The organism is Methylosinus sp. DMC45 (assembly GCF_056313885.1).
The window spans coordinates 1-50,760 of sequence record NZ_JBQUZK010000007.1 but is presented as its reverse complement, the minus strand read 5'-3'; the positions used below and the strand labels follow the sequence as shown (position 1 = coordinate 50,760).

Sequence of the window (50,760 nt, the reverse complement as noted above, 5' to 3'; positions counted from 1 at the left end):
CTGGACAAAGCCGGCTAAGGCGATTTTCGCCAAGCTGGCCCGCGTTCCTGCACCTTCCGTCTGAGTCAGTGCACTAGAACTTTTGAAAGCGCTCCGTCGGCTTCGTTTGTGTAATGATCGTAGGCTCTGTTGAGCTTTTCTGGAGTATCGGGAAGCCTACTAAAATCTTCAGATGCTTTTTTAAGGACGATATGCTCGTGGTAAAACCATACGGCATCCTTCGCCAGAGACAGATGAGGAATCTGCATAACAGAATCAGAATCTAAGTGCGCAACAAATTTATCTCTATAAGACCTCATCTCCTTAATATACACATTGTATGCTTCCTCAGAAACGCCTAGCCGAGCAAGCATATCACGTTTGAATTCCTCCTGGTCGGCTACGATATTCTGCCAATAGTGATTTCCATTGCGATCTGCGAAGAGCTTGCACCACTCAAGCACCACCTGATCTAGAAAGTTCCCATTCATCACCCGCCAGAATGAAACGTCTGGATTTCCTAGATCAAGCAACGATTTGCGGGCTGGACTGTGACCGACCCGATAATAAGCGAGATTTCTTGCGAAACTGACACACAGTATCACCGTCCGCCTGAGATACTGCGAACGCGTTAGGACCGACTCGTTCATGAAGGTGCCTTTGTCCATGCAATGGGTCAAACAGCGGCAAAGGTTCAACTAGCGCAACCCAAACTGGTTTACTAGCGAGAGATTCTCTCGTTCGAACGCATCCAATTGATGTTCACGCTCTCGTTCCAATTGACCCAACCCAGCTTGACGCGGGAGACGTTCCGGCCCACCAAGGCTCGACAGATTCCAGGTGATGGGTTCGCCGAATTTCCCCTTCTCCCCGCGAGCGGGGCTCGCGGGGAGAAGGAAGGCGGCAGACCTCATGCGAGACGATCCAAATCCCATCGAGGGGACACGACCGACGATGACCGACGAAATCGAGACCCGCCTTCCCGACCCCATCTCCGCCGAGCCGGCGCCGCGCCATAGGACGGCGGCGGTGACGATCGGCCGGGGGCCGCGCGCGGTGACGATCGGCGGGGGCGCGCCCATCGTCGTCCAGTCCATGACCAATACCGACACGGCCGATGTCGACTCCACGGTCGCGCAGATCGAATCGCTGGTCCGCGAGGGCTCGGAGCTGGTGCGCATCACCGTCGATCGCGACGAGGCCGCCGCCGCCGTGCCGCATATTCGCGATCGTCTCGCGCAGAAGAATATCGACGTCCCGCTGATCGGCGATTTTCACTACATCGGCCACAAGCTGCTCGCCGATCATCCGGCCTGCGGCGAGGCGCTCGACAAATATCGCATCAATCCGGGCAATGTCGGCTTCAAGGAGAAGAAGGACCGGCAGTTCGGCGCCATCGTCGAGCTGGCCATAAAGCATGGCAAGGCGGTGCGCATCGGCGCCAATTGGGGCTCGCTCGATCAGGAGATGCTGACGCATCTCATGGACATCAACGCCAATTCCGCGGCGCCGCTCGACACGCGCGCGGTGACGCGCGAGGCGCTGGCCCGCTCGGCGCTGATCTCCGCCGAGCGCGCCGAGGAGATCGGCCTCCCGCGCGATCGGATCGTCATCTCGGCCAAGGTCTCCGCCGTGCAGGACCTCATCGCCGTCTATCGCATGCTGGCGCTGCGCAGCGATTATGCGCTGCATCTCGGCCTCACCGAGGCCGGTATGGGCTCGAAGGGCGTCGTCGCCTCGGCGGCGGCGCTGGGCGTGCTGCTGCAGGACGGCATAGGCGACACCATCCGCGTGTCGCTGACGCCGGAGCCCGGCGGCGATCGCGCCAATGAGGTGCGCGTCGCGCAAGAGATTTTGCAGACGATGGGCTTTCGCACCTTCGTGCCGCTGGTCGCCGCCTGCCCCGGCTGCGGCCGCACCACCTCCACCGTCTTCCAGGAGCTGGCGCGCGATATCCAGTCGCATATTCGCGAGCGCATGGCCGTCTGGCGGCAGGATTATCCGGGCGTCGAGACGCTGAATGTCGCGGTGATGGGCTGCATCGTCAACGGGCCGGGCGAATCCAAGCACGCCGACATCGGCATTTCGCTGCCCGGAACGGGCGAGGCGCCGACGGCGCCGGTCTTCATCGACGGCAAGAAGGCGATGACCTTGCGCGGCGAGGGCATAGCGGAAGAATTCACCCGCATCGTCGAAGATTATGTCGCCCGTCGCTTCGGCGGCGGCGCCGAGGGCGAAGCGGCGGAGTGATCAGCCGAGCGCCGCGGCCAGGGCGCGCAGATCGCGCCAGGCGCGGCGCTTCATCGCCGGCGTCCTGAGCAGGCTGGCGAGCGACGGCGCGAGCAGCGCGCGCGTCGCGCCGCCGCCGTGATCGTAATCGAACCAGGCGTTGCGATAGCGCGCCACATCCGGCGAGCCGAGCGCGGCGCGGGCGGCGAAATCGCCGAGAATGAGCAGGGCGCGCGGCGCGGCCAGCTCCACATGGCGCCGCAGGAAGGGATTGAGCGCCGCCACTTCCGCCGGATTGAGCTCGCGCGCGCCGGGCGGACGCCAGGGCGTCGCATAGGCGAGATAGGCGCCGGAGCGGTCGCGGCGAATCGCGCGCAGCATATTGTCGAGCAGCCGCGCCTCCGGCCCGACGAAAGCCGCGCCGCCGCGCTCCTCCTCCTCGCCGGGCGAGAAATCCAGAACCATCAGAGCCGCGCCGGGCGCGCCGGCCGAGAAGAGAAAATGCCCGGCCGTCGCTTTCAGCGCGCAGCCGTCGAAAGCCGCGAGCCGCTCCCGCAATTCCTCGATCGTGCGCGCCGCGCCGGCGGCCTCGCGAGCGCCGCGGGCGGCCTCCTCGGTGAAGACGGGCGCGGCGGAGCGCTGGGAGCGGGTCTCCCGCGCCGGCGGCTCGGCCCGACGCACGGGCGAAGGCGAGGGCGAAGACGCAGCGACGGGCGCGGGCGCGGCGACGCGCGCCGGCGGCGCAGCGCTCTCGGCGAAACGGTCGTGCGGCGTCTCATCGAGGGCTATGTCGACGCCGATCGACACATACCAGTCGACGAGCGCGGCGAGCCCCGTCTCCAAGGAAAGATCGGCGTCAGCGGACATGGAAGAAAGCTTAGAGCAGAAGCGCGAAAAGGTGAAGGCGCACGCCCGAGGCGGAGCCGCGCATTCGCCATTTCTCTGCGCGCCAATGCGTAGATTATCGAGCTTCGCGACGCAGCGGCTCCGCAATAGGCTGGAGCAAAATCGAGAATGTGCCGAGGGTGGAAACAGAGTTCAAAAATCACAGCTCACATAGAGAATTCCCATGATCGACCTGATCGAAACCGTCGCGAAATCGCTGTTCGCGAAATTCGGGTCCAATCCGCAGCTCTGGGACAGGGCTACGCTCGCGGAGCGCGACAGATTCCGCCATGCGGCGGAAGATATACTGCATGAATTCGCCTCGCTCGCGCCCGTCGAGACGGCGGAGCTGGTCGAAAAAATCCGCGAGACGCGGATCACGCGTCTCGGATTTCTCTATATGGCCTATGCGCTGAACACTTCGGAGGCCGCCGCGCTGCTCACCTATCGAGCGCTCGGCCGGGCCGAGTGCTGAACGTCACCCGAGCGTTTCCTTCCCTTGTTCTGTCGTGTTTTCTTCACGCGAACCGGTTCCCACTTCGCTAGAAAACACTCTAGCAGCAACGCATCGCGCGCCGGCCGCCTTCGCCGAAACGGCTCGCCTGACGGTCGAGGAAGAACTCCTCGCGCGTCATCAGCGGCTCGCTCGGATGATTGGCGCGCCGATGCGCGACATAGGCCTCGTAATCCCCCTGCCCGATCATCAGCCGCGCGCCGTCGCGCAGCTTCTGCCCGAGCTTGGAAAGATCAAGCGCGGGCAATTTGCAGATCGTGCAGCTCATCGCTCGTCTCCCTGGTGGTGACGCTGGTCGCGCGCCGCGCCTCGCCGATGGCCCGCAGGCCGAAGAACAGCATGGACAAGACCAGCGCGATGAAGACGGCGCAGAGCGTCGTGTTCACATAATCGTTGAAGACGATGCGGCTCATCTCGGCGGCGGTCTTGGCCGGCGCGAGCAGTCTGCCCTCCGCCGTCGCGGCCGAATAGCGCGCCGCATGGGCGAGGAAGCCGATCTTGGGATCGGGATGGAAGATTTTCTCGGCGCCCGCCGTCAGCGTGCAGATATAGAGCCAGGCCGCCGGCGCCCCGGCGATGAAGGCGTAGCGCTCCCGCTTCATGCGGAACAGCACCACAGTGCAGAGCGTGAGCGCTATGGCCGCGAGCATTTGATTGGCGATGCCGAACATGGGCCAGAGCGTGTTGATGCCGCCGAGAGGATCGATGACGCCCTGATAGAGGAACCAGCCCCAGCCGGCGACGGCGAGCCCCGTGGCGCCGAAATTGGGAATCCAGGCGCGCGTATGCTTGAAGCGCGGCCAGAAGGTTCCGACGAGATCCTGAATCATGAAGCGCGCGACGCGCGTGCCGGCGTCCACAGTGGTGAGGATGAACAGCGCCTCGAAGAGAATGGCGAAATGATACCAGAAGGCGGTCATGGAGGCGCCGCCGATCGCCCCCGACAATATTTTCGCCATGCCGACGGCGAGCGTCGGCGCGCCGCCCGCGCGCGAGAGCACCGTCTTCTCGCCGACCTCGGCCGCCGCCTGGCTCAGCGCCTCCGGCGTGATGACGAAGCCCCAGGACGAAATGGTCTGCGCAGCCGTATCGACCGTGGAGCCGATGACGGCGGGCGCGCTGTTCATGGCGAAATAGACGCCCGGATCGAGCACGGTGGCGGCGACCAGCGCCATTATGGCCACGAAAGACTCCATCAGCATCGCGCCATAGCCGATGAAGCGGATTTGCGTCTCGTCGCCGATCATCTTGGGCGTGGTGCCGGAGGAGACGAGCGCGTGGAAGCCGGAAATGGCGCCGCAGGCGAGGGTGATGAAGAGGAAAGGAAAGACGCTGCCCGCGAAGACCGGGCCGGTCCCGTCGATGAAGCGGCTGACCGCCGGCATTTTCAGCTCCGGCATGACATAGAAAATCCCCAGCGCCAGCGAGGCGATGGTGCCGATCTTCAGAAAGGTGGAGAGATAGTCGCGCGGCGCCAGCAGAAACCACACCGGCAGAACGGAGGCGACGAAGCCGTAGCCGATCAGCATGAAGGCCAGCGTCTCGCCTTTGAAGGTGAAGAGCGCGGCGAGCGCCGGCGTCTCCGCGACCGTGCGGCCGAAAGCGATGGAGGCGATGAGCAGCACGAAGCCGATGACCGACATTTCGAATATGCGGCCGGGGCGCAAATAGCGGCCATAGACGCCCATCAGCACGGCGATGGGCAGAGTGGCGAAGACGGTGAAGAAGCCCCAGGGGCTGTCGGCCAGCGCCTTGACCACGATGAGCGCCAGCACGGCGAGCAAAATGACCATGATGGTGAGAATGCCCACCATCGCGACGATTCCGGCGGCCGGCCCGAGCTCGGTCTTAATGAGATCGCCGAGCGAGCGCCCGTCGCGCCGCGTCGAGATGAACAGCACGACGAAATCCTGCACCGCGCCGGCAAAGACGACGCCGGTGAGCAGCCAGAGCGTGCCGGGCAGATAGCCCATTTGCGCCGCCAGCACCGGGCCGACCAGCGGCCCCGCCCCGGCTATGGCCGCGAAATGATGGCCGAACAGCACATATTTGTCGGTCGGCACATAATCGAGCCCGTCATTGTGGCGATGCGCCGGCGTCTTGCGCTGCGGATCGAGGCCGAGCGCTCGGTTGGCGATGAACAGCGAGTAGAAGCGATAGGCGACGAGATAGACGCAGACCGCCGCCGCCACCAGCCACATGGCGTTGACGGTCTCGCCGCGCGCAATCGCCAGGGTGAAGAGCGAGAAGACGCCGAGCGCGACAATGGCGCTCCAAAGGGCGATCGAGCCGAGCTTGCGGCCCGGCGTGGCGAGAGGAAGGGACATAGCGCGAGCCTCGGCGTTTCCAGGAAAAGCCTGGGGACGAGATCGTCACCCGGCATTTTTCCCAAGAAATAGGCCAAAGGCGCCCGCCGCGTCTAGCCGCTGGGCCCGCGCGCCGCCCTCTCCCGGCGGCGGGCGGCGTCATTGGGACACGCCGCTCGTTTGGAACCTTTCGAAGCTCCGCCGATTGAACGGCTCGGGCGACGAATTCTGCACAGGAGACGCTCATGCACTGCGGAGATTGCCGTTTTTGGCGCCAGCCGGACAACCAATGCCGCCGCAACGCCCCGCTGCCCATGCGCGGCCATGAAGGAACCATGGACACGGCATGGCCCCTCGTGACCGCGGAGGATTGGTGCGGCGAATATCAGCCCGGTTATATCGATCGGACCAGCATGCCCGCGGAAGCGCGGGCGCGCGCCCAGTCCCAGCACAAGGAACGCGCCCAGCACTGACGGCCGCCGAAACGGCGCGGCCGTCTCCGCTCAATTTCCCGAGGTCCGCACAGGCGCAGCCGCGCCGCTGTAGGACACGCGCCAGATCGTCCCATTGCCGTCCTCGCTCACCAGCAGCGAGCCGTCGCGCGCCACCGCCACATCGACGGGGCGGCCCCAGACGCGCGTGTCGTCCACGACGAAGCCGGTGAGAAAATCCTGATATTCGCCGGTCGGGACGCCGTCCTTGAAGGAGAGTCGCACGATCTTGTAGCCGGTGCGCTTGGCCCGGTTCCAGGAGCCGTGCAGAGCGACGAAAGCGTCGCCCTTATACTCCGCCGGGAACTGGCCGCCCTCGTAGAAGGCGATGCCCAGCGGCGCCGAATGCGGCTGGAGCAGCACATCGGGAATGGTGATCTTGCTCGAGAGATCGGGACGCTCGCCGGCGTGGCGGGGGTCCTCATGCGCGCCGATGTAATGCCAGGGCCAGCCATAGAAGGCGCCCTCCTTCACGCGCGTGGCGTAATCGGGCGGCAGATCGTCGCCCAGCATGTCGCGCTCGTTCACCACGCACCAGAGCGCGTCGGTCCCCGGCTGCAATTGCAGGCCGGAGCAATTGCGCAGCCCATTGGCGACATTGCGCCGGCTCTTGCCTTCCGGGTCTATGGCGAGCACGGTCGCGCGCTCGAATTCGGCGCCGGCGCTCGCGCCCTGCCCATGCGCCGCCTCGAGCTGCGCGACCTCCTGCGCGGAAGGCCGCGGATGGCCTTCGGCGACATTGGTCTTGGAGCCGACGGAAACATAGAGCGTCTTGCCGTCGCGCGAGAAGACGAGATCGCGCGTCCAATGGCCGCCATCTGCGCCCGGCAGATTCGCGATCGTCTCGGCGGGGCCGGAGGCGGAAAGGTCGCCGTTCTTATAAGGGAAGCGCAGCACTTTCGTCGGCGTGCCGACATAGACGAAGCGCGGCTCCGGCCCCGGCGGATAGAAGGCTATCCCATAAGGGCGCTCGAGTTCCGCGGCGAAGACATGGGACGAGGCCGGCGCGATCTTCCCATTCTCGAGACGAAAGACGCGGAGCCGGCCGCCGACGCTCTCGGTGACGAAAATATCGCCATTTGGCGCATGGCGAATGACGCGCGGACCTTCGAGACCGGAGGCGAAAATCTCCGCCGAGAAGCCCGCGAGCGTCTTGGGCGCGGCGCCGTCCGGCCGCGCCACCACTTGCGAGCGCGAGGCGGTCGGCTCGCTGGCGAGCGGCGCAGGCAAATCCTGCGCGGTGATCTTGCGCCAGGTTCCGGGCGCGTCCTGCCGCCAATCGCTGAAGGCGACGGGACCGATGAGGCGGCGCGCCTCCTCCGATTGCGCGAGGACATGACCGGCGAAGGCGAGGCCGGCGAAGGCGCCGGCGAGGAGAAGTGTGGGGGCGAAAATCTTCATTGCGGCCTCTCTCGAAACAGAGCCGCAGTCTAACGCGCCAAAATCACATTTAGAAGATAGAATTACAGCATTCGCGCGCGCCCCTTCCGGCGGCGGACGCCCGGTGCTATTCGACCGCCTCCGACCGACGAAAGAGAAGGAAAAACCATATGAGCGAGATCTGGCTGGCCACGGGCGAAGCGACGGTTCTGGCGGCGGACGGGCAATATACCGACGCCATGCCGGAAGTGCTGATCGGCAGCGTCAAAGGCCCGGTGGGGACGGCTTTCGCCTCCATGACGGGACAGGTCGCGGGCCATCCGCGCATGTTCGTCATTCGCGACCTCAATCAGCAGGTGCGCCCCGCCACCATGATGACGACCAAGATGACGGTGCGCTCCAATGATTACGTCGAGCTGCTCGGCGGCGTCGTGCAGGCTGCGACCGGCGACGCCATCGTCGATGCGGTTTCCGAAGGAATCATTCCGAAAGATCAGGTGAATGATCTCGTCATGATCATCATGGTCTGGCTCGATCCGCGTTGCGCGACCGATCCGAACCTCGACCGGCGCGACCTCTATCGCACCAATTACGAGGCGACGAAGCTGGCGATTTCCCGCGCTCTGAAGGGCGAGCCGACGATCGACGAGCTCATCGCCAATCGCAAGACGGTCACGCATTATGCGCTGGAAGGCGTGTTCGACGAGTGATTTTGCGCAGCTGGCATTGCAAAAATCGAGCGCTGCGCAGATTGCGAATCAGTTCTCGAAGCGCTAGCAAACGAATCCTCACATGGCGCGTTCGATATGACGCGTCTTTTCATGGGAATTCGAGGGAGATTTGCGATGGCCAAGGCGAAGAGCGAGAAGCCTGCGGCGGTCAAGAAGGCCAAGAAACCCGAAGCCGCTGCTATTCGTCCGGTGAAGGAGAGCTTGACCAAGTCGGCCCTGATCAATCTGCTCGCTGAGCAGAACGAGCTTCCGCGCAAGACCGCCGCTGCGGTCTACGCCACGCTCGAGGAGGTGTTCCTCGGCTCCGTGCATCCGCGCGGCGTCGGCGAGTTCACCCTGCCCGGCCTGCTGAAAGTATCGCTGCGCAAGGTTCCGGCGCGTAAGGCCGGCACTCTGGTACGCAATCCCGCCACGGGCGAGATGGTCAAGGCCGCCGCCAAGCCGGCGAGCGTGCGCGTGAAAATCCGCGCGCTCTCCAAGCTGAAGACCGCCGCCACGCCCTGATTTCCTCAGGGCCTGTTTCGAGCGAGCCCGAAGGCTCGCGGTCCGGGGGCTACGGCCTTCGCACTGCGAGCCTTCGGGCTCGTTTCGTTTTCGGCGGCGCACTATGTCGCGCCGTCACGCGGCGCGCGCCTTTCCGGCGCGGTTCTTGGTGAGCCAAGGGCTCCAGGGCTGCGGCGCGATCAGCCCGTCCCCGACGAAGACCGGAGCTATGCCTCCGCGCGCGACGCGGCCGATGAAAGCGGGCTTGTGCAGATGCTGCGTCTCGGCGTCCAGCCTCAGGGAGAAGCCGCTCGGCGCGCGGAGCGCATGCAGCGGCAGCGCGCGGCGCACCGCCGCGACATCGACGGAGCCCGCAGCGGCGACCGCCGCGCGCCATAGCTCGAAGCCGAGATAGCTCGCCTCCATGGCGTCATTGGTCGAGGCGTCGGGCGCGTTCTTATAGCGCCGCCATTGCTCGACGAAGCTGCGATTCTCCTGGCAGTCGATGGCCTGAAGGTAGTTCCAGGCGACATAGAGCCCGTCGATGTCGCAATGAGCGAGCGCCGGCAGCTCCGCCTCGCCGATCGATAGCGACAAGATCGGCGCGAAGGCGACGTCGCCGAGCGCGCCGAAAAAGCGCAGATTGGCGTCGCCGCTCACCGTCGAGACGATCGCCGCGCTGGAACGGGCGGCGAAGCGCCGCGCGTCTCTGGCGACGGCGCGCCAATCCTCGAGGCCGGGCGGCGCATAGATTTCGGCGATATCGGCGGCGGCCACGCCATGCGCGGCGAGATAGGCGCGCAGAATCGCGTTGGTGACGCGCGGATAGACGTCGTCATTGCCGATGAGCAGAAAGCGCCGCGCGCCGAGGCCTTTCAGAAAATCCACGGCGGGGATCGCCGTCTGGCTCGGCGTGCCGCCGGCGTAGACGATGTTGGGCGAGCGCTCCTCGCCCTCATATTGGCTCGGATAGAAGAGCAGGCCCTTGGCCTTTTCGACCACCGGAAGCACGGCTTTGCGCGAGGCGGAGGTCCAACAGCCGAAGATCGCCGCGACGCCGCGCTCCTCCAGGAGAAGGCGCGCCTGCTCCGCATAGAGGGCGGGATCGGAGCGCGGATCGAGAATCACCGCCTCGAGCGGGCGTCCGAGGAGGCCGCCCTGCGCATTGCAGCGCTCGACCAGCATCGTCAGCAGCTCCTGCAGCGGCCGCTCGCTGCTCGTCATCGTGCCGGAGAGCGAATGCAATATGCCGATGCGGATCGCGCCATTGTCGAGATCGGCGAAATAGCGATCGACGGCGCAAACGAGGCTCTTCGAGCTGCCGAGCATCGTCTGCGCGACGGCGAGCGCCGAGCGGCCGGCCGAATGCGCCTGCGCCACGGCGCCGCCGACCTCCGGCAGCGTCTCGCCGACGCCGCGGGCGACGAGGGCGGCGCGCGCCCCTATGCCTTCGAGATCGGCCGCCTCCCGGCTCAGAGTGTCGGCGAGGTCGCGATTGACGCCGGCGACCGCCTCGACGCTCGTCGATACGTCAGCGATGGCGCCGACCGTCTCCTCCACCGCGGAACGTATGGAGTCGATCTGCGTCTCGATTTCGGCGGCGGCGCGCGCGGTCTGATTGGCGAGCGTCTTCACCTCGCTCGCCACCACGGCGAAGCCGCGCCCGCTCTCGCCGGCGCGCGCCGCCTCTATGGTCGCGTTGAGGGCGAGCAGCGAGGTCTGGCCGGCGATCGACTGAATGAGCTTGCTCACCGCTCCGATGCGGCCAGCGGCGGCGGCGAGGCCGCGCACGATGTCTTCCGCGCGCGCGAGATCGGCGGCGCTGCGATCGGCTGCCAGGCGCGCCGCCGTCACTTGGCGCGAAGAGCGCCCGACGAGGCCGATGATGGCGTCCCGCGCCGCCAGCGCCAGTCCATCGACATTCTCCGCCGCCGTGGCTGCCGCGGCGGCGGCGGCGGAGAGACCGCGGAGCATGTCGCCATTGCAGGCGGCGCAGTCGCCCGCCGCCGATCGCGCGCCGGCGTCGGCGACGGCGAGCGCATCTTCCGTCTCCTCCACGATTTGGCGCAGCCGCCGCAGGAAGAAAGCGCGGCCGGCCTCACGAATCGATTGCTCCGCCCCGCGGCTGCGCTCGGCGACGGCGAAAGCGTCGGCGGCGATCAAAGCGCGACGCAGCTCCTCCGCGACGCCGCGGAGCCGCGCCGCCGAACGTCCGCCCACAGGCGGAAAAGGAGCGTAGCGATCGCCCCCGGCGATCTTCTCCAAGGCGGCGATCTGCGCCGAGAGGCGGCGCTCGATCGCGCTCGCCGCCGCAATAGCGGCGAGCGCCGCTGCGGCCCAGCAGAGGAGCGGATCGCCGCCGGCCCCGCCGAGGACGAGGGGCGTGAAGCCCGCGGCGAGAGTCGCCGCGAGAAGAAAGACGCAAGGAAGTTTCCCGGCCGAGCTGTCCGCCATGGATCGCACACTTCGCTATGAGTTTGAAAATTTGCACGTAATCTCGCTACACAACGGTTACTAACACCTTTCGATGTCCGATCTTTCCCGATCGATCGCTGGCGCCGCCCCTCGAATGGGGAATGGAAGCGCGTGACTCGCCTCGGCCGGCGGTTTATTCCCGGTGCGGATCGGGAGCTTTGCCGAATGAGCCGCTTTTCGAAACGCCTTCGTCCTCCGGTGCTCGCCCTCTGCCTCGCCCTCGCGACGGGCGGCTGCGGCGGACGTCCCCATGGCGTGCTGACCCCGCAGCCGCAAACGGCGGGGACGAGCCGCGTCGAATTGCTGGTCGCCACGACGCGCAGCGATCGCGGCGCGGAGCCGGGCGATCTTTTCACCGGCGAGCGCGGCAAGGGCCTCGCCTTCGCCGATATCGCCATCTCCATTCCGCCGGACGGCGCGCGCCAGATCGGCGAGGTGCAATGGCCGGACTCTCTGCCGGGCGATCCCACGCGCGAGTTCGTCACGCTGCGGGCCGATCTGCTCAGCCAGCAGGAGGCGGCGCGCCGCTTCGACGCGCGCATCGTCAAGACGCCCAAGCGTCAGGCGCTGGTCTTCGTGCATGGCTTCAACACGCTCTTCGCCGAGGCCGTCTATCGTCTCGCGCAGATCGTCCATGATTCCGGCACGAGCGCGCTGCCGGTGCTGTTCACCTGGCCCTCGCGCGGCAAGCTGCTCGACTATGGCTATGACCATGAGAGCGCGAGCTATTCGCGCGACGCGCTGGAGCATGTGCTGCATATGCTCGCCAAGGACCCGTCCGTCGGCGAGATCTCGATCCTGGCGCATTCCATGGGCAATTGGGTGACGCTGGAAGCGCTGCGCCAAATGGCGATCCGCGACCATGGGCTCGCGCCCAAGATCAAAAATGTGATGCTCGCCGCGCCCGACGTCGATTACGACGTGTTCACGCGGCAGATCGCCGAGATCGACGAGCATCGCGCCATCTTCACCCTCTTCGTCTCGCGCGAGGACGAGGCGCTGGCCGCCTCCCGCCGTGTGTGGGGCGACAAGGTGCGGCTCGGCGGCATCGATCCTGCGCGCGAGCCGTTCAAGGACGCTCTGGCGGAGCGGCGCTTCACCGTCGTCGATCTCTCGACGGTGAAATCCGCCGACCCGCTCGGCCATGGCACATTCGCGCAATCGCCGGAGATCGTGCGCTCCATCGGCGCGCGACTAGCGGAGGGCCAGACGCTCGCCGACAATCAGAATGGCGTGGGCGAGCGCCTGGGCCAGGTGGCGACCGGCGCGGCCTCGACCGTGGGAGCCGCGGCGAGCGTCGCCGTCTCGACGCCTTTCGCCATTGTCGACCCGCGCACGCGCGAAAATCTCGGCGATCAGCTGCAGCGTCTCGGCGAGCAGATGAGCGACACCGCCTCCGCCGGCGCCGATGTCGTCTCACGCCCGCTGCATTGACGGCTACCAGGGAACGTCGCGGCCGCGATAATCGAGGAAGCGGCCGGTGTCCGCCAGGGTCAGCGCGTCGAGCGTCCGCAGGATTCCGCCCGCGCTCTCCTCTACGGAGAGATCGGCGTTCTTCCCGCCCATATCGGTGCGCACCCAGCCGGGACTGAGCGCGACGACCGTGACCTTCTCGCGCTTCAGATCATGGGCGAGGCCCTGGGCGATCTTGTTGAGGGCCGCTTTGGCGGCGCGATAGGCGATATTGGTGGAGCCCTCCATCGCCATGGAGCCGAGCCCGCTCGACATCAGCGCGATGCGCGGATTGTCGGCGCGCAGCATCAGCGGCAGAAAGGCCTGGACCAGCCGCAGCGGCCCCAGCGTGTTGACGTCGAAGAGATCGAGCGCGCCGGGAAAATCCATGTCCAATGTCGATTGCGTCTGCGGCCCATAGGCGCCGGCGTTGCAGACGAGAACGTCGAGCGGCCCCGCCAGCTCGCGCGCGGCGGCGCGTATCCCCGCCTCGTCGCGCTGGTCGAAGACATGAATCGAGAAGCGCGCGCGATGGCGCGCCACATCTTTCTGCAGGCGCTCGCGCGCGTCCTCGCTGCGCACGGAGGCGTCGACATCGTCGCCCCGGTCCGCGAGCAGCGTCGCCAGCCCATGGCCGATGCCCCTATTGGCGCCCGAAATAAACCAATGCTCCGCCATCGGCCGCTCCTCTTCTCATCCCAACATGGGAATATCGCCGACATGCGAATATAACGCGCATCGGCTGCGATCGAAGCTTGCCGCCGCCTTATTCAGCTTATACTGTAGGGCAGTTACATAACGAAAACATTGCGAAAGGCGGATCGCATCATGAGCGACATTTCCTTCGCGGACGAGCACGTCGCCGCGCGATCTCCTTCTGAGGCGGCGCCGGTCCCGGTCCTCTTCACCGGCGACAATGGCGAATTCCGCCGTCTGGTCACGCGCGGCGCGCTGCTGGAGCTGGCGACCGCCGGCTTCTATCGCTTCTGGCTCGCCACCAATATGCGCCGCCATCTCTGGTCGAGCACGGTCATCGGCGGCGATGCGCTGGAATATGTCGGCACGGCGCGCGAGCTATTGTTCGGCTTCTTCTTCGCGCTCGCCATTCTCGCGCCCGTCTATATCGCCTATATCGTCATCGGCTTCGAGGCGGAACGGCAAAGGGCTTTCGCCTCGCTGCCGCTGGGCCTGTTCTTCGCCGCCTTCGGCCAATTCGCCATTTATCGCGCGCGGCGCTATCGGCTCAACCGCTCCGCCTGGCGCGGCCTGCGTTTCGGCATGGGCGGCTCCGGCCTCGCCTATATGTTCCGCGCCATCGGCTGGGGCCTGCTGATCGCGCTCACGCTCGGCCTCGCTCTGCCCTGGGCGGAGGCGGCGCTCGAGCGCTATAAGATGCGCCACACCTATTATGGCGCGCTGGAAGGCGGCTTCGTCGGCCGCGGCGGCGATTTCTTCAAGCGCGCCGGCTGGATTTGGTTCACTGCGCTCATTCTCCTGCTCTCGCCTTATGTCATCGGCGCCGTTTTCAGGGGGCCGATATGGATATTGGCCGGCGTCATCTATGTGATCGGCGTTCCGGCTCTGTTCGCGGCCTTCAAGGCCGAGCAATGGCGCTGGTGGCTGCGTGGTCTGCGCCTCGGCGGCGCGCGGCTCGAGACGAGACTGACGATGAGCGCGCTGCTCGGCAATTATTTCGCCTTTTTGGGCGTCCTCATCGGCGTGCTCATCGCCGCTGCGATCGTCTTCGGAATCGTCGTCGCGACGAATCGGAACGCTATGGTGGGGACCACTCCGCCGATCGGCGTGCTCATTCCGATCGTCCTCGCCTATGTCGCGACCTTTTTGTCCATCGGCGTGGCCTCGCGCATTTTCCTCATGCAGCGGGTCTGGAAGCTCGTGGCGAGTTCGCTCGTCGTCCATGGTCTCGCGGAAGCCGAGGACGTCGCGACGCGCGCCAGCGTCACGCCGAGCGCCATCGGCGAGGGTTTCGCCGATAGTCTCGACATCGTCGGCTTCTGACATGAGCGCGGAGCCGCAGCCGGGCGTCCTCGACGAAGAGGCCGTGATCTTCTTCGACGGCTGGAGCAGCCGCAAGCGGCGCGTCGCGCTGCGCTTCGGCGCGACGCTGGAGATCGTCCAGAATGGCGCGACGCTCGCCTCCTGGCCCTATGACGACATTCGCCGCATCGACTCGCCGATCTTCGCGCTGCGGCGCGAGACGGCGGCGGGGGGCGAGCTGGCGCGGCTCGAATTGCACGATCCGCGCCTCCACAATGAGATCATCGCGCGCTGCCCCTATCTCGGCGGAAAGACGCGGCCCGGCGCGAATCGCGCGATCGTCTATTGGTCGCTGGCCGCGACGACGAGCTTCGTCGCGCTGATCTGGTTCGGCATTCCATTCGCGGCCGATCGCATCGCGCCGCTCGTGCCTCATTCCTTGGAGCGGCGGATCGGCGAGGCGGCGGAGGCGCAATTGCGCAGCGTCTTCTCGGACGAGCCCTGCCGCAGCGAGAAAGGCGCGAATGCGCTGACGCGTTTGTCCGAGCGGCTGCAATCGGCCGCCGCTCTGGAGGAGCCGGCGCGCATAGAAGCGCTGCGATCCGCCATTCCCAATGCGCTCGCTTTGCCCGGCGGCAAGATTTATGTGTTCTCGGGCCTGCTGAGCCGCGCGAAGACGCCGGATGAAGTGGCCGGCGTCGTCGCCCATGAGATCGGCCATCTCAAACATCGCGACGCCATGCGCAAGCTCATCGCCACGGGCGGGACCTCCTATCTCATCGGCCTGCTGTTCGGCGATGTGACCGGCGCCGGCGCGCTGGTCTTCGCCAGCAAGGCGCTGATCGGCGCCGCCCATTCGCGCGAGGCGGAGGCGCAGGCCGATTCCTTCGCCGCCGAGCTGATGGCGCGGCTCGGCCGGCCGGCCAAGCCGCTCGGCGATCTGCTGACGCGCATTTCCGGCGCGGAGAATGGCGCCTTCGGCCTGCTGCACGATCATCCGCTGAGCGCCGATCGGCTCACGGCGCTCGCCGCCGCCGACAAAGGCGAGCGCGGGCCGCCGCTGCTCGACGACGAGAATTGGGCGGCGCTGAAGGCGATCTGCAAGAAGGACGACGTCAAGCCCGAAGCCGCGCGATGAGCGCCTGCGCCGCGGCAGGCGCGCGCCGCTTGGCGCCGTCGATCATGAAGACGAAAACATCGCGCGCGCTCGTCTTCGCCGGCGCGGCGAGATGCGGAAGATCGGCGGGCGTTGCGCCCCTCTCCCATTCGCGCGCGCGCCGCGCCCAGAGATCCAGCTCCTCCGCCGCATAGCCGATGACGCGATCGTCGCGCGCATGTTTCAGCCGCGCATAGACGAAATCGGCAGTGGCGTCGGCGATCGCGGGATCATCGGCGGAATCGACGAAGACCGCGGCGATATTTTCGGCGCGCAGCAGGGCGATGAATTTCTCGTCGAGAAAAGAAGGGTGACGAACCTCGAGCGCATGGCGCAGGCGAAGCGCCCCGCGCTTTTTCGGCAGCAGCTTCAAAAAGGCGGCGATCTCCTCGGCGTGAAAGCGCCTATAGGGCGGAAGCTGCCAGAGAATGGGGCCGAGCTTGTCGGAAAGCTCCGTCACGCCGCTCGCGAGGAAATGCTCGATCGTCTCGCCCGTCTCCGACAAGGCGCGGGCGTTGACGGCGGCGCGATGCGCCTTGACCGCGAAGACGAAATCATCGGGCGTCGCCTCGCGCCATTTCACGAAGCTCGTGCGCGATTGCGTGCGATAGAATGTGGCGTTGATCTCGATCGCCGTCACATGGCGGCTCGCGAAAGCGAGCTCCTCGCCGGCGGGCAGCTTCTGCGGATAGAAGAGCCCGCGCCAGGGCGCGAAGCTCCATCCCCCTATGCCGACTCGGATCATGTCCCGGCCTCCGGTCGCGCGCGGGCGCGCGGAGGCGCCCGCTCACCGCTTGCGGCTCAGCACGCGATGATAGAGCCGCTTCGCCGTCTCGCGCAAACGCCGCCGCCAGACTTCCTTGGCGTGCGCCTCGGCGAATTGCGTGACGCCGTCGGTCTTCGCCTGCACCATCAGATCGCAGACGACGAGACGATCCGGCCAGCAGCGCTCGATCATATAGTGGCCGGGGATGGCGCAGGAATCGGTGATCGCCATATCGGCGCGCTCCGATTGCATTTCGGTGATGGCGTAGACGAGCTGCACGCCGGGCGCCTGGGCGCGCAGGCTCTCGTCATAAGCGATCTTCCAGAAATAGGAGCGCGCGCCGCTCTCGATGACGACGCCCATGGCGATCGGCTTGCCGGCGAGCTCGAGGCTGTGAATGCGGATCTTGCCCTCGCGCGCCAGCAGACGGGTCGCGCTGCGCACGAAAGTGGCGAGCGAGGGATGGCCGAGCAGCGCGCCCCGCTCGGCCTTCCAGCCGCTGGCCTCGAGCGCCAGAAAATCCTCGGTCGCGCGCGGAATCTCGGCCGGCGTCGAATAGACGACGCGCTTCAGCTCGCCGGCCTCCTCGAGGCGGCGGCGGCGGCGGCGCATCTCGCTCAGCGCCTTGCGCGAGGACATGCGCGTCCACACCTCCTCGGGATCGCCGCCGGCGAGCAGAGCGGCGCGCTCATGCCGATCGAGCACGCGCCAGTCACGGCCGGTGGCGCGCGCGGCGCGGGTGAAGGCGGCGAAAACCGGCCCGCTCATCGGCGTCATGGGAATGAGCACGGCGCCCGCGCCGGAGCGATTGCCGGCGAACCAGTCGAGAAGGGCGGCGGCCGCCTCCTCCGCGCATTCGCGATCGAGCAGCGGGGTCGCCAGCGCGGCCTGCTTGTGCAGCCAGCCGCGCGCCGTCGCCGCGCCGAGCGAGAAGCCGGGCGCGACGATGGGAAACAGCGCGACCAGCCGCCGCGCGCCCTGAAGGCCCGCCCGCCGCCAGACAGTGACGAAGAGCGGGCGCGATTTCGCCGGGAAATGCCGCGCCGCCGGAAGCGCGAAGCCGGGCTCCAGAAATCCGTTGGGCTCGATGGCGCGCGACACGAGCTCGGCCCAATCGCGGACATGGGCGCTCATCCGCTCGACGTCGAGCGCCTCCGTCTCCAGCGAACCACTCGTCATGACGCCTTCGCGGCCGGCCGCGCTCTGCTCGGAGGCTCTCGAAGGGCCGGGAAGGCTGCCCAGAAACGCCGTCCTATTGATCCAAAATGGCGTGGTGGCCATGATTCGCCCCTCGTCGCTTGTCAGTTTCACCCAGGTCCGACGCCATTGCGAGACGAATCACGTCGACCACGCCGGGCGTTTCAAGAGCGAGGCCAGCGATGCGGGCGCCGCCGCCGCTCAAAGGCCTGTGGGAAATTTGTCACATGAGAGATAAATATTTGGGGAACAAAGGGATCGGAAGAGAGACCGTGCTGCTGCGCGGTTGCGCGCGCGCTTCTTCCCGTGCCAGAGTGATACTGCCGAGGTCCGGCATTTGCCGGATGTGGCGCACCCGCTATATGAGATCACCTGCGGTCGAGACCCTCGGCCCGTCCAGACCAGAGTAGGCGCTTTGACGACTTCGAAGACCCCCCTTCTCGACCGGATCGACACGCCGCAGGATCTGCGCAAGCTGCAGCCCGGCCAGCTCCGCCAGCTGGCCGACGAATTGCGCCGCGAGACGATCGACGCGGTTTCCGTCACCGGCGGGCATTTGGGCGCCGGGCTCGGCGTCGTCGAGCTGACCGTCGCGCTGCATTACGTCTTCGACACGCCGAACGACAAGATCGTCTGGGACGTCGGCCACCAGACCTATCCGCACAAGATTCTGACCGGCCGCCGCGACCGCATTCGCACGCTGCGCCAGGGCAAGGGGCTCGCCGGCTTCACCAAGCGCGCCGAGAGCGAGTATGACGCCTTCGGCGCCGGCCATTCCTCCACCTCTATCTCGGCCGGCCTCGGCATGGCTGTGGCGCGCGATCTCTCCGGCGGCTCCAATCACGTCGTCGCGGTGATCGGCGACAGCGCCATTTCGGCGGGCATGGCCTATGAGGCGATGAACAACGCCGGCGCTCTCGACTCCCGCCTCATCGTCATTCTCAACGACAATGACATGTCGATCGCGCCGCCGACCGGCGCCATGTCGGCCTATCTCGCCCGGCTCGTCTCCGGCGGAGCCTTCCGCACACTGCGCGAGACGGCCAAGCAGCTCGCCCGCCATCTGCCGCATTTCCTCTATGAGAAAGCGCGCAAGGCGGAGGAATTCTCCCGGAGCTTCATCACCGGCGGCGGGACCATGTTCGAAGAGCTCGGCTTCTATTATGTCGGGCCGATCGACGGGCATAATCTCGAGCATCTTCTGCCCGTGCTGACCAATGTGCGCGACAAGGACGACGGCCCGGTGCTGGTCCATGTCGTTACCCAAAAGGGCAAGGGCTATGGCCCGGCCGAGGCCGCGGCGGACCGCTATCACGGCGTCAACCGTTTCGACGTGCTGACCGGCGCGCAGGACAAGCCCAAGGCCAACGCCCCCTCCTACACCAGCGTCTTCGCCAAGACTCTGGTGGCCGAGGCCGAGCGCGACGACAAGATCGTCGCCATCACCGCGGCCATGCCGGCCGGCACCGGCCTCGATCTGTTCGAGAAGGCCTTCCCGGACCGCATGTTCGACGTGGCCATCGCCGAGCAGCACGCCGTGACCTTCGCCGCCGGCCTCGCCTGCGAGGGCTATAAGCCCTTCTGCGCGCTCTATTCCACCTTCCTGCAGCGCGGCTATGACCAGCTGGTGCATGACGTCGCGATCCAGCATCTGCCGGTGCGCTTCGCCATCGACCGCGCCGGCCTCGTCGGCGCCGACGGCCCCACGCACGCCGGCGCTTTCGACATCGCCTATCTCGCCTGCCTGCCCGGCATGGTGCTCATGTCGCCTGCGGACGAGGGCGAGTTGGTCCATATGGTGGCGACCTCCGCCGCCTTCGACGAAGGCCCGATCGCTTTCCGCTATCCGCGCGGCGAGGGCGTCGGCGTCGAGCTGCCCCAGCGCGGCGAGATTTTGGAGATCGGCCGCGGCCGCGTGATCCGCGAGGGCTCGAAAGTGGCGATCCTCTCGCTCGGCACGCGGCTCGCCGATGCGCTGACGGCGGCCAAGGAGCTTTCCGGCCGCGGCATTTCGACGACGGTCGCGGACGCCCGCTTCGCCAAGCCGCTCGACCGCGATCTGCTGCTGCGCCTCGCCGCCAATCACGAGGTCCTCATCACGATCGAGGAAGGCTCGATCGGCGGCTTCGGCTCACAGGCCTTCCAAGTCCTGTCGGAGCATGGCGCGCTGGACGGCGCGCGCGGGGCGTTCAAGTTCCGCTCGATGATCCTGCCCGATCTCTATATCGACCATGACAAGCAGGACGTCATGCTCGCCCGCGCCGGCCTCGACGCCCGCGCCATCGTCGCCAAGGCGCTCGAGGCGCTCGGCGACGAGCGCGGCGCCGCCCGCGCGCTGATCGCCTGACGCGCATCTCTTTCTCCCGCCCGCGGGAGAAGGTGGCCCTCGCGTCAGCGAGGGTCGGATGAGGGTCCGTCAGGACGCTCGAAATCTCGTCGCGATAAAACGAGCGAATTACGATGAGTCCCCGCCCCTTCTGGAGGCGCCCTCATCCGACCCCGCCAGAGCCTGTCGCTCGCGACGGGCGTCCTCACGGACGCCCTGTGGCGGGGCCACCTTCTCCCGTAAACGGGAGAAGGAAACACTCGGCCCTTTTTTACTGCTTGTAGGTGACGCCGTCGGGGCCTTTCCAGCCGTCGCCGTCGGCGTAGAAGCGATATTCCTCGTCGAAGGCGATCGTCTCGCCTGGGGCCACATATTGCTTGCCCTTGGGATCGCTATTGCGCGGCGCGGTCACATAATGCTTGCTCGGCGAGCAGCCCTCGGGAAACTTGCCGGCGTCGTCCGGCTTGCATTCGAGATTGGCGCCATCGGGAAACTGCACCGAGGCGTTGAAGAACAGCTCGAAGCCTTTCTCGCCGGTGGCGTGCATCTCCAGACGCTCGGTCATCGTCTGCTTGAAGGAGAGAATTTTTCCGGGCTTGTCGAAGCGCTGCTTCAGCAGATTGTCGAAAATCTGCCGCGCATTGGCTTCGGTCGGATCGGGGCAGCCGAACCAGCAGATGGCGGCGGCGCGGTCGATGGTGAGCGGCGCGACGACGAGCGTCAGCGCGAGCAGTCTGCGAAGCATGGGGTTCCTCTTTTTTGTCTGGTGTCGCGCCGAATTCGGGCCGGGCGTCGTCGCCGCCCGTCTCCGCGCGGGCTTGGGCCTCAAATTAGCCGATCTCCGCGCCGAAATGAACCGAAACGGACGATCGCAGCAACGAAGCAGTAACCATAGGTTCCTAGCATCCGCTCATGAAGATCATGCATAAGCTCCCGGCGGTCCTCGCCCTTCTTCTCTGCGCCGCGCCGGCGCGCGCCGATTTCGCCTCCTGTCTCGCAGGGCTGCGCCATGCGGCCGCGGGGGCGGGCGTCTCGCAGCGCGTCATCGACAGCGCGACCAATGGGCTCGAGCCCAATGACGCGCCGAGCTTCATGGACAAGCAGCCCGAGTTCAAGACGCCGATCTGGGACTATATCGCCGGCCTCGTCGATGAGGAGCGCGTCGAGGAAGGCCGCGCCATGATGCAGCGCCACGCCTCCGCCCTGCATGCGGCGGAGCAGCGTTACGGCGTCGATCCGGCGACCGTGGTCGCGGTCTGGGGCGTCGAATCGGATTTCGGCAAGAATTTCGGCAAGCGCAGCGTGGTGCAATCGCTGGCGACCCTCGTCTGCGAGGCGCCGCGCCGCAACGACTATTTCAAAGGCGAGTTCATCGCCGCGCTGAAGATTTTGCAGAGCGGCGATATTGCGCCGGAGGAGTTCAACGGCTCCTGGGCCGGCGCCTTCGGCCATACGCAATTCATGCCCTCCACCTTCCTCTCCACGGCGGTCGATCTGGACGGCGACGGGCGGCGCAATATCGCCAGCTCGGCGGCCGATTCGCTCGGCAGCACGGCGAATTTCCTCCGCAAGGCGGGCTGGCGGCCGGGCCTGCGCTGGGGCTTCGAGGTGAGCATTCCCGCGGGCTATAGCGGCCCGTCCGGCCGCACGACGAGACAGCCCATGTCGGCTTGGGGCGCGCGCGGGATCACGCGGCTCGACGGCGGCGGATTGGGCGAAGGCCAGGCGGCGCTGCTGCTGCCGGCCGGCCGCAACGGCCCGGCCTTTCTGGTGACGCATAACTTCGACGCCATTTATTCCTACAACGCCGCCGAATCTTACGCGCTGGCGATCGCCGTGCTGTCGGACCAGCTGCGCGGGCGTCCGGGCATTCAAACGCCCTGGCCGACCGACGATCCCGGCCTCTCCCGCGCCGAGCGCCGCGAGATGCAGGCGCTGCTCAACCGCCAGGGCTACGCCGTAGGCGAGCCGGACGGCGTGATCGGGACCAAGACCAAGGAAGCGATCGCCGACTTTCAGAGCCGCGCGGGGCTGAAGGCGGATGGCAGAGCGGGGAAGAAGACGCTGGACGCGCTGAGGGGTCGCTGAAGCGCGAGCGAATATGCTCGCAGATAGATAGCAAATCTCGACGCGCGTCTCCTTCTCCCGCTCGCGGGGAGAAGCGAGCGCTCTTGGCGTCACAACGCCTGCTGAAACCGTATCGGCGCGCCGCGCGAGGGCGAGACCAGCTCGCCCTCCCACATCACCCGCGCGCCGCGAATGATCGTTCCGATGGGCCAGCCTGTGACCTCCACCCCGTCATAAGGAGTCCAGCCGCAGCGCGAGGCGATCCAGCTGTTGCGGATCGTCTCGCGGCGCTTCAGATCGACGACGGTGAGATCGGCGTCATAACCCACAGCGACGCGCCCTTTACCGGCCAGGCCGAAGAGGCGCGCCGGCCCGGCGCTGGTGAGGTCGACGAAGCGCTGCAATGTCAGCCGGCCGGCGTTCACATGGTCCAGCATGGTCGGAACCAGAGTCTGCACGCCGGTCATGCCGGACGGGCTCTCGGGATAGGGCTTGGCCTTCTCCTCGAGCGTATGCGGCGCATGGTCGGAGCCGAGCACGTCGACGATCCCCTGCGTCACGCCGCGCCAAATCCCCTCGCGATGGCGCGCGTCGCGCACCGGCGGATTCATCTGCACGAGCGCGCCGAGCCGCAGATAGTCTTGCGCATCGAGCGTGAGATGATGCGGCGTCGCCTCGACGCTGGCGATATCCTTGTGGCGGGCGAGAAATTCGATCTCCTCGGCCGTCGATATATGCAGCACATGCACCAGCGCGCCCTTCTCGCGCGCGATGCGCAGCAGCCGCTCGGTGGAGCGCAGCGCGACGATCTCGTCGCGCCAGACCGGATGCGAGGTCGGATCGCCCGGAACGCGCAGCGGCTTGCGCTCCTCGAGGCGATATTCGTCCTCGCTGTGGAAGGCGGCGCGACGGCGCGTCTTGGAGAGAATCTCCCCGACGCCGGCGTCATCGGCGACCAGCAGCGAGCCGGTGGACGAGCCCATGAAAACCTTTATCCCCGCCGCGCCGGGCAGGCGCTCGAGCTCGGGAATATCCTTCGCATTCTCATGCGTGCCGCCGACCCAGAAGGCGAAATCACAATGCGCGCGGCCCGAGGCGCGCGCCACCTTATCGGCGAGCTCGGCGGCGCCGGTGGTCAGCGGCTTGGTGTTGGGCATTTCGAAAACCGCCACGACGCCGCCGAGCACGGCGGCGCGCGTTCCGGTCTCCAAATCTTCCTTATGGGTGGGGCCGGGCTCGCGAAAATGCACCTGCGTGTCGATGACGCCCGGCAATAAATGAAGGCCCGCGCAATCGATCCGCTCGCCGGCGGAAGCTTGCGAAAGATCGCCGATCTCGGCGATCTTGCCGTCGCGCAGCCCGATATCGCGCGGCGCGACGCCGTCCTGGTTGACGAGCGTCCCGCCGGCGAGAATCATGTCGAATGTCTTGGGCATGGCTGGCGCCTCGCTTGCAGGTGTCGCCCGGACTGTGGAGTTTCGACGCGAACGGGGCGTCGCCCTTTCGACACGATCTAGCGCAGATTGGCGCGGGCCGGAACCCGCCCTGCGCTCGCGAGAGGCGCCTGTCGGTTCGCCGACCTCATTTGGAGCACATCGGACAATGACCAGCGCCACACTTCTCTCGGACCGGGGCGTCGTTGAGGTCGCCGGCCCCGACGCCGCCAAATATCTGCATGGAATTCTCACGCAGAATGTGAAGACGATCGAGGCGGGCGAGCTGCGCTTTGCGGCGCTGCTCACGCCGCAAGGCAAGATCATCGTCGATTTCTTCATCTTCGCCCGCGTCGGCGAGGACGGGCTCGTGCTGCTGCTCGATTGCGCCTCCAATATGGTGGAGACGCTGCTCGACCGTCTGAAATTCTACAAGCTGCGCGCCGCTGTGACGCTCACCGACCGCAGCGCCGATTACGCCAGCGTCGCCTTCCCCGAAGCGACCGCCAAGCCGGCGATCGACGCCATCGCCCTCGCGGCGGACCCCCGCGCGGAGAGCCTCGGCTGGCGTGGCCTCGTGACGCGCGAGATCGCCGGAACGCTCGCCACCGCGCCGCGCGACGCCTATGACGCCAAGCGCATCGCCGCCGCCGCGCCCGAGGGCGGCCTCGATTTCGTCTATGGCGACGCTTTTCCGCATGAGGCGAATATGGATCGCCTCGCCGGCGTCGATTTCAAGAAGGGCTGCTTCCTCGGCCAGGAGGTGGTCTCGCGCATGAAGCATCGCGGCCCAGTGCGCAAGCGCGTCGCTACTTTCCACGCCGAGGGCGCGGCCCCGGCGCCGGGCACGACGATCAAGGCCGGCGAGGTGGAGATCGGCGTCACCGGCTCGGCCGTGGGCGGCGAGGGCCTGGCGCTGATCCGTCTCGACCGTCTGGCCGACGCCAAGGCCGGCGGCTCCACGCCGCTCGCCAATGGCGTGCCGCTGGAATTCACCGTGGTGGAAGGCTGAAGGGCTCGAGGGGGAGGGTCGGACCGCCGCTCGCATTCGCACACCGCGAATTTCTGCAGTCGTCTTGGCCGGGCTTGTCCCGGCCATCCACGCCGAGTAGCTGAGAAACGAAAGGAAAGCGCCCGCCATCGACGGCGGCGCCCTGCGGCGAGCGCCCTAGACGAGCTTCGGCGTCACATCAAACTTTCAAGACGCCTCGGCGTGCGCTGGCGTGCGCTGGCGTGGATGGCCGGGACAAGCCCGGCCAAGACGCTGCGGGGACGAGGACGGGGCATTCGGCAACCCCTCTACGGCGAGGTGAAAACGCGCGGTCAGGCGGCCTGCCTCTTCTTCAGCGCGACATATCCGAAGCGTCCGCCGACGCCCGCCACCAGCAGGCCGAAGAAGACGTAGGCATAGAATTCCGTATTGTCGATCAGCCCCACGGTGAAATGGTGGCGGCCGACATATTCCTTCGCGCCATCGTCGCTCGTGAGCCGCGCATAGAGCGCATATTTGCCCGCCGTCTGAATATTCACGTCGAAATTGACCATGCCATTGCGAAACTTCTGCGAGGGCAAGCGCATCACAGCGTCGCTCTCGGCCGGCTCGCCATCGCCTTCGGCGTCGCGGACGACGCGAATATCCCAATTCATCTCGCGCAATTCCGCGTCCGGCGCGTCCAGCGCGATCACCGTCGCGCCCGTGTCGGGAAGCACATCGCAGACGCGATCTATGTTCTTCTTGGGCTGCATGGCGACGAATTTCATCGTCTTGCCGGCGCCGAGCGCCATGGGGCACTCGGGATCATAATAATGCCAGCCCGCCGCCTTCGCCGCGGGGGCGGAGAAAGCGGCGCCGACGAGGGCGAGCGCGACAGCGAGACGCGAACAAAGGCGAGGCGAGACCAATTTCCCTATGCTCCCCGAGGCTTCCATCTGCGACGAAACTGCAATTTTTTATGCGATTTTGCAATTCCATCGATCGTGCGGCGCGAATGCGCGCGGCCGATTCCCTCCCGGCGCGAAACAGGCTAGTCTCACGAGTGTCGCGCCCCTTTCTGTCGAGCCCGAGCCCCGGCATGTCGCTTCCCAATGAATATCTGATCGATCGTCGCCGCCTTCGCCGCAAGCTCGGCTATTGGCGTATCCTGGCCGTGGTCGCCGTCGCCCTCGCCGGCCTCGCGGCCTTCGCGCGATTCGGCGACGGCGGGCCGAGCCCGGCCGCCAAGCTGTCGCCCCATATCGCTCGCCTGTCGATCAGCGGCCTCATCACCGGCGACAAGGCGACGCTCGATCTCATCAAATCGATCGGCGAATCACATGCGAGCGCCGTGCTGCTGAATATCGACAGCCCCGGCGGCACCACGACCGGCTCCGAGAAGCTCCATGACGAGCTGCGCCGCCTCGCCGAGAAAAAGCCCATGGTCGCCGTCGTCGGGACGCTCGCCGCCTCCGGCGCCTATATCGCCGCCATCGCCTCCGACGAGATTTTCGCGCAAGGCAATTCGATCGTCGGCTCGATCGGCGTGCTGTTCCAATTCCCCAATGTCTCGCGCCTGCTCGACACGGTGGGCGTGAAGGTGGAGGAGGTGAAATCCTCGCCGCTGAAGGCCGCGCCCAACGGGCTGGAGCCGACCAGCGACGCCGCGCGCGAGGCCATCGCCGCGCTCGTCGCCGATTCCTACGACTGGTTCAAGCAGCTGGTGAAGGATCGCCGCAAGCTCACCGACGAGGAGCTCGCCAAGGTCTCGGACGGCCGCGTCTTCACCGGCCGCCAGAGCCTGCCGCTGAAGCTCATCGACAAGCTCGGCGGCGAGCGCGAGGCGATCGAATGGCTGGAGGCCAATAAGGGCGTCGCCAAAAAGCTGCCGGTGCGCGACTGGAAAGAGAAGAGCACGCTGGAAAAGCTCGGCCTCGTCGATTCGATGGCGTCCGTGTCGCGGACGCTGGGACTTTCCGCCTTCGCCGACGCGCTGGAACGCGCCGGCCTTCTCGCGCAGCAAGGGCTGCTTGACGGTATGGTCGCGATTTGGCACGCTCCCACGCCCGATTGAGGCTCCGATCGATGCGGTCAAGTCGGCAGAACTGGAACGTCGCATGATCAAATCAGAACTCATCCAAAGAATTGCCGCCCGCAATGGGCATCTCTATCAGCGCGACGTCGAGACGATCGTCAGCACGATTCTCGACGAGATCACACTGGCGCTCGCGCGCGGCGACCGGGTCGAGCTGCGCGGCTTCGGCGCCTTCTCGGTGAAGCGGCGCGAGGCCCGCACGGGTCGCAATCCGCGCACCGGCGAGCAAGTCTCGGTGGAGGAGAAATCCGTGCCCTTCTTCAAGACGGGCAAGGAAATGCGCGAGCGGCTGAACGACGCCCACGGCTGACCCTTCCGTAGGGCGGCGGACGAAGTAGGAAGGTGACATGAGATCGGTTCTGCGCATTCTCGTCTTTGTTCCGCTGGGGCTGGTGTTCTTATATTTCGCGGTGGCGAATCGCGGGCCGGTGAAGATTTTCCTGGACCCGTTTCCGGGCGCGGGCGAGAGCGGGCCGTCTTTCGAGGCGCCGCTCTATCTCGTGGTTCTGGCGGCGATCGCGCTGGGCGTGCTGGCGGGCGGCCTATCGTCCTGGGTGGCGCATGGCCGCTATCGCCGCGCCGCCAAGGCCGCGCGCGCCGACGCCAAAAAGGCCCGTTCCGAGGCGGATCAGCTGCGCGGCCAGGCGCTGGCGAGCCTTTCGCCTGCGCCCAGCCGCTCTTCTCGCAACGAGCTTTGACGAACAAGGCCGTAGGCGCTTGAAAAACCCATTCGGCGCCGCTAATAGGAACGCCTCGGACGGGCCACGGCCCATCCAGAGAACGCCGCAATAGCTCAGCTGGTAGAGCACATCATTCGTAATGATGGGGTCGGGGGTTCGAATCCCTCTTGCGGCACCAGTAAAATCAAGAACTTACAGAAATCTGGAAAATCGTAGTCCGGTTATAGTCCGCTAAAAACGCGCTGTGGGTTGAGCGTTGGCTGTTTCGCGGAGATAGTCCGGCGCGTGATGGCCATAATTGTCCTGAACCATCTGAGCGCTCATCCCGACGAAGCCGCCCACATCCCAAGCCGAGCGTCCCGCCTGCATGAGCCACGTAACGCACGTGTGCCGGAGAATGTGAGGCGTCACATCGGGACCGAGACCAGCTCGGGCAGCGGCTCGGTTAAACGCCTTCGTCACACGTCCGAGCTTGGCGTCTTCCCTCTTATCCACAGGCTTCTTCTTGTCGTCGTCATCGGATGTGGCCGGCGTGTAGGCGACGACAAAGCGGCTATCAGACTGTTTTTTCCAGCGCCGTAGGTGCCGGAGGAGCTTGTCGGGAATTGGAGCCGGCGGCTTGCGCTTCTTTGTCTGGACCGCGCCCGAGGCTGCTCGATACATGAGCCGCCCCTCGATATCGAAATGACCGCCGTCCGCGTGGGGATACCAGCCCAGGCCGTTGATGGCGTCGTGCCGAGTGCCAGTTCGCAAGCCGATCAGGATGAAGCGGGCGAGGTGCCGACTTACGACCGACTCCTCCCGCCTCCAAATCGTCCAGCGCTCGGCCTTGGTCTCTAGATCACTGTAGGGAGCCATGACGCAGCCCAGAGCGCCCATGACGAGCCGGGCGGCCTCGCTGGTCGTCAACCAACGGTCCCGAGGGGCGGACTTTTGCGGGAGCGTCACAGCGATTGGATGCTTCAGCTTCCTCGACTCAAAGGCGTAGTTGAGCGCCGCCTGAAGGGTCGCGAGTTCCCGGCGGGCTGATGTAGGTTTGACCGGGCGACGGTCTCTAGGAGGCTCGCCAAGGAATGGCTTGCCTGTGTGTGTCCTCCATCGCTCATAGGCCGTGCAGGTCTCGCGAGATACCTCGTCACAGGTCCGGCCTTTGAAGAATTCTAGAAGACGCTGAAGGTATTTTTTCGTATCGGCTGGCCTTGTGTGTTTTGGCATAACGTCGCGCTCATAAAGTTCGAGCGCCTGCTGAACGTAATAGTCGGGCGATGGCTTCTTGATGAAGCGCGATCTAATGTAGGTGTCGAGCCTTTCCTGAGCTTTTATCGTTTCCTTTGCAGTGAAACCCGTCGACTCTCGCTTGTCTCCATCGATGATATACCAAATCGACCGCGCGGCCTTCTCTCCGTTCTTCTTTTGCTTTCTTAGCTTTAGGTATGGACCTCGTGCTAGGCGTGGCATGGCTGGACGTGACTCCTTTGTTGACAGCAGAGAGTCAGGCGATCGGAGCGCCTCGCGTCAAGCTCATGATCGATGTAAGGTTTAGGTAGACGCCGCTCGTAGGGGCGCGCGGGTAGGGCCGTATGGGAGACGGCCTTGGGTCCCTGTTAACCTTACCAGAGGATTTTCTTGGGGAAATCGCCTCGCGTAGGCCGTAGCCCCTTGATTTTCTGAACTCGATCGTGACCACTTCGCAACGCTTCGGCTTTAGGTTCCATAATGTGGAATCAGCGAATCCACGTTAACCACGTTAACCCGCTGAAAATCGCCCTGCTCCCACCCTTCGAGACCTCACGCGATGGATTATGCGTCCGTTGGTAGTGGTCGGACTGGCGATAGGGTGGAAGTGGTGGCAAGTCCCCTCCCCTCCCCTGCCGGGAGAGGCCGGCGAGGCGTGAAAAAGCGGGGGTCGAGACTAGATATAGTATGTCGAGGCCAGACATGCACTAGATATAGACTCTCGTGCTGGCCTGCGTTTCATATGGACGCCACCGGGTGGGACATTGCTACCCATATGGGTTGGTATCGGGTAGGTCCGCGAAAACGGCCGTTGGACAGGTATATAGACTGTCAAAGTGACATTTTTCCATGATCTATTCGGAATCTGGGCCAGCGGTGCCGACCGATTGACCGCCCGGATTTCATGCAGGGATTAGCGCAATGTGGGCATTCGCCACTCGACACCCGATCGTCTTCGCGGTGATCGGCGGCGGTCACTGAGGCGGGAGACTGGACCTTCTGGACATGACACCTTGTGCGCTCGATAGAGCGACAGGCGCTCGACCATCCCGCGCGTAGCTGTCATGAGGCGGATCGAACCTCTGGACTGTCCGCCCTGTGTCCGCGACGTTCGGGCCGGCGATCGAACTGAACACTCAACCGACCGCACAGGCGGCTTACCGCCATTCATGGAAAACCTTTTCATGGATCATGGAATCGAAAACACGAATCCATGAACAATCCATGAGGCCGAAAAGCCCGGAAAACCGGGCGTTTTTCACATGACTCATGGATTCATTGATTCGGAAAATATAGAGAGAAGGTAGAAGGGGGATACACACACACCGCCCATACACAGCGCCGAACCGGCAACCGAGGCCCGCGGACACACGACACCCTCTCCACCTCTCTCTCTATCTCAAAAAAACCCATGAATCCATGAATCACACCCAACCATTTGATTTACAAAACTATTCTTCTCATTGATCTCAAACCTTTCATGGATTCCGTTTTCCATGAAACCAAAAAGTCGGCGGCAGCGTCGAAACAATGCCGCCCTTTCAGGACAAGACCAGAGACGGTGCGCCATTAGACCGGAGGAGCCTCCGGCGCGACGGTAAACGTCAACTTGTAATGGCCAATCGGTTCGCCACCGGGAAGGCGGCTGTGCACGCTGGCATTGGTCGCTGGAACTAACAAACCTTTCTTCTTCAGCGCCTTTGTCAGCGCGCTGCGCTTCTGCGAGCCGCCTGCAAGCCCGGCAATCTCGGTGTTGCGGACATAGAAAGTATAGGAGTTACCATTGCGCTCATACCAACCCAACGCCTCCTTGTAGTGGCGCTCGGTGTCGTCGAGTTCGTAGACGCCGTTGCCCATCTTGGCGAACAGGTTCTCGAAGAGCGTATCAATCGACTTGTCGCCGGGATTCAACGCCTCCGCTTCTGCGCTCGACAGATACTCGCGCCAAGCCGCGCCAAGGCGTTCACGAATGCCGCTGCCTTTTGGCAAAAGGCCGGCTTCAACCATGATCCCGCCGACTTCCAACAGAAGCCCAAATACCCAAGCTGTATTACGGATGAGCGGAGTCGGATTTTCACCCGCCAGCTCGCGAACATGCTCGATGATCCCGGCGCGGATGTCTTCAGGAGTCTCGTTTGCCGAGATCAGATGATTTGCAAAGTGGGGACCGGCATGGCCATAGTTAGCGTTGAGCAGCGCCTCCATCTTCACAAATTCTGCATCTGGAATACGCTTCGCCTGCGTCACATCGATGTCGATCAAGCGCGCCGTCATACCGACCGCCGCATGTTCCTTCAGACTCTTCTCGACGATCTCAATTACGCCGCGCTCCGCCGACATGAGTGCGAACAGATACCATCCGCGTGTTTTTTGCAGATCAGAGTTACGAGTCAAGCGCCCACGCCCGCTACCGCTCGCAATCTTGAAGATGAGCTGTTGCAAGTCGCTCTGATAGCGTTGCGCCTCGTCCAGCCCGAGGAATGAACCGTGCGACGCCTCGGCCCATGCCTCCGGCGCATTCACGGTGCCGTCGAGCGAGCGGATAAGGCTAACGTCGTTACCCTTCGTGACAATCGGCTTGCTAAACGATGCTGTGCCGAGCAACATCGCCATCGTCTTGCCGTGACGTGAGTCTCCCGTAAAGGCCACAAGTGGATTCAAATCCGCCTTGATGAAATCGACGACCACACCCGCGCATCCTGCCAGAATGCCGATCAGGTGATGAACGCCACCATGTTCCAGAGCGATCTTGAACGCCTCGCGCTGGCCGTCGAGTGTCCCGGCGCGAGAATTGACAAGCGGCGGGTTGTCGTAACGCACGGGCTCATTCACTTCACCACCACCACTACACGCTGAACCGTCCGGCGCAACATAGAGGCGATCGTTCACCCACCCCGGCTTATGAACCGTGAGGATACGCTTTGGCGCACGCTTGCGGGCTGTCACCATGAGACTATAGAAATAGTCCGTGCGGGTATTGGCGTAGATGTCAAAGCACTTCGCGGCAAGACGCCCACGAACCGCACCCGCCTTTTCCTGAAGCTCGCTCATGTTGATGAGCACTTGATGCGCCTTGTCGTCATCGTCATAAAATTCGATGAGCACGCCCCATTCATCGGAATCGTTCTCTCGTGCCGAGCCGAGCACATTGAACGCACTACAAACCCAAACAGGTTCGCCTTCCTTATTCAGCGTTTCGATTCGCGCGCCGTCCTTGTCATCTTTAAGAGCGAAGCGAGTCCCGTTCAGAAGCTTCTTTGTCTTATTGTAGTTGCGCTGCTGTGGTTCAACCACGACAGCCTTAGCTGACGTGCTCGTCACCGCGTTCGGCGTTTCGATCGATTGCACGCTAGGCAGCTCGTCGGCCGATTCCTGTTCGTTCTCCATCAGCTCGTATACAAACTCTTCAGGTGCCGGCAACGAGCCGCTGCCCTCCACCAAAGCCGCATTCTGCCGTTGCCAGATCATGCGCAGATAGTCGGCTGTTCCATACTTGCGTTGCTTGCAGCCGTCGTGCTGACAGGTAATTGTTGCCGTGCCGCTGTCCGCAATATCGGGAGGTATGACAACGCAGCCCGTGTCATTCGGCCAATGAGCGGTAGTATGAGCGTCATCATTCGGGCATTCAATTATGCTCTTGCGGAATGGATCAGGAAGCCCCTTGATCTGCCATCCCAGCGCGTCGAGATAAGTTGACACGTCGAATTCACTTCCATGACGCCAGAGGAAATCCTCGAAATCCGGTTCGCCCTCGACGTGCGGAACGGCATTTGCTTTTTGGCTTTTCCCCCGATTGCTGCGCCCGACGACTCCGGCTTCGCGCATCATCTCGGGCGTGACTTCCGGGAAAACAAACGGAGTCGTTCCGCCGATGATAGAGCGATAATTATCGAGCGACTTCGCGCGAGCGGCATAGAAGCCGCGCGTCACATCAGTGCATGAATGATCGTAGGAAACACCGATCTTGTTGGCGATGTGAACGTAAGCCGCCTTCCATGCACCCTCTGAACTCGTCCGATTCTCCCCATCAATGACAAACGGCTGAGCAAGCGGCAATACGATACGCAGCTTGCTGATAGGATCGTGCTTGATCTTGATGTCGATAGTCTCGCCGGATTCGTTGGTGACGATCGAGTCGATCTTCGCCGTTGCGGCGAACGAAGGCCAATAGCCCATACCGACTCCTTCATTTCCGCTACCATCCTTGTGGCGCGGCGCGACAAGGAAACGGCGCATGTCATCGTCGGTCGGATTGTCGGAGAAAGCAGGATCAAAACCGCGAAGCTTCTTCAGCGGAATCACGTCGCTCGTCTTACCGTTCGAATGCGATGTGTAGGTGATGTAACACGCGCCGAACTCTTCGAGCTTGCGGATCAAATCCTCTTCGGTCTGCCCATTGTCAACGTCGAAGGTCATTGCATAGATCGCTTGCACGCTCTTCTTGGTTCGTGCTCCGCTCTTCAGCTCGCACGGCGCGAAGATGTTGCCGCCCTTTCTTTGATTGATGACCGGATGCGCGAACGCTGTGCGGAGCGTCACAACGTCCATGTCGACTCGCTGCCACCCCCACTTTCCGCCGCCGTCCCATTCATCGCGCGCCGACCATTCGGCGCGAGGTGCAAGAGAACATACGATTTTTTGGGCCAGGAAGGCTTCAGGCCAATCGTGGAGCACGATAGCTGACTCCACGCGATCGATGATTGAAAAGCCATAGAGCGAATCGTTGTTAGATTCGTTGGCGTTCAGCACATTTTCGTTTACACAAGACGCAGACATAGCGTATGATCTTTTCGCTGTTAAATGCCCTCTCGGGGCAAAGGTTGAAGTCTTTACGGCTCGCGGATTTCGTCCATCCGCGAGCCTTCTTTTTTGCTCACTCACAAGGTCGTAATCACCGCCGACTCGATTTCGTCGAGCGACTTCACCGTCTTGTCACCGCTCTCGCGGATCGCATCAGCAATGAGTCGACCAGCGATCAGCACGGCGCTGGCGATAGTGTAGAGACCACACGATGTATGTGCTGGACCTACGTTACCTGTATATGGGCCGACTACCGCCTTTGCGTTATCGATCGCAGCCTTCAAATCGCGCGCGAGCGGCGCGGGATTTTCAGCATCGTCGAGCGTGTCATTGAACAAATCATTGGACATTTTTGACTCCTGTTAGAATGCGCGCCGATGGAGCGCGCGTTTGACATTATGACTGGCCTGCTTCCATTTATGTGAGACCGAGCCGGCGACCTCTTCGAACGTCGCGCCTTCAGCCGACAATCGACGCCGCAGCTCCACCAGGAAGCTCTCATTTGCCGGATGATGATCCGGCGCGCTCGCATCAAAGTGACGCGAGCGGAGTCCCGTGAGAGTGGCGCGCTCCATATTCCAATGGAGACCGAACCCGCGACCTTCGCGGTTCTTGAAGATCACGATGGTCGGCGCATTCACGTCACTATGATGAAGTGTGATCTCGATTCGATAGTTAGTTTCGTCGAGCAACTGGGCGATCTGCGGAAACTGACGCATGAAAACGACAATGAATGATTCACTCATTGGCGCTTGACGTGCGCGAACCACACGGCTCCATCATTTTCGCCAGCCTGCTTGACGGCGCTAATCGATCCACCCGGAGGCAAAGCGATCAGCTCGCCATGCAGACCCGCCGCGATCGGGAAATCAGCCTGCGTCGCCGGCTGGCCATCAACGCGAATGCAGATATTCACGTCGCTCCAAACGCGAACAAGCCAAGGCTTCGGAGGATTCTGCGTGTTCGGGTCGGCGACTCCAGCGTCGGGCTGAAACGTGTAGGGCGCCGATGTAACCGCGTGTGTGGACGTCGAAAGGATGCTGAGGGCGCTCACTTCGTGCGCCCTCCGCGTCCTTGTTCTTTTTCCAGAGCGCCCGCCTTGGCTTCGCTCGCACGGTATGCTTGTTCAAGCGCAGCGACCTCCGCCGGCTTCAGGTGCGCGAATTTTTCCGGCGAAAGATTCGCAAAATGGAGCAAATCCACCAGGGCGATTTTCTGCTCTTCGTCAGCCATTGCTATCGCCTCCGATCGCGCGAACGATGCGCTCTTCGTGCGACTGCGGCTCGGGCTCAGTGACGAAGCGAGGACCACGGCGAGGCGGCTGCGTGTGGCGCGTTCCCGGATCGATCGGCTTACGGCGCTCGCGGGGCGCTGGTCCCGCGAGGCCGAACTGCGATTGCAGTTTTGGGCGAATTAGAGAGTCGCTCACTGTGCCGGCCCTCCGTTGCGAACGAACCACACACGCAACCACTCGGCCTTACGATCGTCAGTGAGCGCGAGCCACGTCTCAGGCGAGTTCCCGCTAAAGACGATGATTTCGGAGAACGTCGGAGTCGTTTTGTCGTTCAGCGAGTTCGGATCAAGGATTTGCTCGGTCATCGCGCGCCCTCCGTCCCGCGATTGAACTTCACTTCGTTTTCGATCGCCATTCGACGTTCGACGTCGAGCTTCGCGAACGCGGCCGGTGACAGTCCCGTTACGCGTTCGATCTCGGCAAGCGAGACGAGCGTGTTTGTTACTCGACTGAACTTCACTTCGTTTTCGATCTCCATTCGACGTTCGAGGTCGAGCTTCGCGAACGCGGCCGGTGACAGCCCCGTCACGCGTTCGATTTCGGCAGGCGAGACGGGCGCTCTTGGATTGGCAGACCCGAGGGCAGCGGGACTCAATGTCTGCTGTGTTTGGAGCATTTCGGTAAGCTGGCGCTCGCGAGCCTGTGCATCGAAGATCGTCTTCGACTCGGCGAACTGCGCTGGCGTGCTGACGATGGTCGGCGCGGGCTTCGCGTCAGGTGCCGGCTCCTCCCAAACGCGGGCGATTGCCGCTCCAAAGAACTCGCCAGAAGGCGAAGTGACCTCGCCTCTTTCGTCGACGAAAAAGCCTTCTTGCTTCAAGCGCTCGGCTGCGTCGGTGATTGCCTTCTGACTATATTTCCAACCGACGCTCTGAATCAGTTTGAAAATTGCAGCGTGAAACTTCTCTGACATAGGTTCTCCTGGTTTAGGCCACTTGCTTTCGCGCCGTGAGCCAATTGATGATGTCGCCCGGCTCGAAAAACTTTCCGCGCCCGATGCGAACGAACGGCGGGAGCTGCCCGTCATTCGAGAGGTTGTGCATTTGGCTGTCGCTCACGCCGAGAAACTCCCGAAACTCACGCCAGCGGATTAGGCGGTTGGTCGGAAATGGCAGGGCGGACGCGCTGCTGTTTTGGTTCATTCTATATCCTCGTCACTTTTTGCTATTGACAAATCGCTTCGCAGAATGGATGTTATTGGCGAGGGGCGAGTTGCGGCTTGCTGTGTTTCGCTAACCGATGCGCGGATAGTGCTCTGGTTACTCCAAAATGTCAAGATTTATGGCGCGGCGGCTCAGAATCCGCGTGCGCGTCTTTCCGTCGAGTGTTGGCATTCCTGACATTCTGGAAAGCAAACGTCAGACTTCATGACGCATAAGTCGTTGAAAACATGTGTTGACTCCCGCTGATAGCTGCGTCAGCCTTATAGCTCCTTGTGCAGGAGTCTTCAGCATGTCCAATTTGCTTATTTTCAAGCGCCGACCTCTCGACCTCTTCTCAGAGTCGATTGTCGAAATCGCTCCCATTCTCGCCGAGGCGGCGGACAGGGCGGGAGACTCGGTCGAATCTGAACTCGACGCCCACTTGATCCTTCAGGACATTCGTCGACAACTCGCCGAGGCGTTACGCTGCTGTGAACAGGCCGAGAGAGCGCTGGAGTGGGAAAACTAATCTTCGGTCCTTGTTGGCCGCCATAGACCGAAGTAAAATGACGAGTCGATATGGCGGCTTGAATCGTCCAGTGATAAAGGTGTCCTCATGTTGTCAAAAGACAAAGTAGGTAAGGTATTTGCGTTTGATCACTGGGTCAGATATAATCTCCCTTATTGCTTCTTCGAATTGAAGTGCGATAATGCTAAGCATGTTTACGAACCACGTAATAGAGATTACAGAGGCTTGCGATCATCTATGAACTATCATCATCCAGCGATCGGAGATATTATACCAGTTGTAATTTTTACGAAAGACCCGCGTAAAATAGACAACGTATGGGCAAGTGATACGGGACTTTATCTTTATAATGACGGGCCAGAAAGTCACTTTGACTATTTTGAGCGCTTAGAGCGCCTTTCCTGCTACATGAAGTTTGATTTCGCTACGGTCTTGGATAATCAGACGGTAAAGCTCAACTTTCATGGAACAGACTCCAAGCGATTGGAGCATGAAATATCGCGTTCATAAACAACATCAACGCGTAAATAGAAGGAGTAGGTGCTATGGAGTTCAAGCGAGCTATGTATTGCTGGACGCCAGTCAACTCACGCTCCAAGCCGGATACAGTAGCACGAGTCGAAGTTGGGATTCACCCAGATAAAAGTGGTTGGTCGGATATCTACTCATACTCGGCGGGGGCTTGCTTTTTCGAGACTCAAAAATACTCCGAACCTGAGCAAGCCGCCCGAATCTTTATCGACTTTCACACGATGGTAGTTCGTGACGGCATCGATCCGCAGCAAGCACATAAAGAATTTCTGAAAATCGATGAATATCGTCGCCTGATATCTCACGATATCGAGGGCGCGGAGGTTTAAGCTTCGCTAGAGAAAGTTTGACGAAATGGTCGGGGTCAGAATCTGGCCCCGACCTCCATTCGTCAATGCCAAGGCTGCTTGGCATAATCCTCGACCTGTTCAAGCTTCAGCGCGTAAGGATGATCGTATCTCCCGGCGACGAGGTTATTGCGATCGTCATAAATCTCATAGCCGGGACCATAGTAGCTCCGCAGCCATGAACGCGAGGGCGTCTTACAAAGACGATAACCAGCCTTCGCCAAGGCACGGCGGGCGCGATCTTCACGAATTTTAAGAGTGTTGTTCGACATGGTTCAGCGTTCCCCTTTTCGGGATAACCGCTGCCGTGTCGTTACCGAGGCTCGCTTGCGGAGAGTGCGAGGGCCGGCGCGCGAGGTGCGCTAGAGGGCTAGTCTTCCTAGCGCGACCTAGAGCGCTCGGCAATCGGAATTGTTCAAGAGCATCGAGGTTCGAAGCGAAAACGGCTACGTGCCACTATGGGAGAATCTCGACTTGCTCTCGGTGGATGTGGTGGCACAACTCGCCGGAGAAAAGCGGGGCGGCGTGACGCTGCCATAAAGCGACAATCGGCGCTTGATCGTCAGCTCTCTATGGGCGAGGCGATCGAGCAGCCGGGCGACGTTCAGGAGTCACGCCCCATGTCGCTGAGAAACCATTCAATAACGATTGGAGGAAAGCGCAGGCGCTTCGCTGCGTCGGCAAGGCGTGTGGGTTCGATTCTAAACTGAGCGAGCGTGATACCGCGCCATCCCATTTCCAACATCATATGCGACCCGCGTGACAAGCACCATTCGATTTGTGTGCGGGTTGGCTTCAGAGGTGATTTCTTTAGAAAGGCAAGACACCAAATACAGTTTAGGTCATCAAAGCGCTCTCTCAACTTCTCCTGCGAATATGCACGCATGTATGGCTCACGTCTATAATCAAGCTCCCACTTTTCATATCGCTTCATCTCATCTGGAATATGTTCGATCGCTGTAAACCTCACGCCACGCTCAGTGAAAAGTGGCAAACCACTCCACCTCGCCCAACGATAGATGAACAGGTCAACAATCTCTGATTTCCAAGTTTCAGTTTCGAGAGAGGCACCCTCAATACAGACAATTGGCACACCGATATGTCCGTTGACGGAAGCCGCGTGTCGCTCGCTAAGAAATATAATGCCATCTATGTTATTATAGCGTGGAATACCATTCTCTCTCTTTTGGAGAAAATGAGATACGATCCGAATCACGATCTGTGGATCATAAACTTCATGGTCCTCGTTCGCGAGGACCATCAATTTTACCATGCTCTTGCGGGGGAACCTCTTCTCGTGTGCCGCGAGCTGTTTATCAGCTTTGCTAATATGGTCTTTGATTGCCCGGCCAATTATATCCACGACACGCTGCTTAAGCTTGTTTGGCTCTTCCATGTGCTTCAGAATGGAGTCGATTGGAGCTGAACCAAAGAAATGAGGCCAGTCCGGTTGATCGCGAAATTTGTTAAACAAATTGTCGAGTCGATCGGAAGCGTCTTTTTCGAGGGTCTTGAGTTCGATCGCGAGCAACCCCCGGAGACACCTGAAATCTGCTTTACGCTCGCTTGCCTTCTGAACGTCGTCGAGCGGTTCGCCTTGGAGTGCTTCGACAAAGAAGCGCTCCAATCGCGGGGTGAGCTTGCGCACAGGGCCGGAGCGTTCAATTCTCATGTTAGAAACCTGTCGCCAAAGGAAAGCACACGCGCTGAAAGCCTGTCCGCGCTCCAGAGAATCTGTGTTCACGTATTGTGCTAGCTTCAGCCCTCGCCGAGCGCAAGGGGGGAGCGTCTCATTCATTGACTGAAGTCCGCTTATCCCCTTAAGCCGATCAATTGTTCCGAACGTGCATGCGCGCCGCCATCTTGTGGAAGTCGGCGGCCATCTGCCCCGTGCTGCGGCGGAAGCTGTCGTGATCCTTGGCCTGAATCGACTGGTGCATGTGGTAGTTCACGGTCGTATCACCGCCACCAGCAGCGCCGTTGAGCTGGACGGGGATTTCACGTCCACGGGACAAAGGCACGACGGCCTCATTGTCGTGAAGGATGGCTGGCATACCTCCCGACGTGTTCGGCGTGCCTTCAGAATACGCTGGTGCGCCAGCCCAGAAGCTCGCCGGGAGTGAGGTCGTCGAGACCGGGCTACCAGAGTAGCCGCCTTCCGAGAACAAGCCACCAATGAGGCCAGCAGCACCAGACAGCAACCCGCCCGATCCTCCGCCACTCCCGCCGCTCGACGCGAGGTTAGATAGGAGCTTCAGGACCGACTCGGCGACATTGACGATGGCCGGAGCCGTCGCCTTGCCCGAAGCGCCGAGCTTGGCAATCGAGGTGCCGAGGCCGGCGAGGTCGTTTGCCGTGCTGTTGCTCTGGCGACCAATGTCAGCCGAGGAATCTGGACCCGACCGATTCGCCTTTTCCTTCTCTCGCTGTTCGCGCATCTGGCGTTCGAGTGCGGTCTCCCGCGTCGTGTCGTCAAATGCTGAACGGCCTTCCATCAGCTTGCGCATTCCAACTGATGGCTTATCCGTCGTGTCATAGAGACCACGCCCCGCCGTCAATCCATCATCCCAATTACCCATTCGACCACGCTTGCCGCCAAGGTCGAAGTGCATCAAGTCCGCGCCGCCATAACCGAGCGCGCGGCCGCCACGCCCGCCGTAATAGCCGCCCCACGCGAAGCGGTCATTCAAATCAGGGTAGCGCTCCATCTGATAACGCTTCGCCGCCTGTGCAAACTTTTCATAGTCGCGGAAGGTGCCAGCGTTCTGGTAGTTCGGCAGTGCCTTGCCCTTATCGTCAAAAAGCTGAACGTCAGTTGCGAGTCCACGATCATGCAGCGAGTTCGGATTGATCGCGCCTGTATGACGAAAACCCGAGACGAATTGCGCGCGCCAGCCTTCAGGAAGTGACTTCGATGCGTTGTCGAGAATGTCCTTCAACTGGCCGTTGACGTGAACCATATCGGTTCCTGGACGTGTCGACATGCGGGTGATTCCGTCCAGCATTTTTAGCGGGCTGGAGTCAGTGAGAGGCTTCACGCCGATTTGATCGGCGATGTTAGAGGACTTCTTAGGCTCGACGCCTCCCGCCGCCAGAGGGTTTGTGCCGTTAGGACGGAAGGAGTCGGGGCCAGAAGCGCCGCCGAGTCCATTGATCCCGGAAGCCGTCAGATTGACGACTCCTGCATTGATGTTTGCTTCGGCAACATTCTTCAGGGCGTCGTCGAGCTGCCCATTGGCGCGATCGACAATCGACTGTCCGCCGTTGACGGCTTTGGTAAGTGAGGTGGAGAGGGACGAGTCGAGGTTCAGGCCCTTGATACCCTGCGCCATAAGGTCGCGAATTCCAGCCTTCAGGAAGTTCGATGCGATGCTCTTCGTAATGTCGCGGAACTCGGAGCGGATCGCCTCGCCGAGGTTCTTGAACTTCCCCTTGCCTTCGGTCGCCACCTTGGCGATCCCATCTGCCAGTGAATCGAGGCCGCTCTTGATGTTATCATTCATCGCATCGATGGCGGACTTCTGAGAATTTGCCCATTGCGTGAGGCCGTTTGATCCTCCCTTGGCAAGCTCCTTCTCAATCGACAAGATGTTGCGTAGCGCGTCGACTTCATCATCACGAATCTCGACGCCCTTGCGCTTCAGTGCGTTCACTTCGCGAAGGACTTCCTTCTCAACCTGAAGGTCGGACTTGCTGCTCTTGTTTCCGAGCAAGTCGGCAGTGGCCTTCAATTCGTCGAGGTGATCCTGAATCTTTGACGCCATCGGAAACGCTGACTCGAACGCATCGGAGCGAGCTGCTTCCTTCAATCGCTTTACAGCAGCATCATCGATGATGTGGCCAAGCGGATCGAGCTTACCCTTCATCTGGGCAATGGAGTCGAGCTGAGTCTTATATTCCTTCAGTGCGGCGATGGTCGGCTGAAGTTTGTCGAAAGTTTTCGAGAGGGCTTCCGACATGCTCAAATCGGGCTTGCCATAGCGCTCGGCATTGCCCTTGTAGTCGCCACCGCCGTGAAAATCGCTCGGCGCTGAATCCTTATAAAGCTGCGTCCATTCTTCACGCAGTGACTTAGCCAAGTCGCGTCCTGGTAGGTGCTTGCCGGCGAGGTCGTCGAGCTTCTTGAAAAGAGTCGATGCGCCCTCGACGAAGGAGTCGGCAAACGAGGTGCCGGACTTCTTGCCATATTGTCCAGCATCGAAAGCATTGCCGGCTTGCGTCGCGAGGACGCGTGATGCGTCAATGCCTTTTCCCGCGAGCAAGTCCTTAGCGAATTCCCATGCGACGATAGCGCCCTTGATTGCGCCGTGAAGGTCGATCCATCCACCAGTAAGGCGCTTGATCGCTTCAGCTCCCGCGTTGAAATTCGCGTCGGAGCCTGAGAACACACTCTTCAGTGAATCCCAACTCGACGCGAGAGTGATTGCTCCCGCTGCGGCAAGGCCGAGCGGGGTGAAGAGCAATGCGACGGCACCAGCAGCGAGGCGAATCGTTGCGACTGCGACATTCCATCCAAGGATTGCGCCGCCGATCGCGACGATTGGTTCTTTTAGCTGGACGATCTTGTCGAGCAGCATCGATGCTGACACGAACGCAACGCGGAAGCCCTCGCCGATCGCCTTGCCGATGGAGTCAGCTCCGCCGATGGAGCCGAAGGCCGAACGTAGACTCTTCAAGAGAGTCGTGAGGCCAGAATCGAATCCGCTATCGAATGAGATTTGACGAAGCTTCTCCATTTCATTGGACAGCGCGACAATCTGCTGCTGCGAATGGCGGAACGCTTCAGGTAGCTGTGCGCCGTAGCGTTTCGATAGGATATCGGCGGCCTTCGTCCAGGTCTCCAAGGGCAGGCCGCCATTCTTGAACATTTCATGCAGCTTGCCGCCATTGACGCCGAGCGACTCTTGAAGCAAGGCAGCCATACCAGGGACGTGCGATCCAAGTGAAAGAATTGCCTGCCGGGTATGTATTACCCCTTGGGAGTAGGTTTCGGCGATCTCGCGCCATGACAACGCTTGGTCGCGAGCCGAGACGTGCAACGCAGTCATGGCAGTCTGAAAGCCGGAGAAGACTTTCATGATCTCTTCGGCCGGGCGACCGAGTGAGCGCATGTTCACATAGAGAGTCTTGAACGCATCGGTAGCTGTGTCCAATGGAGCGCCGATGCGAGTAGCAGCATCACGAATGAACGCGAGCGCGTCGCTGGACTCCTTTGAAGAGGTCGCGACAGCATCGATTCCAATCTTGAAGCTGAGCAGCGAATTCCCTGTTGTCGAAACGCTCTTAGCGAAGTCAGCAAGCGCCACAGAGCCGAGCGCGCCAGCAAACAAGGCCACAACCGACTTCGATGCGCCGAATGCCAGAGTCAAAGAAATCAGCTCTCTGGCAGCGACGGGAATCCCCCTACTGAGGGTAGAGATTTCTCGGCTGATATTGCTCAATCCCGAGCCGCCGGAAGTCTGGCGCTTCAGCGATTCAAAGCTGCTGCCAACAGATGACAGGCCGCGAGACAATGAAGCGAACGCATTGCCGCCGCCTGCTGAGGCGCTGAGCTGACGCAGAGCGTTGGTCGTATCGCCGATCGCTCGATTGAGCGATTGCAGCTCAGAGCGGCCGGATGATGCGTCGATTGAGAGTGTGATTGTGTGGGATTCGGCGGCCATATACTAACTCAAGATGATCGGAGTTTGTGGAGAGACGAGAATTGATGTTGGGGACTGCGCAAGCGCTACAATCTGGACGATTCCAGTCGTCGGAGGCGTCTGCGTGAGAGTTCCGTTCGGGCCGGCGAAGATCGGCAAAAGTGGCGTGAAGGCGAATGAAGGCTCTTCGATCAAGCCGGCGAGCTGCGCCTCGAATGTGCTGCCGACATTCGCGCCCGAGATTGAGATTCCGACGAATGCATAAAGAGGATTCGTCGGATCGGCCGGGACGCCATTTCCATTTGCATCGAACATCACGACGCGATGACCCGGCACAGTTTGTCCGGCTACCAGAGAGACCAGCGCTCGCGTGCCTACATCGCCGGGAGGACCGCGAAACATTTCGGCGAGCGTGACGGCGACAGGCGAAGCGGGATTCGTAAGCACGACGGGAGTCGTCGGCTCGGCAATCACGATCTCGTTTTGACCGTTCGTCAGAGCGATGGTCGGCAGCGCCAGCTTGCTCGTCAGGACGAGACGCGGTAGCGCCAGCCTGTCGACAAGCTCGACACTGATTAGCGGCTCTGTCACGCGAGAACCTGCGGTCTGATCTCGACCGTAAACGGCTCGGATGTCTTTTCGATCGGCGGTAACGAGTCGTCGATGAATTTGATCGCCGCGCGAAAACCGGGGGGCGGACTGGCCGGCCATTCCGCTGTCTGCTCTGCCGACGCGCTCAGGACGATTGCCCAAATGTTGCGCGCGCTGTCGGCGGCGTCAGGGCCTACCAGCGTCAGAGTAGTATCGATCGCATAGCGGCCGTAGAGGGGTGTGCGTGCGTCGATGAAGCCGGCCTCGGCGCGCCATGTGCCAGCAGGGAGTGAGAGCTTGCCGGCGTATGAGAGGCTGTCGCCTTTTGTGACTTGAAGAGTGCTACTCATGATCGCGCCTCCCTGCCGTTCCCTTGCGCTGGAGTCACTTCTTAAGCCTCACACGCGGGGGAGCCGGGCGAGCAAGAATCTGAGCGACTCTCAAATCGAAAAATTTGATGTCGAAGCCGCGCGAAACGAGCCAATCGCGCGTTTTACGAACGTCATAAAACATCGTCGCATCGTGGTAGATGGCGCGGCGCGGAAAGTCGGGATGAAACTTTCGAAACGCCCTAAATGAATTGACGTTGTGGCAAAGCGCAAAAGCCATTTCTGCCGACGTGAAAAGCCGGATGATGGTGGCGCTATCGTCAGAGCCGGCGGTGAATTGTAGAGTCGTAGGAAGGGCGGTCATCGATCACGCCGCCTTGTTCGCGTCGAGGCGCTTCTGTTTCCATGCGCGCACGTCGTCGAGTCGCCACAGCGGCCGGAGGTGGAGCACGATCGGAGCGGGGAAATCAGGCAAGGTGACGAGCTTGCGCACAAGGAACGGACTCACGCCGAGCGTGGCGGCGATTTCTGACTTGTTTAGGAGAATGGTGCCGTCGAATTGATTCATTGATGATCCGTTGATGGGAGGCGCGGCTACCACCATTGTTGTCGCCTTGAAGCTAAAGGCTCAGGTGGTAGCCGCGCGCTGTCGTCGTCATCATTTCAGGAGCGCCCGCAATGCCCACGGGGATGACGACGCTTTCGCGCCTTTCTGCTGGACTCGCCCCGACAGTGAGATTGAGCAGCAGCGCGAAACTGAATTAGGAGGAAGCGCGGCGAAGGTCTCTCTCAGAAGGACTCAAAAAAATCTCTGTCCTTCGCCGCGCTGTTCCGACCGTCTAGCTAGGAGTAGATGGCCTGCGGTCGGAAGTTAGTTTGAGCCGATCTATTCTTTGACCTGCCATTGCCTTGATGACAGGAAAGATTCATAGATCAAAACGAGCCAATCCCCGATTGGTCGCCGCCACATTTGTCATAGAAACACGCGCTTCGGCAAGACGATGTTTTAGATGACGCTGTATGGCCTTCGAACTATCAAGAATATTAAATTAAATCTGATAAAAAGTAAAGAAATCTCAACTAGCGGCCCAAAATCAAAGTGACGAATCTGGACTCGTCACTGGCGATGCGGCCTTGCTTCCAGCCTGTGGTGTCTGGTTGCTTCCCTTCTTGCGGCCTCGGCCATCCTTTTCGACAGGTGGCACAACATATGCCACCTGTTCAGCCCGACTCTCAGCCAGCTCCAATCGCGTCGGTTGTAGGGAGTAGGAGACGGGAGGGAGACGAGGCCAGAGATCGGGCGGCTTCCCCTTGCCCAGTGCCGGGCGCTCGCGCTGCGCATCGGCGGGAGCGCGTGGCACCATATATTATATAGAGTGTCGAGAGAGAGGGCTCGGGGACGGGTCGATGTCGAGTTCAGACTCGGAGGTCCGGCCTTCACTCCGGCGGTAGCTATTCCCTACAGGGAGTAGGTCGATAGTCCGGTTATAGTCCGGCTATACGAAAAATGCAGGCGAAAATCGCGATTTTCGAATCAGATAAATGTTTGAAAACAAAGGCTTCGAACCCCCTCCCTTCCACTTTCGTAATGATGGGGTCGGGGGTTCGAATCCCTCTTGCGGCACCAGAATTTTTTCGGCTCCGAGCCCCTGCGCCTCTCCCTCCGAAAGCACGAATTCAGGCGCATCTGCGGACTGTCCGCGCGTCAGCGGGCGCCTCGCGAGCTCGCGATGATCGAGCATGTCGCGCGCGCAATCGAATCACGCCCGGCATTTTCATGTGATGCGGCTTTCGGGTGATTGTTTCGTTCCTGCAAACGCGCTCCCCTCATCCCGACGCGCTTTTTGCGGAACGCGAAAAGCCTCGAAGATGATCCTTGGGCGCGCTTCGATGCTCGGAGCCGCCCGCACCCGAGTCCGGCAGGCTCCTCTCGGGCGTCATCATTCCGGTCTCGGGCAAGCGCGAAATCGGCGCGGGCTCCTCGACGCGAGCGGCCGTCATGGCGCCCAACCGATCGACCGGCAACCGCGTGATTCGCGCAGGTCTCCCGCATGCCTCGCCCTTCGAGATCGATAGAGCTTTCATCCTGTTCCGACGGAGCGATCTCGCATGACGCTCGCCGCCGATCGGCTGTCGATCGAAAGCGATCGCTTCGCCTCCGAAACACGCTGGAAACCGCGATCGCGATCGAGCCGCGACGGCGACGGATTCGACACTCCTGTTTTCCTGTGGAGTTTATAGGAGGATGGCGACGATGGCGCTGCTCGATGTCTTTAATGTTGGATTCCGTCGACTCTACGCTTGTTAAAAGTACATCATTCTAGTAGGAATATGTATCCGGCTGGCCGCGGTGCGATCCCTGCGCTGGCCGTTGGTCCGGGCGGTCGGTCGGGACTGCATCGCCGAGACGAATTGCCGTTGGGGATGACGAGATGAAGAAACCAATGAAGAACATGTTGTTGGCGCTGATGCTCGGCGCGTCCACGGCGACGATCGCCATAGCGGCGGATGTCGCGCCCACGTCCGGCCCCGCCCGCTCGAGCGCGGCGTCGCGTCCGCATTGGGCCTATCAGCCCGTGCAGCGCCCGGCGATCCCCGAGGTTGAGCGCAAGGCGTGGGTGCGCTCGCCGATCGACGCTTTCCTTCTCGCGAAGATCGAAGCGGCGAAGCTCTCCCCATCGCAGGATGCAGACCGTTCGGCTTTCATTCGCCGCGCGACGCTCGACGTCTTGGGCCTCATTCCCGAGCCGGAGGAGGTCGCGGCCTTTGTGAACGACGCCTCGCCGGACGCCTATGAGAAGCTCGTCGATCGGCTGCTGGCCTCGCCGCGCTACGGCGAGCGACAGGCGCGCCGCTGGCTCGATCTCGCGCGCTATGCGGACAGCGCCGGCTTCCAGAACGATGTGACGCGTCCCAATTTCTTCCGCTATCGCGATTACGTCGTGCAGTCCTTCAACGAGGACAAGCCCTATTCGCGCTTCATACAGGAGCAGATCGCGGCGGACGAAATCGCGCCCGGCGATCAGAAAGCGCTCGTCGCCACCGGCTTCCTGGCGAGCTACACCGACAATCCCAATGCGCGCGACCTCATCGGCCGCAAATATCAGATCACGACCGACATCACCGACACGATCGGAACGGCGATCCTCGGCACGACGGTCGGCTGCGCGCGCTGCCACAACCACAAGTCCGACAAGATCACGCAGAAAGATTATTTCTCGCTGCAGGCCTTCTTCGCCAACACGGCCTTCGACGAGAAAATCCCCGCCGCCAAGGGCGAGCAGGAGATCGCCTATGAGAAGGCGCTCGCCAAATATGAGACGGCAGCGAAAGATATTCTCGACAAGCAGAAGGCGATCATCGCGCAGATTCGCGACAAGGCCTCCAGCTTCTACAAGGAGCGCTACAATCCCGATGCGCGCGTCTCGCTCGTCAAGCCGAAATCCGAGTGGAACGCGCTCGACCGTTGGGTCAATTATCGAGCGGATGTCGTCACCGATCAGCCGGCGCTGGCCAATTATCTGCGCGACATCGCCAATGACGTCCAGAGCCCCGACCACACGCCGGAGGCGGTGGCGAAATGGGCCGAATATCAGAAGCTCACGGAAGAGCTGAAGAAATTCGAGAAGCTCAAGCCGACGCGCGGCGCCGATACATTCACCGCGGCGACCGAGCTCGGACATTCCGACGCCCCTCCGACCTACATCTATTTCGGCGGCAATCACGAGCGGCCGCTCGATGAGGTGCAGCCTGCCTTCCCGGAGGCTTTCGCCAATGGCGAGACGCCCGCCATCACGCCGACGGCCACCTCATCCGGCCGGCGCACGGCGCTCGCCAATTGGCTCACCAGCCCGAGCAATCCCCTCACCGCGCGCGTCTTCGTCAATCGCGTGTGGAACGAATATTTCGGCAAGGGCATCGTCGGCACGGTCAGCGATTTCGGCAAGGCCGGCGACAAGCCGAGCAATCCCGAGCTGCTCGACTATCTCGCCAGCAGCTTCGTCGACGGCGGCTGGAGCATAAAGAAGCTGCATCGCGAGATTCTGCTGTCGAGCGCCTATCGGCAATCGTCGGCGCATCGCGAGGATGTCGCTGCGGCCGATCCCGAGAACAAGCTGCTCGCCGTCTTCCCGCGCAAGCGGCTCGACGCCGAGCAGATCCGCGACTCCTTCCTGCAGGCGTCCGGCCGTCTCGAGGGCGCGATCGGCGGCCCGGCAGTCTATCCGCCGCTGCCGGCCAATCTCAATGTCGGGCCGGCCTGGGAAGCGTCCAATGATCCGCACGAGATCAATCGGCGCAGCCTCTATATTTTCGCGCGGCGGAGCGTTCCCTATCCGCTGCTCGAAACCTTCGACCTCAACAATCCGCAGCAGGCGCACAGCAAGCGCGACGTCACCACGACGCCGCTGCAAGCGCTGACGCTCGTCAATAACGATCTCGTCTTCCAATGGTCGCAGGCGCTCGCCGGCCGCGTCATTCGCGAGGCGGGAGCCGACGAGGGCGCGCGCATAGAACGGCTCTATCAGATTCTGTTCTCACGCAGCCCCGACGCCTACGAGAAATCGCTGCTCCAGGCCTTTCTCGACGAGCATGAGAAGCTCATCGGAGCCAAGCCCTCCGACGGCAAGTTCTCGATCGCCGTGCCGACCGGAAAGGACGTGAGCATCGCCAATCCGATCCGCGCCTCCGCCTTCGTCGACCTCGTGCATACGGTCGCGAATTCGAACGAGTTCATCTACCGCTTCTGACAATCGCAAAGTTCATCTCGAAGAAAGGGAAAGACATCATGAGCAAGACGCGACGAGAATGGCTGTTCAACGCCGGATATGGCCTCGGCGGCGTGGCGCTGAACGGCTTCATGCCGGGCGGCGGCGTGTTCTCGGTTCCCCTCGCGCAGGCGGCGGCGACCTTCGTGGATCCGCTGACGAAGAAGGAGCCGCATTTCGCGCCCAAGGTAAAGTCGGTCATTTGGCTGCATATGGATGGCGCGCCGAGCACGCTCGACCTCTACGATTATAAGCCCGAGCTCGTGCGCCTCGCCGGCCAGGAGGTTCCCGAGTCCTTCCTCAAAGGCCTTCAGGTCACCACCTCCGGCGGCGCCGGCAAGCTGTTCGCCTCCAAGCGCACATGGAAGCAGTATGGCCAGAGCGGCGCGTGGTTCTCGGACCTGCTGCCCAATCTGGCGCAGCACGCCGACAAGATCACCTTCGTCAAGTCGAGCGTCACGGTCGGCGCGACGCATGACATTTCGATCCTGAAGCTCAACACCGGCGACGTCACGCCCGGCCGGCCGTCGCTCGGCGCCTGGATCACCTATGCGCTCGGCTCGGCCAATCCCGATCTGCCGCCCTATGTCGTCCTCTATAGCGGCAAGCGCGAGCCGCGTGGCGGCTCGGTGAATTGGAGCTCCGGCTTCCTGCCCGCCGTCTATCAGGGCACGGCCTTCCGCCCCGGCGCGTCGCCGATCCTCAATCTCGACAAGCCGGAGCTGATCGCCGCCGCTCAGCAGCGCGACAATCTCGACCTGTTGCAGAAGCTCAACGAGCACAAGTCCGGCGCGCTTCCGTCCGACACCGAGCTGCAGGCGCGCACGCGCTCCTATGAGCTCGCCTATCGCATGGAGAGCTCGGCGCCGGAAGCGGTCGATCTCTCCAAGGAGACGGCGGCCACCAAGGCGCTCTACGGTCTCGATAATGACGCCACCAAGGACTATGGCACAGCGCTGCTGCGCGCCCGTCGTCTGGTCGAGCGCGGCGTGCGCTTCATCCAGGTCGTGTCCGGTCCGGTCGACGGCATCACCGACGACAATAAGAACTGGGACGCGCATCGCAAGCTCGAGGAGAATCACGGCGCCAACACGCGGGCGATCGACAAGCCGATCGCCGGCCTGCTGGCCGATCTCGCGGCGCGCGGGCTGCTGGACGACACGCTGATCGTGTGGACCTCGGAATTCGGCCGCACCTCCTATGGCCAGAGCGGCGACGGTCGCGATCACAACCCGTGGGGCTACACGCAATGGCTCGCCGGCGGCGGCTTGAAGCACGGCCTCACCTATGGCGCGACCGACGAGATCGGCCTGAAGACGGTCGAGAATCCCGTGGACACCTATGATCTGCATGCGACCGTGCTTCAGCTGCTCGGCCTCGATCATCTGAAGACCGTCTATCTGCGCGCCGGCCGCGCCGAACGGCCGACGGTCGTCTACGGCAAGGTCGTCGGCGACATACTGGCCTGACGATCCTTCCAAACAATTGAAGCGCCCGCCCCCGACCAGGGGCGGGCGTTCTTGTTTCCCCGCGTCGAAGGCGTGCGTCAGAGTGCGCGAATGCGCGGCGACTGCTCGAGCGCGCGCTGTCGCCAAAGGCGGAACATGGCGCGGCGCTTCGATTTTCAGTGTCTCATAAGAATTCGGAGCAAGGACTTCCGATCGGGCAAGCGGCCGCGGTGGTCTACCGGCGAACCTCTCGTTCAGCCACGCAATCCCTTCGCTCGCGGCCTATCCCGTCGCCGCACGGCGTGCGTGCGGGAACAAAGCGCCGGGTTCCACGGGCGGCGGCCATGAGCGCGCCGGCACTGTCGGATTGAAGGAAAGGAGGGTTTCGAACGTCGGCGAAGGCGTCGCGCCAGCGTCTGGGCGAGAAGGCGTCTGGAGGAGCCGACGGTCCGGCGGGCTGCCCTGCGCCGTAATACCGTTTTGGATTCG

At 62.5% G+C, this 50,760-nt stretch carries 48 protein-coding genes and 1 tRNA gene; 21 read left to right on the top strand and 28 right to left on the bottom strand.

The window, feature by feature from the left end; all coding sequences use genetic code 11:
* Window positions 1-65: 65 nt before the first annotated feature.
* Window positions 66-629 carry a hypothetical protein gene (locus ACT53T_RS02980; protein WP_476159976.1) on the bottom strand — a complete coding sequence of 188 codons (564 nt, stop codon included), beginning with the start codon at window positions 627-629 and terminating at the stop codon, window positions 66-68.
* Window positions 630-933: 304 nt separating this feature from the next.
* Between ACT53T_RS02980 and ispG the strand changes: the two genes are divergently transcribed.
* The gene (gene ispG, locus ACT53T_RS02975; protein ID WP_476159975.1) at window positions 934-2,229 is read left to right on the top strand and encodes a flavodoxin-dependent (E)-4-hydroxy-3-methylbut-2-enyl-diphosphate synthase; all 1,296 of its coding nucleotides are present in this window, start codon (window positions 934-936) and stop codon (window positions 2,227-2,229) included.
* On the opposite strand, the gene ACT53T_RS02970 is transcribed toward ispG, so the two are convergent.
* Entirely contained in the window at window positions 2,230-3,075 is an 846-nt protein-coding gene (locus ACT53T_RS02970) for a uracil-DNA glycosylase (RefSeq protein WP_476159973.1), read from the bottom strand. It lies immediately after the preceding gene.
* 202 nt (window positions 3,076-3,277) lie between these two features.
* Here ACT53T_RS02970 and ACT53T_RS02965 point away from each other — a divergent pair, with 202 nt between their 5' ends.
* Window positions 3,278-3,568, top strand: coding sequence for a hypothetical protein (locus ACT53T_RS02965; RefSeq protein WP_400766089.1), 291 nt, complete (start codon window positions 3,278-3,280; stop codon window positions 3,566-3,568).
* 79 nt (window positions 3,569-3,647) lie between these two features.
* Here the strand turns inward: ACT53T_RS02965 and ACT53T_RS02960 are convergent, their stop codons facing one another.
* Together ACT53T_RS02960 and ACT53T_RS02955 are read right to left on the bottom strand one after the other, a co-directional pair.
* Window positions 3,648-3,875: a YbdD/YjiX family protein gene (locus tag ACT53T_RS02960; protein ID WP_400766087.1), complete on the bottom strand. Its 228-nt coding sequence runs from the start codon at window positions 3,873-3,875 to the stop codon at window positions 3,648-3,650.
* Window positions 3,841-5,934 (bottom strand): carbon starvation CstA family protein, encoded by a 2,094-nt coding sequence (locus ACT53T_RS02955; RefSeq protein ID WP_476159971.1) that lies wholly within the window; start codon window positions 5,932-5,934, stop codon window positions 3,841-3,843. The genes ACT53T_RS02960 and ACT53T_RS02955 overlap by 35 nt, the downstream gene beginning before the upstream one ends.
* Window positions 5,935-6,158: 224 nt before the next feature.
* On the opposite strand from ACT53T_RS02955, the gene ACT53T_RS02950 reads away from it, so the two are divergent.
* Window positions 6,159-6,386, top strand: a complete 228-nt coding sequence (locus ACT53T_RS02950) for a hypothetical protein (RefSeq protein WP_400766084.1) — start codon at window positions 6,159-6,161, stop codon at window positions 6,384-6,386.
* Window positions 6,387-6,416: 30 nt separating this feature from the next.
* Here the strand turns inward: ACT53T_RS02950 and ACT53T_RS02945 are convergent, their stop codons facing one another.
* Window positions 6,417-7,805, bottom strand: a complete 1,389-nt coding sequence (locus ACT53T_RS02945; protein WP_476159970.1) for a PQQ-dependent sugar dehydrogenase — start codon at window positions 7,803-7,805, stop codon at window positions 6,417-6,419.
* A 149-nt stretch (window positions 7,806-7,954) separates the two neighbouring features.
* Between ACT53T_RS02945 and fae the strand changes: the two genes are divergently transcribed.
* Both fae and ACT53T_RS02935 read left to right on the top strand, forming a co-directional pair.
* Window positions 7,955-8,494, top strand: a complete 540-nt coding sequence (gene fae, locus ACT53T_RS02940; RefSeq protein WP_400766081.1) for a formaldehyde-activating enzyme — start codon at window positions 7,955-7,957, stop codon at window positions 8,492-8,494.
* Between the two features lie 135 nt (window positions 8,495-8,629).
* Entirely contained in the window at window positions 8,630-9,019 is a 390-nt protein-coding gene (locus ACT53T_RS02935; protein WP_018264162.1) for an HU family DNA-binding protein, read from the top strand.
* A 114-nt stretch (window positions 9,020-9,133) separates the two neighbouring features.
* Here ACT53T_RS02935 and ACT53T_RS02930 read toward each other — a convergent pair whose 3' ends face one another.
* Window positions 9,134-11,452, bottom strand: coding sequence for a transporter substrate-binding protein (locus ACT53T_RS02930; RefSeq protein WP_476159969.1), 2,319 nt, complete (start codon window positions 11,450-11,452; stop codon window positions 9,134-9,136).
* Window positions 11,453-11,638: 186 nt separating this feature from the next.
* Between ACT53T_RS02930 and ACT53T_RS02925 the strand changes: the two genes are divergently transcribed.
* On the top strand, window positions 11,639-12,907 hold the full coding sequence (locus tag ACT53T_RS02925; protein WP_476159968.1) for an alpha/beta hydrolase: 1,269 nt from the start codon (window positions 11,639-11,641) through the stop codon (window positions 12,905-12,907).
* A 3-nt stretch (window positions 12,908-12,910) separates the two neighbouring features.
* Here the strand turns inward: ACT53T_RS02925 and ACT53T_RS02920 are convergent, their stop codons facing one another.
* Entirely contained in the window at window positions 12,911-13,603 is a 693-nt protein-coding gene (locus ACT53T_RS02920; RefSeq protein WP_400766075.1) for an SDR family oxidoreductase, read from the bottom strand.
* Between the two features lie 150 nt (window positions 13,604-13,753).
* On the opposite strand from ACT53T_RS02920, the gene ACT53T_RS02915 reads away from it, so the two are divergent.
* Together ACT53T_RS02915 and ACT53T_RS02910 are read left to right on the top strand one after the other, a co-directional pair.
* Entirely contained in the window at window positions 13,754-14,944 is a 1,191-nt protein-coding gene (locus ACT53T_RS02915) for a YjgN family protein (RefSeq protein WP_476159967.1), read from the top strand.
* Between the two features lies 1 nt (window position 14,945).
* Window positions 14,946-16,061, top strand: a complete 1,116-nt coding sequence (locus tag ACT53T_RS02910; protein ID WP_476159965.1) for a M48 family metallopeptidase — start codon at window positions 14,946-14,948, stop codon at window positions 16,059-16,061.
* Here the strand turns inward: ACT53T_RS02910 and ACT53T_RS02905 are convergent.
* Both ACT53T_RS02905 and ACT53T_RS02900 read right to left on the bottom strand, forming a co-directional pair.
* Complete coding sequence (locus tag ACT53T_RS02905) at window positions 16,039-16,824, bottom strand: DUF72 domain-containing protein (protein WP_476159964.1); 786 nt, start codon at window positions 16,822-16,824, stop codon at window positions 16,039-16,041. The genes ACT53T_RS02910 and ACT53T_RS02905 overlap by 23 nt on opposite strands.
* Before the next feature lie 42 nt (window positions 16,825-16,866).
* On the bottom strand, window positions 16,867-18,126 hold the full coding sequence (locus tag ACT53T_RS02900; protein WP_476159962.1) for a GNAT family N-acetyltransferase: 1,260 nt from the start codon (window positions 18,124-18,126) through the stop codon (window positions 16,867-16,869).
* Between the two features lie 331 nt (window positions 18,127-18,457).
* Between ACT53T_RS02900 and dxs the strand changes: the two genes are divergently transcribed.
* Complete coding sequence (gene dxs, locus ACT53T_RS02895) at window positions 18,458-20,389, top strand: 1-deoxy-D-xylulose-5-phosphate synthase (protein WP_400766067.1); 1,932 nt, start codon at window positions 18,458-18,460, stop codon at window positions 20,387-20,389.
* Window positions 20,390-20,639: 250 nt separating this feature from the next.
* Here the strand turns inward: dxs and ACT53T_RS02890 are convergent, their stop codons facing one another.
* The gene (locus ACT53T_RS02890; protein ID WP_476159960.1) at window positions 20,640-21,113 is read right to left on the bottom strand and encodes a hypothetical protein; all 474 of its coding nucleotides are present in this window, start codon (window positions 21,111-21,113) and stop codon (window positions 20,640-20,642) included.
* Between the two features lie 167 nt (window positions 21,114-21,280).
* Between ACT53T_RS02890 and ACT53T_RS02885 the strand changes: the two genes are divergently transcribed.
* Window positions 21,281-22,456, top strand: a complete 1,176-nt coding sequence (locus ACT53T_RS02885; protein WP_476159959.1) for a lytic murein transglycosylase — start codon at window positions 21,281-21,283, stop codon at window positions 22,454-22,456.
* A gap of 89 nt (window positions 22,457-22,545) precedes the next feature.
* Here ACT53T_RS02885 and ACT53T_RS02880 read toward each other — a convergent pair whose 3' ends face one another.
* The gene (locus ACT53T_RS02880) at window positions 22,546-23,871 is read right to left on the bottom strand and encodes a dihydroorotase (protein ID WP_476159958.1); all 1,326 of its coding nucleotides are present in this window, start codon (window positions 23,869-23,871) and stop codon (window positions 22,546-22,548) included.
* Between the two features lie 166 nt (window positions 23,872-24,037).
* On the opposite strand from ACT53T_RS02880, the gene ygfZ reads away from it, so the two are divergent.
* The gene (ygfZ, locus tag ACT53T_RS02875; protein WP_018264147.1) at window positions 24,038-24,880 is read left to right on the top strand and encodes a CAF17-like 4Fe-4S cluster assembly/insertion protein YgfZ; all 843 of its coding nucleotides are present in this window, start codon (window positions 24,038-24,040) and stop codon (window positions 24,878-24,880) included.
* Between the two features lie 311 nt (window positions 24,881-25,191).
* Here ygfZ and ACT53T_RS02870 read toward each other — a convergent pair whose 3' ends face one another.
* Window positions 25,192-25,770, bottom strand: coding sequence for a hypothetical protein (locus ACT53T_RS02870; protein WP_476159957.1), 579 nt, complete (start codon window positions 25,768-25,770; stop codon window positions 25,192-25,194).
* Between the two features lie 170 nt (window positions 25,771-25,940).
* Here ACT53T_RS02870 and sppA point away from each other — a divergent pair, with 170 nt between their 5' ends.
* The 4 genes from sppA to ACT53T_RS02850 all read left to right on the top strand — a co-directional run bounded on the left by sppA (window position 25,941) and on the right by ACT53T_RS02850 (window position 27,794).
* Window positions 25,941-26,915: a signal peptide peptidase SppA gene (gene sppA, locus ACT53T_RS02865; RefSeq protein WP_476159955.1), complete on the top strand. Its 975-nt coding sequence runs from the start codon at window positions 25,941-25,943 to the stop codon at window positions 26,913-26,915.
* A gap of 43 nt (window positions 26,916-26,958) precedes the next feature.
* Window positions 26,959-27,246 carry an integration host factor subunit beta gene (gene ihfB, locus ACT53T_RS02860; protein ID WP_018264144.1) on the top strand — a complete coding sequence of 96 codons (288 nt, stop codon included), beginning with the start codon at window positions 26,959-26,961 and terminating at the stop codon, window positions 27,244-27,246.
* 37 nt (window positions 27,247-27,283) lie between these two features.
* On the top strand, window positions 27,284-27,634 hold the full coding sequence (locus ACT53T_RS02855; protein ID WP_018264143.1) for a lipopolysaccharide assembly protein LapA domain-containing protein: 351 nt from the start codon (window positions 27,284-27,286) through the stop codon (window positions 27,632-27,634).
* Between the two features lie 84 nt (window positions 27,635-27,718).
* A tRNA-Thr gene (locus ACT53T_RS02850) sits at window positions 27,719-27,794 on the top strand.
* 53 nt (window positions 27,795-27,847) lie between these two features.
* Here the strand turns inward: ACT53T_RS02850 and ACT53T_RS02845 are convergent.
* The 9 genes from ACT53T_RS02845 to ACT53T_RS02805 form a co-directional block, all read right to left on the bottom strand.
* A complete protein-coding gene (locus ACT53T_RS02845; RefSeq protein WP_476159953.1) occupies window positions 27,848-29,074 on the bottom strand; it encodes a tyrosine-type recombinase/integrase in 1,227 nt (408 codons plus the stop codon).
* A gap of 1,347 nt (window positions 29,075-30,421) precedes the next feature.
* Window positions 30,422-33,601 carry a DUF927 domain-containing protein gene (locus tag ACT53T_RS02840; protein WP_476159951.1) on the bottom strand — a complete coding sequence of 1,060 codons (3,180 nt, stop codon included), beginning with the start codon at window positions 33,599-33,601 and terminating at the stop codon, window positions 30,422-30,424.
* A 128-nt stretch (window positions 33,602-33,729) separates the two neighbouring features.
* Window positions 33,730-34,002, bottom strand: a complete 273-nt coding sequence (locus ACT53T_RS02835) for a hypothetical protein (protein ID WP_476159950.1) — start codon at window positions 34,000-34,002, stop codon at window positions 33,730-33,732.
* Between the two features lie 12 nt (window positions 34,003-34,014).
* Complete coding sequence (locus ACT53T_RS02830; RefSeq protein ID WP_476159949.1) at window positions 34,015-34,398, bottom strand: hypothetical protein; 384 nt, start codon at window positions 34,396-34,398, stop codon at window positions 34,015-34,017.
* Window positions 34,395-34,706, bottom strand: coding sequence for a hypothetical protein (locus tag ACT53T_RS02825; RefSeq protein WP_476159947.1), 312 nt, complete (start codon window positions 34,704-34,706; stop codon window positions 34,395-34,397). The genes ACT53T_RS02830 and ACT53T_RS02825 overlap by 4 nt, the downstream gene beginning before the upstream one ends.
* Window positions 34,703-34,885: a hypothetical protein gene (locus ACT53T_RS02820; RefSeq protein WP_476159945.1), complete on the bottom strand. Its 183-nt coding sequence runs from the start codon at window positions 34,883-34,885 to the stop codon at window positions 34,703-34,705. Before ACT53T_RS02820 ends, ACT53T_RS02825 begins: the two co-directional genes overlap by 4 nt.
* A 192-nt stretch (window positions 34,886-35,077) precedes the next feature.
* Window positions 35,078-35,251 (bottom strand): hypothetical protein, encoded by a 174-nt coding sequence (locus tag ACT53T_RS02815; RefSeq protein WP_476159943.1) that lies wholly within the window; start codon window positions 35,249-35,251, stop codon window positions 35,078-35,080.
* A complete protein-coding gene (locus ACT53T_RS02810) occupies window positions 35,248-35,859 on the bottom strand; it encodes a hypothetical protein (protein WP_476159941.1) in 612 nt (203 codons plus the stop codon). Before ACT53T_RS02810 ends, ACT53T_RS02815 begins: the two co-directional genes overlap by 4 nt.
* 13 nt (window positions 35,860-35,872) lie before the next feature.
* The gene (locus ACT53T_RS02805; RefSeq protein ID WP_476159939.1) at window positions 35,873-36,088 is read right to left on the bottom strand and encodes a helix-turn-helix transcriptional regulator; all 216 of its coding nucleotides are present in this window, start codon (window positions 36,086-36,088) and stop codon (window positions 35,873-35,875) included.
* A 310-nt stretch (window positions 36,089-36,398) separates the two neighbouring features.
* Here ACT53T_RS02805 and ACT53T_RS02800 point away from each other — a divergent pair, with 310 nt between their 5' ends.
* Both ACT53T_RS02800 and ACT53T_RS02795 read left to right on the top strand, forming a co-directional pair.
* Window positions 36,399-36,617, top strand: coding sequence for a hypothetical protein (locus ACT53T_RS02800; protein WP_476159937.1), 219 nt, complete (start codon window positions 36,399-36,401; stop codon window positions 36,615-36,617).
* A 545-nt stretch (window positions 36,618-37,162) separates the two neighbouring features.
* Window positions 37,163-37,477, top strand: coding sequence for a hypothetical protein (locus tag ACT53T_RS02795; RefSeq protein ID WP_476159935.1), 315 nt, complete (start codon window positions 37,163-37,165; stop codon window positions 37,475-37,477).
* A 62-nt stretch (window positions 37,478-37,539) separates the two neighbouring features.
* On the opposite strand, the gene ACT53T_RS02790 is transcribed toward ACT53T_RS02795, so the two are convergent.
* Window positions 37,540-37,767: a hypothetical protein gene (locus tag ACT53T_RS02790; protein WP_476159933.1), complete on the bottom strand. Its 228-nt coding sequence runs from the start codon at window positions 37,765-37,767 to the stop codon at window positions 37,540-37,542.
* A gap of 139 nt (window positions 37,768-37,906) precedes the next feature.
* On the opposite strand from ACT53T_RS02790, the gene ACT53T_RS02785 reads away from it, so the two are divergent.
* Window positions 37,907-38,035 carry a hypothetical protein gene (locus ACT53T_RS02785; RefSeq protein WP_476159931.1) on the top strand — a complete coding sequence of 43 codons (129 nt, stop codon included), beginning with the start codon at window positions 37,907-37,909 and terminating at the stop codon, window positions 38,033-38,035.
* A gap of 64 nt (window positions 38,036-38,099) precedes the next feature.
* On the opposite strand, the gene ACT53T_RS02780 is transcribed toward ACT53T_RS02785, so the two are convergent.
* Genes ACT53T_RS02780 through ACT53T_RS02755 form a run of 6 tightly spaced genes read right to left on the bottom strand, consistent with a single transcriptional unit; the run spans window position 38,100 to window position 44,625 of the window.
* Window positions 38,100-39,293, bottom strand: a complete 1,194-nt coding sequence (locus ACT53T_RS02780) for a hypothetical protein (protein WP_476159929.1) — start codon at window positions 39,291-39,293, stop codon at window positions 38,100-38,102.
* A gap of 31 nt (window positions 39,294-39,324) precedes the next feature.
* On the bottom strand, window positions 39,325-43,158 hold the full coding sequence (locus ACT53T_RS02775; RefSeq protein WP_476159927.1) for a tape measure protein: 3,834 nt from the start codon (window positions 43,156-43,158) through the stop codon (window positions 39,325-39,327).
* A gap of 3 nt (window positions 43,159-43,161) precedes the next feature.
* Complete coding sequence (locus tag ACT53T_RS02770; protein ID WP_476159925.1) at window positions 43,162-43,728, bottom strand: hypothetical protein; 567 nt, start codon at window positions 43,726-43,728, stop codon at window positions 43,162-43,164.
* Window positions 43,725-44,078, bottom strand: a complete 354-nt coding sequence (locus ACT53T_RS02765) for a hypothetical protein (RefSeq protein ID WP_476159923.1) — start codon at window positions 44,076-44,078, stop codon at window positions 43,725-43,727. Before ACT53T_RS02765 ends, ACT53T_RS02770 begins: the two co-directional genes overlap by 4 nt.
* A 34-nt stretch (window positions 44,079-44,112) precedes the next feature.
* Entirely contained in the window at window positions 44,113-44,421 is a 309-nt protein-coding gene (locus tag ACT53T_RS02760; protein WP_476159921.1) for a hypothetical protein, read from the bottom strand.
* Window positions 44,422-44,424: 3 nt separating this feature from the next.
* Window positions 44,425-44,625: a helix-turn-helix transcriptional regulator gene (locus tag ACT53T_RS02755; protein ID WP_476159919.1), complete on the bottom strand. Its 201-nt coding sequence runs from the start codon at window positions 44,623-44,625 to the stop codon at window positions 44,425-44,427.
* Window positions 44,626-46,166: 1,541 nt separating this feature from the next.
* Between ACT53T_RS02755 and ACT53T_RS02750 the strand changes: the two genes are divergently transcribed.
* From ACT53T_RS02750 to ACT53T_RS02740, 3 genes are all read left to right on the top strand, one after another.
* Window positions 46,167-46,298: a hypothetical protein gene (locus tag ACT53T_RS02750; RefSeq protein WP_400766054.1), complete on the top strand. Its 132-nt coding sequence runs from the start codon at window positions 46,167-46,169 to the stop codon at window positions 46,296-46,298.
* Window positions 46,299-46,489: 191 nt separating this feature from the next.
* Window positions 46,490-48,805 carry a DUF1549 and DUF1553 domain-containing protein gene (locus tag ACT53T_RS02745; protein ID WP_476159917.1) on the top strand — a complete coding sequence of 772 codons (2,316 nt, stop codon included), beginning with the start codon at window positions 46,490-46,492 and terminating at the stop codon, window positions 48,803-48,805.
* A 38-nt stretch (window positions 48,806-48,843) separates the two neighbouring features.
* Window positions 48,844-50,292, top strand: a complete 1,449-nt coding sequence (locus ACT53T_RS02740) for a DUF1501 domain-containing protein (protein WP_400766052.1) — start codon at window positions 48,844-48,846, stop codon at window positions 50,290-50,292.
* Window positions 50,293-50,760 lie beyond the last annotated feature (468 nt).

Excerpts from the sequence above, each read along its gene's own strand:
- ACT53T_RS02915 (WP_476159967.1), top strand. The coding sequence starts at position 13,754 with ATGAGCGACATTTCCTTCGCGGACGAGCACGTCGCCGCGCGATCTCCT.
- fae (WP_400766081.1), top strand. The coding sequence starts at position 7,955 with ATGAGCGAGATCTGGCTGGCCACGGGCGAAGCGACGGTTCTGGCGGCG.
- ACT53T_RS02945 (WP_476159970.1), bottom strand. The coding sequence starts at position 7,805 with ATGAAGATTTTCGCCCCCACACTTCTCCTCGCCGGCGCCTTCGCCGGC.
- ACT53T_RS02795 (WP_476159935.1), top strand. The coding sequence starts at position 37,163 with ATGGAGTTCAAGCGAGCTATGTATTGCTGGACGCCAGTCAACTCACGC.
- ACT53T_RS02970 (WP_476159973.1), bottom strand. The coding sequence starts at position 3,075 with ATGTCCGCTGACGCCGATCTTTCCTTGGAGACGGGGCTCGCCGCGCTC.
- ACT53T_RS02920 (WP_400766075.1), bottom strand. The coding sequence starts at position 13,603 with ATGGCGGAGCATTGGTTTATTTCGGGCGCCAATAGGGGCATCGGCCAT.
- ACT53T_RS02790 (WP_476159933.1), bottom strand. The coding sequence starts at position 37,767 with ATGTCGAACAACACTCTTAAAATTCGTGAAGATCGCGCCCGCCGTGCC.
- ACT53T_RS02960 (WP_400766087.1), bottom strand. The coding sequence starts at position 3,875 with ATGAGCTGCACGATCTGCAAATTGCCCGCGCTTGATCTTTCCAAGCTC.
- ACT53T_RS02885 (WP_476159959.1), top strand. The coding sequence starts at position 21,281 with ATGAAGATCATGCATAAGCTCCCGGCGGTCCTCGCCCTTCTTCTCTGC.
- ACT53T_RS02810 (WP_476159941.1), bottom strand. The coding sequence starts at position 35,859 with ATGTCAGAGAAGTTTCACGCTGCAATTTTCAAACTGATTCAGAGCGTC.
- ACT53T_RS02745 (WP_476159917.1), top strand. The coding sequence starts at position 46,490 with ATGAAGAAACCAATGAAGAACATGTTGTTGGCGCTGATGCTCGGCGCG.
- ACT53T_RS02815 (WP_476159943.1), bottom strand. The coding sequence starts at position 35,251 with ATGACCGAGCAAATCCTTGATCCGAACTCGCTGAACGACAAAACGACT.
- ACT53T_RS02750 (WP_400766054.1), top strand. The coding sequence starts at position 46,167 with ATGACGCTCGCCGCCGATCGGCTGTCGATCGAAAGCGATCGCTTCGCC.
- ispG (WP_476159975.1), top strand. The coding sequence starts at position 934 with ATGACCGACGAAATCGAGACCCGCCTTCCCGACCCCATCTCCGCCGAG.
- sppA (WP_476159955.1), top strand. The coding sequence starts at position 25,941 with ATGTCGCTTCCCAATGAATATCTGATCGATCGTCGCCGCCTTCGCCGC.
- ACT53T_RS02910 (WP_476159965.1), top strand. The coding sequence starts at position 14,946 with ATGAGCGCGGAGCCGCAGCCGGGCGTCCTCGACGAAGAGGCCGTGATC.
- ACT53T_RS02845 (WP_476159953.1), bottom strand. The coding sequence starts at position 29,074 with ATGCCACGCCTAGCACGAGGTCCATACCTAAAGCTAAGAAAGCAAAAG.
- ACT53T_RS02905 (WP_476159964.1), bottom strand. The coding sequence starts at position 16,824 with ATGATCCGAGTCGGCATAGGGGGATGGAGCTTCGCGCCCTGGCGCGGG.
- ACT53T_RS02925 (WP_476159968.1), top strand. The coding sequence starts at position 11,639 with ATGAGCCGCTTTTCGAAACGCCTTCGTCCTCCGGTGCTCGCCCTCTGC.
- ygfZ (WP_018264147.1), top strand. The coding sequence starts at position 24,038 with ATGACCAGCGCCACACTTCTCTCGGACCGGGGCGTCGTTGAGGTCGCC.
- ACT53T_RS02880 (WP_476159958.1), bottom strand. The coding sequence starts at position 23,871 with ATGCCCAAGACATTCGACATGATTCTCGCCGGCGGGACGCTCGTCAAC.
- ACT53T_RS02950 (WP_400766084.1), top strand. The coding sequence starts at position 6,159 with ATGCACTGCGGAGATTGCCGTTTTTGGCGCCAGCCGGACAACCAATGC.
- ACT53T_RS02930 (WP_476159969.1), bottom strand. The coding sequence starts at position 11,452 with ATGGCGGACAGCTCGGCCGGGAAACTTCCTTGCGTCTTTCTTCTCGCG.
- ACT53T_RS02780 (WP_476159929.1), bottom strand. The coding sequence starts at position 39,293 with ATGAATGAGACGCTCCCCCCTTGCGCTCGGCGAGGGCTGAAGCTAGCA.
- ACT53T_RS02965 (WP_400766089.1), top strand. The coding sequence starts at position 3,278 with ATGATCGACCTGATCGAAACCGTCGCGAAATCGCTGTTCGCGAAATTC.
- ACT53T_RS02835 (WP_476159950.1), bottom strand. The coding sequence starts at position 34,002 with ATGTCCAATGATTTGTTCAATGACACGCTCGACGATGCTGAAAATCCC.
- ACT53T_RS02890 (WP_476159960.1), bottom strand. The coding sequence starts at position 21,113 with ATGCTTCGCAGACTGCTCGCGCTGACGCTCGTCGTCGCGCCGCTCACC.
- ACT53T_RS02900 (WP_476159962.1), bottom strand. The coding sequence starts at position 18,126 with ATGGCCACCACGCCATTTTGGATCAATAGGACGGCGTTTCTGGGCAGC.
- ACT53T_RS02765 (WP_476159923.1), bottom strand. The coding sequence starts at position 44,078 with ATGAGTAGCACTCTTCAAGTCACAAAAGGCGACAGCCTCTCATACGCC.
- ihfB (WP_018264144.1), top strand. The coding sequence starts at position 26,959 with ATGATCAAATCAGAACTCATCCAAAGAATTGCCGCCCGCAATGGGCAT.
- ACT53T_RS02800 (WP_476159937.1), top strand. The coding sequence starts at position 36,399 with ATGTCCAATTTGCTTATTTTCAAGCGCCGACCTCTCGACCTCTTCTCA.
- ACT53T_RS02980 (WP_476159976.1), bottom strand. The coding sequence starts at position 629 with ATGAACGAGTCGGTCCTAACGCGTTCGCAGTATCTCAGGCGGACGGTG.
- ACT53T_RS02740 (WP_400766052.1), top strand. The coding sequence starts at position 48,844 with ATGAGCAAGACGCGACGAGAATGGCTGTTCAACGCCGGATATGGCCTC.
- ACT53T_RS02820 (WP_476159945.1), bottom strand. The coding sequence starts at position 34,885 with ATGGCTGACGAAGAGCAGAAAATCGCCCTGGTGGATTTGCTCCATTTT.
- ACT53T_RS02830 (WP_476159949.1), bottom strand. The coding sequence starts at position 34,398 with ATGAGTGAATCATTCATTGTCGTTTTCATGCGTCAGTTTCCGCAGATC.
- ACT53T_RS02775 (WP_476159927.1), bottom strand. The coding sequence starts at position 43,158 with ATGGCCGCCGAATCCCACACAATCACACTCTCAATCGACGCATCATCC.
- ACT53T_RS02935 (WP_018264162.1), top strand. The coding sequence starts at position 8,630 with ATGGCCAAGGCGAAGAGCGAGAAGCCTGCGGCGGTCAAGAAGGCCAAG.
- ACT53T_RS02805 (WP_476159939.1), bottom strand. The coding sequence starts at position 36,088 with ATGAACCAAAACAGCAGCGCGTCCGCCCTGCCATTTCCGACCAACCGC.
- ACT53T_RS02955 (WP_476159971.1), bottom strand. The coding sequence starts at position 5,934 with ATGTCCCTTCCTCTCGCCACGCCGGGCCGCAAGCTCGGCTCGATCGCC.
- ACT53T_RS02855 (WP_018264143.1), top strand. The coding sequence starts at position 27,284 with ATGAGATCGGTTCTGCGCATTCTCGTCTTTGTTCCGCTGGGGCTGGTG.
- ACT53T_RS02760 (WP_476159921.1), bottom strand. The coding sequence starts at position 44,421 with ATGACCGCCCTTCCTACGACTCTACAATTCACCGCCGGCTCTGACGAT.
- ACT53T_RS02755 (WP_476159919.1), bottom strand. The coding sequence starts at position 44,625 with ATGAATCAATTCGACGGCACCATTCTCCTAAACAAGTCAGAAATCGCC.